The organism is Carboxydocella sp. ULO1 (assembly GCF_002049255.1).
Taxonomy (GTDB): domain Bacteria; phylum Bacillota.
On sequence record NZ_BDLQ01000012.1, the window covers coordinates 1 to 57,164 of the forward strand.

Below are 57,164 nucleotides of genomic sequence, written 5' to 3' on the forward strand. Positions count from 1 at the left end.
GCTATGAAATATGATATCAAGTTATATATTAATAAATTAATTAAATTATATATAGGAGAGGATGATTAGTGATAATAATGGATTCATATAAATTAATCAATAAAATAAAAAACATTAATTTTATAGATTTTTTAATTCGCAGAAACCCAATTTATTATAGTTATTCGATAAAATTACTAAACCAATTAATAAATTATAATTATGAAGAAAGAATAAAATGGACCGAAAGACAATTGAAAAACATAATATGTGTTGCGCAGAAAAATTTTAAACATCTTGAAAAACAAGAATTTTGTAAATGGCCAATAACAGACAAAGATATCATTAATAGCAATTATTTTCAATTTATAAATAGAAATTTTCAAATACCAATAATAGCATATACAAGCGGGTCTACAGGAAAACCATTAAAATTATATAGGTCCTTAAAGTCTGTAGTATTTGAACAAGCTTGTTTAGATTTAATTTGTCGTTTACAAGGCTTGAATCCATATAAATTAAAGATTGCGATATTACGAGGGAATGAAGTTAAACCACCTGATGATAATTCATTGCCTTATTGGAAATTTGTTAGTGGCAAAAAGTTAGTCCTTTCATCTTATCATTTAAGTTTTGAAAATATCAAACATTATTATGAGATATTATTAAAATTTGCTCCAGATTGTTTGATGGCTTATCCAAGTTCTTTGGAAATGCTGTGTAAATATTTACAACAAAGTAAATATATATTAAATATACCTCTAATCATAACCTCATCAGAAGTTTTACCTGACAATGTTAGAGACTTAGCACAAAAAGTATTAGGTTGTAAGGTAATTGATTTATATGGACAGGCAGAACGTGTTGCACTTGCATATAGTGTTAAAAATAATGAATATTACTTTATTCCTGGTTATTCATATGTAGAACTAGGTTATCATAGTTCAGATGACGAAGCAGATTTTTATGAAGTTATTGGTACAAGTTTATGGAATACTAAAATGTTTTTTATTAGATATAAAACTGGAGACTTAATAAAAGTTAATAAAGGCACAGATAAAAAACAAATAGATAAAATACGGTATGGTCTAAGTCCCTTTAAAGGAATAGTTGGTAGAAAAAATGATTATATTCTTTCACCGGATGGAATTAGAATTATAGCCATTAATAATTTATTTTGGAATGTAGACAATGTTATTCGTGCACAAGTTATTCAAGATGCAATCGATAAAATTAGAATACTTGTGATTCCGGCTATTGGTTTTAATGAGAATAATAAAAAACAAATAATGGTTAATGCACGTTATAAAATTCCACAAAATATTTCCATTAAAATTCAAATAGTTAATAAGTTAGAAGTAAACAAGCAAGGTAAAGTACCATTTATTATACGGGGGCCTGAAGTACAAGAATTTGAAAAAGCAAAGAAATGAAAAAGTAAAGAGAGAACAATAAATCGAAAAGAGTGGTCATTTGATGTATAATTTGGATTGGTATAAATCACGTTTATTAGCAATGACTTTGAGTGAAGTGATGATCAGAATAAAACGAGAGGTCAAAAAATTAGCTTGGAAAAGAAAAAAGGTTTTGCAGCGCACTCAAATTGCATTAACTCATGAAGATCCTTGGCAGATGCTAGAACAACCTGCTGTTGAAGAATTCAAGGCAGAACTTAAATGTATTTCGGCAGAAGCAGATAGATATTTGGAAGGCAAGTACCACTTCTTGAATAAATGTTATGATGAACCAGTTGTTGATTGGAATTATGATAATATTAACTATATTAAAGCTCCTTTGGATTTTGCTTTTGATATAAACTATAAAGATATAAAAAAAATTGGAGATATAAAAAACATATGGGAAAAAAACAGGCATCAACATTTAACAGTTATAGCAATTGCATATGCTTTAACTAAACAAGAACAATATGCAGATCACATAAAACAACAGTTAATATCCTGGGTTGAACAAAACCCTCTTCTACAGGGAGTAAATTGGTCCAGCCCCTTGGAAATGGGCATCCGATTGATCAGCTGGGTTTGGATTGAACGCCTACTGAGGGGCTGGCAGGGGCATGATCAATTGTTTGGTCCGCAAGGGATGATGTGGGATTCGATTTACTGGCATCAGAAAGTGATATCAGAATTGTATTCAGTTGGCTCTTCAGCAAATAATCATCTGATAGGGGAAATGGCCGGTTTATATATAGCTTCTACAGTTTGGCCTTATTTTCCCGAGTCAAAGCTGTGGCAAAAAAAAGCGACTGATATTTTAGAGCGTGAGATTGAGAAGCAAACATTTGCATCGGGTCTAAATAAAGAGCAAGCTTTTTCTTATCATCTTTTTGTTTTGGAATTCTTTTTATTGGCTGGAATTGAAGGAGAACGTTTCCAACAACCTTTTTCAGCCAGATATAAATCTAAACTTTGTAAAATGATCGAAATTATTCCTTCATTATTGGATGCAGGCAAAAATTTACCTCGTTACGGGGATAGTGATGAAGGGTTAGCTGTTTTACTTCGACCCTATAATTCATCTCGGGTAGACTGGATTTTTATACTAGCCAGTATGTGGTTAAATTTTATCCATGATTGGGTAGATAAAACGACTGGAATGTTAACTGCAAAAATCATCTTACCTCAAGGAGAAACTGGTTTTTCTGGAGTATCATTCAAAAGCAAAAAAAACAGTCTAGCCATAATGGATGCAGGTTTATTTATCCTTGCTGCTAACCGAGATACATCGGGCGAAGTTTTTTGTTTATTTGATGCTGGACCAATAGGTTATTTATCACTAGCTGCTCACGGACATGCAGATGCACTATCGTTTACATTAAGTGTTGGTGGCTTACCAGTAATTATTGATCCTGGTACTTATCAGTATAATGCTGACTTATATTGGCGGAACTATTTCAAAGGTACTAAAGCTCATAATACAATAAATATTGATGATCTGGACCAATCTGTTTCTGGTGGACCATTTTTATGGACTAAAAAGGCTAATGTGCAGGTTTTGAATTGGACAGAACTGCCAAATGGCGCTTCTATTACTGCTCAACATGATGGGTACTTGCGTTTACCTGGAAGGATAATTCATCAAAGAACATTTACTTTAGATAATAACAAGATCGAAATTATTGACAGGGTTTTAGGAAATGGAAACCATAAGGTGGAGTGGAGGTTACATTTTTCACCACATTGTAAGGCTGAGATTATTGATAACCAGTGTCTAGTGAGTTGGAATAATGGCAAACTGATAATAGATTTAGACACGCGGTTAAACTGGTTATTAGAGTATGGAGGCACAAATGCAGGCTGGTATTCGGAGGGTTTTAATTTAAAACAACCTATCTATACACTGATAGGTTATCAAAATTCTATGCTACCATTAGAAATAGGTTGCAGAATAAAGGTGATAAATAGTGGGACAAGCACGGATAACAGTATTGGGAAGTATGATTGATACCTTAACAATGGAAGAAAGTCTAACACGGGTGGAATATTTCATTGAGAATAAGATATCCGTTCAGCATGTAGTAGTCAATGCCGGAAAGATAGTTATGATGCAAGAAAATAAAAAATTACGTGAGATAGTAAACAGTTGTGCAATGATTAATGCTGATGGTCAAGCTGTAGTATGGGCAGCCAGATTTTTAGGTTATAACTTGCCAGAACGGGTTGCCGGTATTGACTTGATGATGGAAATATTGAAAATGGCTAATAGAAAAGGATACCGAATTTTTCTGTTAGGAGCAACAGAAGAGATAATACAAGCTACTACAAAAAAAATATTAAACCTTTTTCCGAACATTACAATTGCTGGTTATCGGAATGGGTATTGGTCTGAACAAGAAGAGAGCCATGTGATTAAGATGATAGCGGATAGCAAGGCAGATATCCTTTTTGTGGGAATTAGTTCTCCTAAGAAGGAATTTTGGTTAGCCGAAAATATCGAAAAACTTAATGTTCCCTTTTGTATGGGAGTTGGTGGCAGTTTTGATGTAATTGCTGGCAAAACCAAAAGGGCTCCAGTATGGATGCATAAAGCTGGATTGGAATGGTTTTATCGTTTTATACAGGAACCGCGAAGAATGTGGAAACGGTATTTAATAGGGAATAGTAAATTTATTTGGCTAGTACTAAAAGAGAAGTTTTTACAATTAACTAAAATAGGAGGCCCATCATGAACATCCTTGTCACCGGCGGCGCCGGCTACATCGGCAGCCACACCGTACATTACTTGCTCCAGCAGGGCCATCAGCCCATAGTGCTGGATAACCTCAGCACCGGCCATCGCCAGGCCGTGCCATCTACCGTCCCCTTTTACCATGGCGACATTGCCAACTCTGCCCTGGTCACCTCCATCATCGACCGGCACCAGATCAGCGGCGTCATCCATTTCGCCGCTAGCAGCCTGGTGGGAGAATCCATGGCCAACCCGGCCAAATACTTTGAAAACAACGTCGTCAAAACCATCCTCTTCCTCAACACCCTGCTCAAAACCGGAGTCAAGCACCTGGTCTTCAGCTCCACGGCAGCCGTCTACGGCGAGCCGCGGCAGTTGCCCATTCGAGAAGAGGATCCTACTGAACCTACTAACGTCTACGGCCAGACCAAGCTCATGCTGGAACAGGTCATGGCTCAATATGCCAGGACCTATGATTTTCACTATGCTGCTTTACGCTATTTCAATGCCTGTGGTGCCCTGCCTGATGGCTCCATCGGCGAGGATCATCAGCCGGAAACCCACCTGATCCCTTTGATCCTGCAGGTGGCTAATGGCAGGCGGGATCACATTACCATCTATGGCCAGGATTATCCTACCCCTGATGGCACCTGCATTCGGGACTATATTCACGTCCTCGACCTGGCCGAAGCCCATTTGCTGGCCTTGCAATACCTCTGGAATGGGGGAGAATCCGGGCCTTTTAATCTGGGCAATGGCCAGGGTTTCTCCGTTCAGGAGGTCATCAGCGTCGCCCGTCAGGTAACCGGTCATCCCTTGCCGGTACAGATCGGTCCCCGGCGGCCGGGAGATCCGGCCCGGCTGGTGGCAGCAGCGGAAAAAGCCAGGCAGGTACTGAACTGGCAACCCCGCTACCCTGATCTGGCGGCCATGGTGGCATCAGCCTGGGCCTGGCATCGCCAGCATCCTGATGGATTCAAGTAGAACTTTTCATTAAGAAAGGAAATGGGAATGTTTGGACGGGGAAAATTGGTCTGGCTGGTACTGGGTTTTGGGTGGCTTCTTCTCATCTTCTGGTTTTCCAGTCAGCCCTTTGCCCTGCAGAGGGCTCTTTATTCTTCCTCCTTGCGGCATTTTCTTGCCCTGCTACCGGCACAGCTTACCTTCGTTGAAGCCGAATATCTTTTACGCAAGTTTGCCCATGTAGTTGAATATACTGTCTTTGGTTTTATTCTCTTACGGGTGCTGGGCCGCTGGTGGCCAGCTCTGCTTTTCCTGCCTTTGATTGCTCTATTCGATGAACTCAACCAGCGCCAGATCAGTGGCCGCCATGGCCGCTGGCAGGATGTGCTGCTGGACTTGAGCATTTTTTATCTTTTGGCTATATTTAATTATTGTAGAGCAAAATTCAGGCAGGAAAAAACAAAATCTAACAGAAGATAAAAAATAATACTGAGTTTTACAGGGGGGAGTGAAGAGGATGAAAGTGCGTAAAGCTATTATTCCAGCGGCAGGTTTGGGAACCAGGTTTTTGCCTGCTACCAAGGCCCAGCCCAAGGAGATGCTGCCTCTGGTGGATAAGCCCACCATTCAGTATGTGGTGGAGGAGGCGGTGGCTTCCGGGATCAAGGACATTATCATTGTCACCGGCCGGGGCAAACGGGCCATTGAGGACCATTTTGACCGCTCCATTGAGCTGGAGACTTTCCTGGAGGAAAAAGGCAAACTCGATTTGCTGAAAGAAGTGCGTTCCATCTCCGATATGGTGGATGTTCACTATGTTCGGCAAAAGGAGGCCAAAGGTCTGGGCCATGCCGTCTGGTGCGCCCGCCGTTTTATCGGCAATGAGCCCTTTGCTGTCATGCTGGGCGATGATATTGTGGTCGGGGAACCGCCCTGTCTGGCCCAGCTGCTGGAGGTCTATTACCAGACCGGGGAACCGGTGGTAGGAGTGCAACCGGTGCCTCTAGCTGATACTAAAAAATACGGGATCGTAGATGTAGAGCATAGCGATGGCCGTTGTCTGCCGGTCCGGGATCTTGTGGAAAAACCGGCACCGGAACAGGCTCCTTCCCGGCTGGCTATCATGGGCCGTTATGTCCTGACTCCGGATATTTTCCCTATCCTGGAGGCCCAGGAAACAGGGGTAGGGGGCGAAATCCAGCTCACTGATGCCCTGCGCAAATTGAACCAGAAACGGCGTATTCATGCCTGTATATTTACTGGGAAACGTTATGATGTGGGAGATAAGCTGGGTTATATCCAGGCTACGGTGGAACTGGCCTTGCGCCGGGAAGATTTGCGGGAGCAGGTGGAAAAGTATCTGGAAGAACTGGTGGAGAAGAAAAAGGTACTGTTGTAGCCTCAACTTGAGGCTATTTTTTCTGCAATTTTTGCTAGAATTCCCTGGATGTGTTATAATGCTATTATCTACTTAAACTAAAGGTAGTGATCAATATGAATCAAGATATAATTCAAAAAATGGTAAGCACCATCCGGATCAAATTTGATCCAGAGCAAATAATAGTGTTTGGTTCATGGGCCAGGGGAGAAACTGTTGAGGATAGCGATATAGATTTTTTAGTCATTATGCCTGATGAAATTCCCAATAAAAGGTCATTACAGGTAGAAATAAGAAAATCACTCAGAGGTTTTGCTGTTCCTAAAGATGTTATAGTTATGAGTAAAAGTGAAATTTCCAGATATAAAAATATCAACGGTTTAGTATATAAAAACGCTCTTGAAGAGGGTAGGATTTACTATGGAAGATAACTCACTTTTTTATATAAAATGGTTCAATTATGCTTATAAATACTTACGAACCGCAAAAGCCATTTGGCTGAGTTGTTACCGGGGGTATATGCTAGTGCTTTTTTTGAGTATGAACTTGAATGCCTCACAGAATGGTGTGTAGAAAGCCGATATCCGGGTGATTTTCCTGAAGCCACCAAAGAGGATGCAATATTGGCGATTAATATAGACGAAGCAGTTTACAATTTAGTATGAGATTTTTTTCAGAAATCTGAAACCAAGATAAATCAATACTTTTTGATGGAATAAAAAAAGACTTCACCCCATGAGTGGAAAATTTTCAAGCAACCAACCCGGAAAAATTTCTCCAAGGAGTGAAGTCACTTGTAAATTATCCAAGAAAGTCTATTTCCCTTCGAACAATTTATGGAAATAGAGATAAGCAGAAAAAACAGGAAATGCTACATGGGGGGCAAAACTAGACTCTTTCGGCAATAAAATTACATGGTTTGGTTATAAGTTGAAATTTTTCGGGAGAGGGAGGATAAATTAATGAGTATCGATCTTATAGCCTTATTTGGTCTTTCTTCTGTGGGTATAATTGTTGCTTTAGCAGGTTTTATAGCTTTGCTGACTAAACGTATACAAGATTCAAATAAACCGTTTCTTCAGGAAGAATTATTACGGAAAATTAGTTTATTGGAAAAACAGTTAGATGAAATAAATAACAAAAATAACCAAAGTTAAAGACAAGTTTTTAGGCATGGCTCGTGTCCGTTACACGTATACTTTGCTTAAGGTTAAACCTTATTACCAAGCAATTTTTTTCAACTGCAACTAATAGATCAGCTTCCCAGGCTGGGTATAGATTATGGTTGATTTCAAATCGGCATCCCTCCGGCAGAAAAATGCCCAGCTAAAATAGCCACCTGATCCAAGGGAACGCCTGCATCTATCAAGTTTTTGCCAAAAGTATATGGAGCTTGTAGAAGAGTTATTGGCACAGGTACGAAACCCTTCTGCAAATTAAAGGCATAGGCGTAGTAGTAGCCAGCTTTGTAGCAGAAGTAGGAGATATAAAAAGATTCAGCCATCCACGGCAAATTTAAAAACTGGCAGGGCTAAATCTAAAAGAAAACAGCTCAGGGAGACATAAAGGAATGAATTTCGCAAACTGCATCAGTACTATACAACAAGGAAAGGGATTCCGTATTTCTTGTTTAAAAATTAGGAGTCGGGATAGTCAGGTTAACATCCATGCGGGCATAGACCCTGAATAGAAGCATTTCTGACATTCCATATCCAGAGCAGGCAGAACGAAGGAATTTAGGGCAAAGACCCTGTGAGACATGGGAGGGTTGACGATGGAGAATATATGGAATCCCCCTGACCAGATATTGTAAAGTAAGCGGTCTGGTTGTGGCTACCTATTTTCATCCATATTTTGCGCTGCAGTTATAATACCTTATTGAAGACAGAGATAAACTGACTCTAAGCTATACCCACGTTAGAGGTATTGAAAAGATTACAACACATGCATACATAAATGCTATTGTTTTATTGGCATCAGCATTGCATTAGTAATCAAGAACTTAAATGATAAAAAATTGAAGATAAAGACTGCCTAAAATTAGTTTTTTAAAGTGACTAAAACAAAAATTCTGTTCATATGCCTATTTTTAAGTTCCTAATATTACCAAAGAAATAATACCAATAAAAATAGCCTTCATTAAGCACTGCTTTGATTAAATGTGGCAATCAGAATCGTTAAAAAGCCAATTCCTCAGTATATAAGAGCATTGCAGAAGAAAAATAATTAATAGACTCTAGCCTCAACTTGAGGCTATTTTTTCTGCAATTTTTGCTTGAAATTCCCAGAATTGAATAGAAAAATCCGCCAGAGTTTGGTATAATATTTCTAAATTAGTATCTAAGGAGGTAGCATTTTGGCAACAAAGGTTTTAGTTACCGGTGGGGCCGGTTTTATTGGCTCCCACTTGACCGAAGCTTTGCTGGAACAGGGCTATGAAGTAACAGTAGCAGACAACTTGAGCACAGGCAAGTTGCTTAATTTACCTCATAAAGGGGAAAATTTTCACAAACTCGACATCACCGCTCCCGAATTTCGGCAGCTGGTACGAGAACTCAAACCCCGTTATATCTTCCACCAGGCGGCGCAAATCGATGTCCAGACCTCCCTGGCTGATCCCATCCTGGATGCTAAAGTCAATATCCTGGGCACCCTCAATGTCCTGGAAGCCTGCCGCGAGGCAGGGGTGGAAAAGCTGATCTATGCCTCTTCCGCTGCGGTCTTCGGGGAACCTCAGTATCTGGGCATCGATGAAGCTCATCCGGTAGAACCCCTTGCTCCCTATGGCGTCTCCAAGCATACTCCTGAACATTACCTGGCCCTCTATGGCCAGCTTTATGGCCTGCGCTGGACTGCCCTGCGCTATGCCAATGTTTATGGTCCCCGCCAGGATGCCTCCGGTGAGGGCGGGGTGGTGGCCATTTTCACCGACCGCCTGTTAAAAGGCCAGGAGCCGGTGATTTATGGCGATGGCCAGCAGACCCGGGATTTCATCTATGTTGCTGACGTGGTAGCTGCCAACCTGTCCGCTCTGGAACGGGGCGATGGCGGGATCTACAACATCGGCACTGGACAGGCTACCAGTGTGCTGGAGCTTTACCGGACTCTGGCGGAGCTGTTGCGCGAGTCAGGAGAAAGGGAGGTACCGTCCTACCGGCTGGCTCCGGCCCGGCCGGGCGATATCCGCCACAGCTATTTTAATCCACAGCGGGCAGAACAGGAACTGGACTGGCGAGCCCGTTACAGTTTGCGTCAGGGATTGGAGCTGATGCTGGCATGTCTCAGGGCCGATTAGCCAGAGCAGCTGCCGGCATGGTGGTGGTCAGCCTGCTCAGCAAAGTGCTGGGGTTTGGCCGGGAAACGGTGATTGCTGCCCAGCTGGGGGCAACAGCAGCGGGTGATGCTTTCAAGGTGGCCTCCTTTATCCCGATGATGCTGTTTAACATCATCGCGGCTGCCCTGGGCAACACCTTTATACCCCTGCTAACTGAACTGGAAACCAGCCGGGGGGAGAAAGAACTAAACCGCTATGTCGCCAATGTTACCAACTCCATCACTGTTATTGCCCTGGTTTTCGCCGGGCTGGGCATGCTCCTTAATCCCTGGTTGGTGAAACTGATTGCACCCGGCTTTAAGGCCGAAACCTATCAGCTTACAGTGGAACTGGTCTACTGGTTAATGCCCTGTATTGTGCTGCTGGGCTTTATTGGCCTGACCACCGGTTACCTCAATTTCCGCCATGTCTTTGCCAGGCCTCTGCTGGGCGGGGTGGTATTTAATATCATCATTATCGCCGGCCTGATTTTGCTGGTGCCCTGGCTGGGAGTGCAGGGAGCGGTGCTGGCCTTGCTGCTGGCCTATGGCGGCCAGGTGCTCTACCAGCTGACAGTGGCTGTCAGGCATGGTTTCCGCTTTCAGCCCGTGCTGGACTGGCGGGAACCATACCTGAAGCGGATGCTGAAACTGGCGGTGCCGGTGATTATCGGGACCGCCGTCTGGACGGTGTCTACCCTGGTGGACCGCATTTTTGCCAGCTCTCTGGCTGAAGGCAGTATTTCAGCCCTCGACTATGCGGCCCGTTTGAACAGTTTCGCCCTTGGTCTTTTTGTATCTGCCATTGCCAGTGTCTATTTTCCCACCCTCTCCCGGGCCGGGGCTGCCCGGGATTGGGCTGGTTTTAACAGTCATTTGGTGCGGGCTATCAATATCAACATCTATATCATCCTGCCCATGGCAGTGGGATTGCTGGTTCTGGATCAGCCCATTGTCAGTCTGCTCTTTGAACGGGGAGCTTTTGACCGGCGAGCGACGGAGATGACCGCCGAGGCACTGGCCTTCTTGTCCCTGGGCTTGCTGGCCTTTGCCCTGCGGGAAATTTTCAGCCGGGCCTTCTATTCCTTGCAGGATACGGTAACTCCTCTGACCAATGGCATTATGAATGTTCTCCTCAATGTAGGCCTTAATGCTGTTCTGGTGAGAATCATAGGCCTGGGGGGCATCGCCCTGGCTACATCCCTGGCATCGAATCTGATGATTTTCTACCTGGGCTGGCGCTTGAAAGGCAAGGTGCCCCGGCTCAGCTACCGCCCTGTTTGGACAGCAGCAGGCAAAGGGGTGGTGGCAGTGCTGGCCATGGCCCTGGTGGTGAAAGGCTGCGACCTGGTGCTGGCCCGCTGGTGGACCGAGCACTGGGGGCTGTTGCTCCGGGTGGGGCTGGATATATTGCTGGGGGCAGGGGTGTATTTTCTGGCTCTCTGGTGGTTAAAGGTGACGGAATTGCAGGAGCTTTTAAGCTGGGCGGGAAAAAAATTAAAAATTTCCTTCTTAAAGGTTTAAACTTTATGGCTTCTGCATATCCTATATAAGGGAACTTTTATTTAAAGGAGTTGGGAGTCGTGAAAGGAAAAGGCAGAAAACTGAAAAAACTCATTCTGGACATGCAAGGTCAACTGAGTGAACGTCTGGAAGCCCTGGCCGATGAGGAAAAGAAGCTGAAAAAGGCTTTGGAATATCTGGCCAAAGGCGTTGAAATTCTGGATGAGCTGGAAGAGGCTCAGGCCAGAAAGCGGGCGCGGACGCCGCGGGCCCATGATCCCAATTCACTGGGGGGCAAGGACCTGCGGGCCAAGGTGGTGGAAGTTTTGCAAAACTCCCCCATGCCCCTGGCGGCAGCCCAGATTCTGCAGAGCCTTACTGATCAGGGCCTGACTCCTCGTAGCAAGGATTTGCTCCTGGTTTATCTGGCTGAGATGGCCAAGCAGGGGGAAATCGTGCGGCCGCGGCGGGGTTATTACACTGTGCCTGAGGCTATGGAAAATGTCTAGGTTCTGGCAGTGGACAGCCATTATTGCCGCCCTGGTGCTGCTGGGCGGTTGTCTGGGCCGGCCGCAGGCCGGCTCACCCCCTGCTGCGCCTCCGAATACGGTGACCCGGGAAATCACGTTGTACTTTGCTGATATGCAGGCGGAAAAGGTAACCCCGGAACGCCGCCAGGTGCAGGTTGAGCCGGACCAGGCTCTGGTACCGGTGATTGTGCAGGAATTGATCAATGGCCCGCGGGTAAAAGGCCATTTTCCCACTATTCCTCCTGGGACCCGCTTGCTGGACTGGAAACTGGAAAAGGAACTGCTTACCCTCAATTTTTCCCGGGAGATTCAGGTCAACCATCCGGGTGGGACGGCCGGGGAAGCCATGACCATCTATTCCCTGGTTACCAGCCTGACTGAACTGCCGGAAGTGCGGGAAGTGCAGTTTCTGGTGGAAGGGGAAAAGAATGAAGCCATCTGGGGCCACGCTGATACCACCCGCCCGTTTAAACGCAATCCCGACATGATCGATAAACCCTGACAGGTCGAGGGAATCGACCTGTTTCTTTTTTATTGACCTGGTCCGGCTGGAATGCGTAAAATAGAGGCAGGAGGTATAAAACGATGTTTTTTCTTCTGGATTTTACCGCTCTGGCTTTGCTGCTGGAGGAAAGGCTGGAAGCTATATATATCTGGCGGGATTTCTGGGACCGGCTGGCCGGTCTGGGCCTGATGCTGGCTCTGGCCTGGTGGTTGCTGGCCTGGCGCTGGGGCTGGAGCTGGTGGCAGGCAGGGGCTGGTTTACTCTGGCTGGCCCAGGCGGGCTATCTGAAATGGCGCCTGGAGGGCCGGCGCCTTTCGCCCTGGTGGCTGGCGGCAGGTACCTGGCTGGCCCATGCGGGAAGGGGGTTTTGGGGCTGAAACAATGGGAAAAAATCGGACGTTTGTTACTGGCTTTGCTGGCCAGCTGGTACCTGACCTTGCTGGGACTGGTCATCTGGCAGGGGGAAAAGGCGCAACCTGGGCGGGGAGACGTGATCATCGTCCTGGGGGCCAAACTCTGGAATGGTAAGCCCAGCCCCATCCTGGCAGAAAGGCTGAAAGTGGCGGCAGACCTGTACCGGCAGGGGCTGGCGGGGAAAGTGATTGTCAGTGGCGGCCTGGACCAGGGCCAGAAACTGACCGAGGCTCTGGCTATGGCCCAGTGGCTGAGAGAACACGGTGTCAGGGCAGAGGATATTATTACCGATGAGGTTTCCACCAGCACCTGGGAGAATGTGCTTAACAGCCAGCGCCTGATGCAACAGCATGGCTGGCAGCGGGCCATACTGGTTACCAACAACTTTCATCTCTTCCGGGCGGGTCTTACTGCCCGGTGGCTGGGAATGACCTACTCCCTGGCGGCCGCTCCCATGCCTTTTGACTGGTGGACTGTCAGTAAGTATTACCTGCGGGAGCCTGTTGCCCTGACTTATTACCTGTTTTTTGTTTTCGGCAAAACCATTTAACCCCATGCACCGACAGTTCGGGGCCTTTTCTGCCAGTTTGGCCCTTTCGCACTTTAACTATCCGGGCAAATAACTATAATAAGGGTAGGATAAGATAGGGGGAAAAAGCTGTGCGCGTACTGGTAAAAGATATAATGACCCGGGGTGTTATCAAACTGGACAAGAACAGCACTTTGCAGGAAGTGGCCAAACTCTTTGCCGAGCGCATGATTGACGGGGCGCCGGTGGTGGAAAACAAAAAGGTGGCCGGGGTTTTAACCAAAACCCATCTTTTGCGGGCCATGGCCCAGGGACTGGCTCTGGATACCCCCATCGAAGCCCTGATGTCCCGCAATGTCATTACCATTAACCAGATGATGCCGGCCGAGGAGGCCATGGCTATCCCGGTAGGGCGATTGCCAGTGGTCAATGACCGGGGGGAACTGGTGGGCTGGTTGACCAGGACCGACCTGGCCAATGCCTTCAGTGAAAAATACAAATTTTTCACCCAGGATCTGATAGCTGTGCTGGATTCTTTGCCCTATGCCCTGGTGGCGGTGGACCGGGAGGGGCGCATTACCACCATCAACCGGGCTGCCTGTGAGCTCTGCGGAGTAGAGGCTGAGGATGCCCTGGAGCAGCCAGTTCAGGAAGTCTTTAACTGTCCTGATCTTTTGAAAGTAGCTAGAAATGGCATTGCTTTGTATAATCAAAAATTGCAGATCAATAACCGTCCCGTTCTGGCTAATTATTTTCCTGTTTTAGCAGAAGAAAAGTTGATTGGAGCAGTGGCTTTGTTGCATAATTTATAATAGAGAAACAGGAAAGGGGAGAATGAGGATGATCTTAAAAGGCTTAATCGGATTGTTTGTGACAGGCTTTACCGCTTATGTGTTTACGGCCATGCTCTTTATCCCTGACCGCAGCAGCAAGTTTTACCACAGATAAGCAAGGGAGCAGAGGTTGACCCTGCTGGCACTCCTCGCTATAATAAATGATGTTGAGCAAAAGTGGGCGTGTAGCTCAGCTGGGAGAGCGCCAGAATCGCACTCTGGAGGTCGTGGGTTCAAGTCCCATCACGTCCACCAATTTTTTTGAAGGAGATTTACCTAACCGAGCAATAAAGTTAGTTAAAGAATGGGCTGAAAAATATCAGACTGAGTTAATGGCAATGTGGAATAATCAAGAGTTTCGTAGGTTAGAAGGTCTTGAATAAGGGGGTAGGGAGATGTACCCTAAAGTTAAGGAAGTTAAGGCTAGTTCGGATTATACCCTCTTAATTACTTTTGACAATGGTAAGAAAAAAATTTACGACTTTAGTCCTTTATTAGATCAAGACAATTTTTTAGACCTTAAAAACATAGCTCTTTTTAAAGCGGCTCAAGTAGATGCAGGTGGCTATGGCGTTACCTGGCCCAATGGGGCGGATATCAGTGAATACGCTCTCTGGGTCGACGGAAAGGAAATAAAAGACTGAAGGCATAGGCCCTCAGTCTTTTTTTATTGTCTTTTTTTGTAACAGGTGCTAAGATAAATTTAAGAGCGAAGCAGAGGAGTGAACTAAATGAAAGAAAAGTCCGCCTGGCTGGCGTTATTTATAAAAATCGGTCTTATACTTGCTATAGCCATTCTGGTTGCCAATCAATCAATAGTTTTGTTTTTGGCAAATCAAATCCAGGCCCGGGAAAGAGAGGATATAGCTGCTATTACCCGGGTGATTCAGCTGGCTATCCGCAACAGTGATGCTGCGGTGAAGGAAATTGAGCGGTCAGTGGATCTGCGCCTGTATAATGCTTCCCTGTATTTGGCTCGTGAACTTAAGGGGCGCCGGATTGAAACCATCAGCCAGCAGGAGCTGGAGCGCTTACGGGACAAACTGAAGTTAACCCATATCTCTCTCTTCGTCCGCCAGGGTGAGGATATTGTTGTCGCTAAGTCCACAGACCCCAAAGAGATAGGCCTCAGCTCCAAACACTGGGGTTACTGGTTTCAAGCTTTTAATCAGCTTTTTGCCTTAAAACAGGTGGATGTGGGCAAGGGCTTCTACTTGCCCTACTACTGGGCCGGGCCCGTCTCTCTCTCTGATGCCGATGGGAAGTACTACAAATATGCTTACTACTATGATGGTACCACTGCCTTCATAATCAATCCCTTTATTTCCGAACAGGAAATTAAGGCTTTAAGTGCTCATTCCCGGCCGGGTAAGCTGATTGAAAGCCTGCTCAATGCCAATGAACATCTGGTTGAAATTGCTGTCATCAATCTGCCGGCCTATCTCAATGACAAGCCGAAAGTGATCGAACCGGAGCGGGATCTGCCTGTCCTGTATGGGGCCAATAAATTCAGCCTGCCCCAGGACCGCACTTACTTTCGGCAGGTATTGAACACCGGGCAACCGGTACATTCCAGTTTTAAACATCAGGGCAAGGATTATGAAAAACATTATATTCCCCTGGACAACAACCGGGTACTGGCGGTGGTGGTAGACAAACAGCCCCAGCAAAAGCTGTTTGTCCGGATCAAGGGATTTTTGCTTTCAGTAACCGGGATAATTTATTTGCTGGTAATGCTTCAGCTTTATGGGCTCACTCGCCGTTACTGGTCCTTGCTGGTCATGGAGAAAGAACGGCTGCAGGTAGCTGAGGAGTTTAAAAGCCTGATTGGGGTTTTACCCAATGTCATCTTCAAACTAAAACGGGATGAAGCTGGTAACATCTACCCCACTTATAGTGAAGGTTCTACTGTCACTCAAGCGGGCATGGAAACGGCCAGGGTCAAAGGCCTAAAACTCGCCGATCATCTTGAGCCCAGGCTCTATTCCCGGATCAAGCCCTACCTGGATCAGGCCTTTGCCGGACAGGAAACGGAATTTCATATCGAATACCAGGGGAGGGTTTTTCACTGCCAGATTAAACCCATCTGGCGCGAAGGCCAGGTGGTGGAAATCGCCGGTTTTGCCACCGATGTTACGGAAAAATATCAGGCGGAGGAGAGAATCAAGTTTCTGGCCTTTTTCGACCAGGTTACCGGTTTGCCCAATCGGGCCCATCTAATGCAGCATCTGGAGACGGTGCTGGCCGATGGGCGTCAGGATGGCTTTACCGCTGTCTTGCTGATGGACCTGGACCGCTTCAAGGTGATTAATGACACTCTGGGTCATATCCGGGGGGATATGTTGCTGGTGGAGACGGCCAAACGCCTGCGCCGGGCCGTTGGCCCCGGCCATTTCCTGGCCCGCATGGGGGGAGATGAATTCATCCTGATTTTGCATCGTATCCCCAGCATCCGGGAAATCAAGCAGGTGGCCGAACGCATTATTGCCAGCTTTCAGGAGTCCTTTCAGATCGATAACCACCAGGTGTATATTACCACCAGTATCGGTATCAGTCTGAAACACATCCATGGGGACGATGCCGAAACCCTGCTGAAAAATGCGGACAGTGCCCTCTACCGGGCCAAAGCTAAAGGCAAAAACAACTACAAATTCTATGTTAAAAATGGACAAGCTGTGGAGCGTTTGCAGCTGGAAAATGATTTGCGCCAGGCCCTGGAACGGGGGGAATTTTTCCTGGTCTATCAGCCCAAGTTTTACGTTTGCGATGGCCGCCTGGGCGGGGTGGAGGCCCTGGTCCGCTGGCAGCACCCTCAGCGGGGTGTAGTAATGCCCGGGGAATTTATCGGGCTGGCGGAAGAAATGGGCTTGATCATTCCCCTGGGGGAATGGATTTTGCGCCAGGCTTTGCGCCAGCTCAAGGCCTGGGAAGAGGCGGGCTTGTCACCGGTCAAGGTTTCTGTCAACCTCTCCGGTGTCCAGTTTTACCAGAAGGACCTGGTGGTGCGGATTGCTGAGATTATAAGAGAAGAGGGGGTAGATCCATCGTTGCTGATTCTGGAAATTACCGAAACGGTGTCCATGCAGAACCTGGATTATACCCTTTCTGTGCTGAAAAAATTGCGGGAACTGGGGGTCCAGATTTCCATCGATGATTTTGGCACCGGTTACTCGGCCCTCAATTACCTCAAACGGTTCCCGGTTGACTATCTCAAGGTGGACCGTTCCTTTGTCCTGGATATCGGACGGGATGCCAATGGGGAGGCGGTGATCAAGACCATCATTGCCCTGGCCCAGAATCTGGGCCTCAAGGTGGTGGCTGAAGGAGTAGAGACAGAAGAACAGGTCAGGTTCCTGCAGGCACTGGGGTGCCATTTGGCCCAGGGTTACTATTACAGTAAACCGCTGTTACCTGTGGAGCTGGCCGACCGGTATCTGGCTCAGCCTCTGTCCGTATAGGACAGGGGCTTGTTTTTGTACAGAAAGAGGAGCAGGTTTTCCTAAATAATAACCCTGGCCCAGATCATAACCCAGCTCTTTAACCAGGTGGAATTCTGCCTCTGTTTCAATCCCCTCGGCCAGCAAAGTAATGCCAATGCGGTGGCCGAGAACCGTCAGGCTTTCCAGTATAGCCTGTTTCATGCGGTCATCAGGGGCGGTAGCCACGATAGAACGATCTATTTTGATTATATCCGGATGTAGCTCAGCTATGGCCTGTAAGCTGGAAAAACCGGAACCCACATCATCTATGGCGATTCTGTAACCCTGGCGGCGGTAATGATTGATTGCCTGCCTGAAAGCCTGAAAATCCTCAATACAGCTTCTTTCGGTAATTTCAAAGATTATCTGCTCGGCGATTAGACCCAGATCGCGCATTTTTTCTTTGGTCCAGCCACTGATAAATAGCGGCTGGGTAACGACCCGCGGGTCAATATTGACAAATAAGAACAGATGGCGGGCTGGGCTGGCACTGAAAATCTCCATGGCCAGGGTGCGGGTAATCCGGTCCAGTTCATAAAGGCGTCCGTGTTTTTCTGCCAGTTCAAATAGCTGCAAAGGACTTTTGAAGCTGGAGCCAGCGGGGCAACAGGTCAAGGCTTCATAACCGATAACTTGCTGGCTGGACAGTTCATAGATAGGCTGAAAATGGATATCCAGGTCCCATTTTGCTATAATTCTCTCCATTTCTGCAACTGACAAGCAAATCCCCTCCTCTTTTACATTATAAACCATATTTTTTAACACATTGTTAATTGCAGGTTAACTTGCATCACAACACCGATAATGGTATGTTATAGAGTGACAGTAAAGGAGGTACATATCATGCTGGCTGAACGAATTGAGTGCCTCTTGCCCCGGGTGCAGAAACCGGCCCGCTATGTAGGCAATGAGGTCAACAGCATAAAAAAGGGCTGGCAACAGGTACAGGTAACCATGGCCTTTGCCTTTCCCGATGTTTATGAAGTGGGTATGTCCCATTTAGGCCTGCGCATCCTCTACCATGAGGTGAACAAGCGGCAGGATGCTCTAATGGAGAGGGTTTTTGCCCCCTGGACTGACCTGGAGGAATTGCTGCGCCAGGAAGGTTTGCCCCTCTTTAGCCTGGAGAGCCGCCGCCCCCTGGCTGATTTCGACCTGATCGGCTTTACCCTGCAGTATGAGCTGAGTTTCAGCAATATTCTCAACATGCTGGATTTGGCCCGGCTGCCTTTGTTTAGCCGGGAGCGGGGAGAGGAGCATCCCCTGATTCTGGCCGGGGGACCCTGTGCTTTTAACCCCGAGCCTCTGGCGGATTTCATTGATGCTTTTGTTATCGGTGAAGGGGAAGAAGTAATTCACGAAATTCTGGATGTGGTAAGGGACTGGAAGCAGGATGGCCGCCCCGGCGGGCGTCAGGAAGTGTTGCTGCGCCTGGCCCGGGTACCGGGGGTCTATGTGCCCGCTTTTTATACCGTCAACTACCGGGAAGATGGCAGCATTACCTCTATTGGTCCCAACCGGGAAGGAGTGCCGGCCCGGGTAACCCGGCGGCTGATCAGGGACCTGGACAGTCTGGATTTTCCCACTGCCCCCATCGTGCCCTTTCTGGAAACGGTGCATGATCGTATTATGCTGGAGGTACTCAGGGGCTGTACCCGCGGCTGCCGCTTCTGTCAGGCCGGGATGATTTACCGGCCGGTGCGGGAACGGAAGTCGGAGACTTTGCTGAGACAGGCCCGGGAGGCGGTACGTCACACCGGTTACAATGAAATTGCCCTCACGTCCCTCAGCACTGCCGATTATTCCTGTGTTGCCCCCTTGCTGGCTACCCTGATCAATGAACTGGGGGAAGAGGGAGTAGGGGTTTCGCTGCCCAGTTTGCGGGTGGATGCCTTTTCCGTAGATCTGGCCCAGCAAATCCAGCGGGTGCGCAAAACCGGCCTGACCTTTGCTCCCGAGGCTGGAACCCAGCGTATGCGGAATATCATCAACAAAGGGGTAACCGAAGCGGATCTGGAAGCGGCGGTCACTGCTGCCTTCCGGGCGGGCTGGAATCAGATCAAACTTTATTTCATGATCGGTCTGCCGGAGGAACGGGAAGAGGATGTGGCCGGAATCGCAGCCTTAGCTGCCAGAGTGGTGGAAATCGGGCGGCGGGAGAAAACGACCAGCCGCCAGGTCAAGGTGACGGTCAGTGTATCCTCCTTTGTGCCCAAGGCCCATACCCCTTTCCAGTGGGTGGGCCAGGACAGTATGGAAAACCTGCAGAAAAAGCAGGAATTGCTGAAAGAGCTGGTGAAAAAGAACAAAGCCATTACTCTCAACTACCATGATGCCCGTACCAGCCTCATTGAAGCGGCTTTTGCCCGCGGGGATCGGCGGCTGGGGGCTGTACTATATACTGCCTGGCAGCAAGGCTGCAAATTTGATGGCTGGAGTGAGCATTTCCGCTATGAGACCTGGCGGGAGGCTTTTGCAGCCCATGGTTTCACACCGGAAGACTTTGCCCGGCGCAGCTTCGGACGAGAGGAAATCCTGCCCTGGGAGCATATTAACAGCGGGGTCAGCAAGGACTTTCTCTGGCGGGAATATGAACAGGCCATACGGCAGGCAGTCACCCCTGATTGTCGCTGGTATGGCTGCAAGGGCTGCCGCCTTTGTCCTGACCTGGAAGTGGATAATCTGCTCCAGGGAGGTGAGCGGGCATGAAATATCGTTTGAAATGGCAACGGGGCTGGGAAGTGCGGTTTGTTTCCCACCTCGATCTGTTGCGTACCTGGGAGCGGTCCTTGCGCCGGGCCGGTTTACCCCTGGTTTTAACGGAAGGTTTTAATCCCCATCCCAAACTGGCTTTTGCCCATGCCCTGGCTGTGGGTATGACCAGTGAGGGAGAATATCTGGACCTGGAACTGAGGGAATACCTCCTGCCGGCTGAAGTGCAGGAGCGTCTCAATCAGGCCTTGCCCCGGGGCTTCCAGGTAGTAAAAATCCGCACTTTGCCGGAAGGGGCACCGGCCCTGATGAGTATCGTCAACCGGGCGGATTATCTGTTAGGCCTGCCCCTGCGGGAAGCGGTGGCCGATGTCAATGAGCAGCTGCAGGCCCTGCTGACAAAGCCTGCTCTGCCTTTGCTCAAACGCAGCAAGAGCGGGGAGAGGGAAGTGGATTTCCGCCCCCTCCTTTACCGGCTGGCCGGCAGCAGTGATGGCCCGATGGTGCATCTGCGCTGTCTGGTAGCAGCCGGCAGTGAGGCCAACGTGCGGCCTGAAGATATAGTGAAGCTGCTGGAAAAATATCTGAGCTGGCCGGTGGTGGAACACGGCTTGCTGATGCATCGCCTGGATTTGCTGGTGGCCAGGGGAGGCGAACTGTATAGCCCAATGGAAATCGTGCATAAGGGGTGAGCCCTTTGGGCAGAGAACTGGTTGTGAATGTTAGAGAGGAAGAGACCCGGGTTGCCATGCTGGAAGAAGGCCAGCTGGTGGAGGTACTGGTGGAGCGCTCCCAGGCCCAGCGCCTGGTGGGCAATATCTACCGGGGCCGGGTGGAAAATGTCCTGCCGGGGATGCAGGCCGCTTTTGTCAATATCGGCCTGGAGAAGAATGCCTTTCTCTATGTGGATGATGCCGTGCCCCAGCGGCTGCCAGAGGAGTTTCTGGGGGAGGAGGAAACCCCTTTACCACAGGAAAAGCGGCCCCGGGCCAATATTACCGATGTGGTCAAGGAAGGCCAGGAGTTGCTGGTGCAAATCACCAAGGAACCCCTGGGCACCAAAGGGGCTCGCATTACCACCCATATTACCCTGCCGGGCCGTTATCTGGTGCTGATGCCTACCGTGGACTATGTCGGGGTCAGCCGCCGCATTGAAGATGAAGAGGAAAGACAGCGTCTGCGGGAACTGGCGGAAAAGCTGCGGCCCCCTAAAATCGGGGTGATCGTACGAACGGTGGCAGAAGGTATGTCGGCCAGTGAGCTGCAGCAGGACCTGGAGATGCTGCTGAAACTGTGGAAGCGCATCCAGATGCGCAGCACTGGTGGGGGAGTGCCCAGTCTGGTGCACCGGGATTTGGATCTGGTGCAGCGCCTGGTTCGGGATTTGTTTACGGAAGAAATTGAACGGGTAATGATCGATCAGCGCCATGCCTATGAAAAGGTACTGGAACTGCTGGACCTGATGGCTCCTCAGCTGAAATACCGGGTGCAGCTGTTTGAGGGGGAAAACCTCTTCCAGCGCTTCAACCTGGAAGCCGAGCTGGAAAAGGCTTTAAAACGCCGGGTCTGGCTGAAAAGCGGCGGTTATCTGGTTATCGACCAGACCGAGGCTTTGACTGCCATCGATGTCAATACCGGTAAATATGTGGGTCAGAAGGACCTGGAGGAGACGGTGCTGCATACCAATCTGGAGGCGGCCCGGGAAATAGTGCGCCAGATGCGCCTGCGCAATCTGGGCGGCATTATTATTGTAGATTTTATCGATATGGCGACCGAGGAGCACCGGCAACAGGTGCTGGCAGTGCTGGAGGAGGAAATCAGGAAGGATCGGACCAAAACCCATGTGCTGGGTATTACCCAGCTGGGTCTGGTGGAAATCACCCGTAAGAAAACCCGCTCCGGCCTGGAAAGCCTGTTGATGCGCCCCTGTCCCTACTGTGAAGGCCGGGGTCTGGTGCTCTCCGAGGAGACGGTCGCCATCAAGGTCAGACAGGCCCTCTATGAGCTCTGCAGCCGCACCCTGGGCGAGGCCATTCTGGTAGAAGTCCATCCAGCGGTGGCTGCCTTGCTCATCGGCAGTGGTGGCAGCGGCCTGAGAGAGCTGGAAAGCCGCACCCGCCGGGAGATTTTGATTCGGGGTAATCAGGAGTTACATCTGGAGCAATTTAACCTGCGGGCCCTGTCATCCCGGGCTGAACTGGAAAACAATATTCCTGTCAAATTGGGACAGGTGCTGCAACTCAAGGTGGAAGAGCCCCACACCGGCAATCCTCGGGATGGGATTGCCCGCTATCATGGTTTTGTCATCAATATCGATGGCGGTGGGGCTTTTATTGGGGAAAAGCTGCAGGTTGAAGTGACCCGGGTGCAGAAAACTTCTGCCCGGGCCCGGATTTTGCGGATTGTTACTTGACATTTCTGTCCTTTTCCGGTAGAATAATTGAGTGTTCACAACCGCACGAAAGGGGCCGGAAAATGGCCGACAGGCCTGCCTGCTTTCGGCGAGTCTGGAATAGGGAGGTGCAAGCATGTACGCAATTATCCAAACTGGCGGTAAACAGTACCGGGTACAGGAAGGCGATGTACTGCGGGTTGAAAAGCTGAATGCAGAAGTTGGCGCTACTGTGGAACTGGACCAGGTTCTGGCTGTAGCAAAGGATGGCCAGCTGGTAGTGGGCAATCCTACCGTACCGGGGGCCAAGGCTGTACTGAAAGTGCTGGAACACGGCAAAGGCAAGAAGATCATTGTCTTCAAGTACAAGCCCAAGAAAAACTATCGCCGTAAGCAGGGTCATCGTCAACCCTACACCAAGGTTGTAGTGGAAAAGATTATGGCCTAACTATGATTACCATCGAAATTTTCCGGACCGGTACAGGGGAAATCAAGGCTTACCGTTTCAGCGGACATGCTGGTGCGCGCCGTCCCGGGGAGACTTATGACTTCCTCTGCGGAGTGGTTTCCATGCTGGCTCTGGCTATCACCAACGGACTAACCGAGGTGGCAGGCGTTGAGCCCCGGGAACTGACGGTGGCTGATGGTTACCTGTACTGTGTGTTACCCGATAATCTGGCGGCTGACCGGCGCCTCCAGGCCCGAGTTTTGACAGAAACGCTGGCACTAAACGCTGAACAGCTGTCAGCCGACCACCCCGAACATGTAACTGTGATCAAGAGGAGGTGGACCTGATGTTAAAGCTGAATCTGCAGAACCTGCAACTGTTCGCTCAGAAAAAAGGGGTAGGTTCTTCCAAGAACGGCCGGGACTCTGAAGCCAAGCGGCTGGGGGTCAAGCGGCATGATGGCCAGGTTGTACTGGCCGGCAATATCCTGGTGCGCCAGCGGGGAACCAAGATTCACCCTGGCCGCAATGTCGGTATCGGCAAGGATGATACCCTGTTCGCCCTGATCGACGGGGTTGTGCGCTTTGAAAGAAAAGGTCGCGACAAAAAACAGGTCAGCGTATATCCTGTGGAAGCGGCTCTGTAAGATTTACCCCAGCCAGCCTCTGGCTGGGGTCTTTATCTTTGCGGGGGAAGGTGAGGGAGTCATGGGGGAACGCTGGCTGCAGCAATTGAACCGGCGCCGACATGACCTGTTCAATTATTTGCAGATGCTCAGTGGCTACCTGCAAATGGGGGATCTGGAGGCAGTGCGACGGCAGCTGTCAAATCTACAGCGGACTCTGGAGGAAGAAAGCCATCTCTGCCGTCTGGGCCAGCCAGACCTGGTGCTGGCCTTGCTGGAGCTGAAGCAGTGGGCCCAGGCTCAGGAGCATGAGCTGGAAATAGTCTGTGCAGGGCAGCCGCAGCCCCGGGCAGCCCTGGCTCTGGTTGCCTTTCTGGAGGGTTTGTGCCAGCAGGGGCGGCTGCCAACAGGGGAAGACAGCATGCTTTTCCTGCAAGCATCCGGGCCCGGTCTGCGCCTCAGCTGGCAACCAGCCCCGGTGGGAATGGAAACGGGGCTGGCAGGGGCATATTACATAGCAGAGGATGGAGCCCTAATCTGGGAATATCCAGGGAGGGATAAAAGTGTTTCTGGATAAAGCAAGAATCTACGTCAAAGGTGGCGATGGCGGCAATGGGGCTGTTGCCTACCGGCGGGAAAAATATGTCCCCATGGGTGGTCCCTGGGGTGGTGATGGTGGCAAAGGCGGAGATGTTATCCTGGTAGTGGATGAGGGGTTGCGTACCCTCATCGATTTTCGCTACCAGAAGCATTACAAGGCGGAACGGGGCGAAAACGGCGGCACCAAGAACATGCATGGCCGCAAGGGTGAAGACCTGCTTATCCGCGTACCCCCTGGAACCGTGGTCCGGGATGCTGACACCGGAGCCTTGCTGGCTGACCTTACCGAACACGGCCAGCGGGTGGTAGTAGCCAGAGGCGGCCGGGGTGGCCGGGGCAATACCCGTTTTGCCAGCAACAAAGACAAGTGCCCAGCCTATGCGGAAAAAGGCGATCCGGGCGAAGAGCGCTGGCTGTTGCTGGAGCTGAAACTGCTGGCTGATGTGGGGCTGATCGGGTATCCCAATGTGGGCAAATCCACCATCATTTCCCGGGTTTCCGCCGCCAAACCGGAAATTGCCAATTACCACTTTACCACCATTGTCCCCAATCTGGGGGTGGTCAAGGTGGGAGAGGAAAGTTTTGTCATGGCCGATATTCCCGGTCTGATTGAAGGGGCCCATACCGGTGCTGGTCTGGGCCACGAATTCCTGCGCCATACGGAGCGAACCCGCCTGCTGGTACACGTGCTGGATATCGCCGGGTCGGAGGGACGGGATCCCTTGCAGGATTTTGCCGTCATCAACCGGGAGCTGGCCCTGTACAGTGAGCGGCTGGCCCGGCGTCCCCAGGTGATTGCGGCCAACAAGATGGACTTACCGGGAGCCGAGGAAAACCTGGCCCGCCTGCGCCAGGAACTGGGGGAGCAGTACCCTGTATTCCCCGTATCCGCTGCGACCGGACAGGGCCTGGATGAACTGGTAAAATATCTGGCCCGGCGTTTGCCGGAATTGCCGCCGGAAGAAGCGGTGGAGGCGGTAGAACCGGAGGAGGTCAAGGTCACCCGGGTGGAAGAGACGGAGCCCTTTACCCTGAAGCGGGATGAGGAGGGCGTTTGGGTAATCGGCGGCCAGGAAGTGGAGAAGCATTTCCATCGCACTGACTTCAACAATGAGGCAGCAGTACGCCGCTTCCAGAAAATCCTGGAGGTGCTGGGCGTGGATCGGGCTTTGCGGGAAGCTGGCATCCAGGAAGGGGATACTGTCAGGATTATGGATATGGAATTTGAATGGCAGGAGTAAAGCCTGCCTTTTTATTTTCTAACGTAAAAAATAATTATCCGCCGACGTAATAAATAATATATAATCCAGATGGAGGCCAGAGCGGTAACAGGCCATGGAATACTGATTAAATGCCAGTGCTGCGGTACTAGTATACCAAGGCTGACCAGGAGAGGTAAAATTACCGGGAGAGCGCAATGGAGTAGGTGCCAGACAACAGTCACAACAGCCAGGATAAATCCGAAAAAACCGTTTTTTATCATTGGACTTACCTCCTTCCATAAAATAATATTAGCTGGGATTGGAAACGATGTATGCAGATGATAACTACCGGGGTGGAGAGACCCTTTTTTTTATGGTATAATATAAGCCAAACTTAAACGAATGAGGTGCAAAATTCATGGTATTGACAGGGAAACAGAAACGCTATCTCCGGGGATTGGGCAGTTTAGAACCCGTCACCGTTCAGATTGGTAAAGGTGGGGTCACTCCCACTGTCATTCAGCAGCTGGATGAAACTCTGGAGGCCCGCGAGCTGGTCAAGGTCCGGGTGCTGAAAAACTGTCTCGAAGAAAAGGAAGACATTGCTCGCCGGCTGGCAGAAGGTACCGGGGCCGAGCTGGTACAGATGATCGGGCACAATCTCCTCTTCTATCGACCGGCCCAAAAGCCGCAAATTCAATTACCCGGATAAGCGATTTACGGTGTGGAGGGGAGCAAGATGGTTGAGGAGAGAAAGAGATATCTGAAGCAGGTAAAAAGGGTAGTTGTCAAGGTTGGTTCATCTACCTTGACCCACAGTAGCGGGCGGCTCAACCTGCAGCACATGGAGGCGCTGGTGCACCAGCTGGCTGATTTACATAACCGGGGTTTACAGGTGATTCTGGTTACTTCCGGAGCAGTAGGGGCCGGGATCGGCAAGCTGGGTTTGAAACGACGGCCTCGCACCATCCCGGAAAAGCAGGCCGCGGCTGCGGTGGGACAGGGGATATTATTGCATATGTATGAAAAATTGTTCGCCGAATATGGTCAGACGGTGGCCCAGATTCTCCTGACCCGGGAGGATGTGGCCCATCGTTCCCGGTTTCTGAATGCTCGCAATGCCCTGTTTACCCTGCTGAAGCTGGAAGTAATTCCAATCATAAATGAAAATGATGCGGTGGCGGTGGAGGAAATCAAGTTCGGGGACAATGATACCCTTTCCGCCCTGGTGGCCAGTCTGGTGGAAGCTGATCTGCTTATTTTGCTTTCCGATATCGCTGGCCTGTATGAGGCTGATCCGCGCAGCCAGCCTGATGCCCGTTTGCTCAACTGGGTAGCGGAGATTACCCCGGAAATTGAGGCTATGGCCGGGGGAGCGGGGACCCAGCTGGGTACCGGAGGAATGGCGACTAAAATCCAGGCAGCCAAAATCGCTGTTTCTTCCGGAACGGCTATGGTAATTGCTGATGGTTCCCGGCCCGGAGTGATTCAGGATATCCTGGCCGGAGAGGAGGTTGGCACCTGGTTTAAACCCCAGGACCATCCCCTGCAGGCCCGTAAGCGCTGGATTGCCTTCAGCCCTGGTGTGAAAGGGCGGCTGGTAGTGGATGACGGTGCTGTCCGCGCTCTGGTTAAGGGGCGCAAGAGTCTGTTAGCCAGCGGCTTGCTAGCGGTAGAGGGCAGCTTCAGCGAGGGACAGGTGGTAACGGTGGTGGACCGGGAAGGACGGGAGATCGCCCGGGGACTGGTCAACTACAGTGCTACTGAGCTGGAGCAGATCAAGGGTCTGAAAACCGAGGCGATTGAACGGCTATTAGGTCATAAAAACTATGATGAAGTGATTCACCGGGATAATTTGGTGGTTTTATAGGGAGGGTATAGGATGGATGTACGGCAGTATGTAGTGGAAAAAGCCAAACTGGCCCAGAAGGCGGCCCGGCAGCTGGCAGCTGCCAGCACTGATGTCAAGAATGCAGCCTTACTGGCCATGGCCGAGGCTTTGCAACAGCGGTCAGATGAGATATTGCGGGCCAATGCCCAGGATATGGAGGCAGGACGGCAGAAGGGGCTCTCCAAGGCCCTGCTGGATCGGTTGTTGTTGACGGAAAAGCGCATTGCCGACATGGCAGAAGGGTTACGCCAGGTAGCCGCTTTGCCGGATCCGGTTGGGGAAGTGGTAAAAATGTGGACCCGCCCCAATGGGTTACAGATCGGACAAATGCGGGTGCCGCTGGGTGTAGTGGGCATAATCTATGAGGCCCGGCCCAATGTCACGGTGGATGCGGCTGCTCTCTGCCTGAAAACCGGCAATGCTGTGCTTTTGCGTGGCGGCTCGGAAGCCATTCATTCCAATACCGCCATTGCCCGGATTATTTCCCGAGCGGCCCGGGAGGTGGGTCTGCCGGAAGGGGCTATTCAGCTGATAGAAATCACTGACCGGGAAGCGGTCAATGTTATGTTGCGTTTAAATGGCTATCTGGATGTCCTCATTCCCCGGGGGGGTGCCGGGCTGATTCGCACGGTGGTGGAAAATGCCAGCGTGCCGGTAATTGAAACCGGGGTGGGCAACTGTCATGTTTATGTGGATGCGGAAGCCGATCTGGCCATGGCGGAGGAAATTGTGATCAACGCCAAAACCCAGCGGCCGGCGGTTTGCAATGCCATGGAGACTCTGCTGGTCCACCGGGAGGTAGCCGCCGAATTTTTGCCCGGCCTGGCAGAAAGGCTGACGGAGCTGGGGGTAGAGCTGAGGGGCTGTCCTGTCACCCGGAGTCTGGTGCCGGGGATTCAACCCGCTACTGAGGACGATTGGGCCACGGAATTTCTTGATCTGATTCTGGCCATCCGGGTAGTGGATTCCCTGGATGAGGCTCTGGAGCATATCTACCTGTATGGTACCAAACATTCAGAAGCGATTGTGACCAGCAACTATTTTACTGCCCGGCGCTTCCTGCAGGAAGTGGATGCGGCTGCCGTCTATGTAAATGCCTCCACCCGTTTTACTGATGGTTTCCAGTTCGGTTTCGGGGCGGAAATTGGGATCAGTACCCAGAAATTGCATGCCAGGGGGCCGATGGGATTGACGGAATTGACAACCATCAAGTATATTGTTTATGGTGAAGGTCAAATCAGGGAGTAAACGGGAGATATTTTTGTTTTTTGATAGTACATGACAGAACAAGTTTCTTTTCTGCTGCTCAGGGGGTATTTTTGGCGGTTGCCGGAAAAGAACTGGTCCGGACAGCCCTTTGTCGCTTATGCTGTTATTACAAATCGGCGACAAAGGGGTGAAAGGCCATGGTGTGCAAGAACTGTCAACTGTGTGGCAGGGAAGGGCAGGCTGACCTGGTCTGTAGCTGGATTCTGGCAGATGGGGAAGTAACAGAAGCCTGCTGGTGTGTGTGCAAAGATTGTCGCCAGCATCTAGAAGATCGGGTCTGGAGTGTTTATCGGGAATTGCTGGGAATGTGAGGCAAGGAGTGGACCATGGATAAGCGGGTTGCGGTGATGGGTGGGACTTTTGATCCCATCCATCTAGGCCACCTGGTGGTGGCTCAGGAAGTTGCGGATGAACTGGGGCTGGATCGGGTGCTGTTCGTTCCCTCCGGCCAGCCCCCCCATAAACAGGGGGCAAAAGTGACAGCGGCGGAACTACGGGCGGAGATGGTCAGGCTGGCCATAGCGGACAATCCCCGTTTTCAGCTCTGCCTGCTGGAGCTGGAAAGGCCAGGGCCTTCATATACATACGATACGGTTCGGCAGCTGCTGGACCAGGGGAATTACCAGGAGCTCTATTTCATCACCGGGGCCGATGCGGTGCTGGAGATTCTGACCTGGCACCGGGTGCGGGAATTGCTGGCCTTATGTCATTTTATTGCTGTTACAAGGCCGGGTTTTGAGCTGGAGCAATTGCGGGAGGTGCAGGGACGGCTGGGAACGCAGCTGGGACAGCGAATCCGGCCCTTTACAGTGCCCTCTCTGGCTATTTCCTCCTCGGACATACGGGCCCGGGTGGCCCGGGGGAAAAGCATTAAGTATCTGGTTCATCCCGAGGTGGAAAAATTTATTGTTAATAATAACCTGTACCGGTTTTAATTTGCTCACATACTTTGCGCCCACCATTCAAATACTAAACTTGCCTGAAAGGCAGACTTATTTTTGGAGAGGTGGGTTACCATGGTGACAACATTGTATGTAGGCAATTTGCCCTGGGCCATTAAACAGGATGACTTAATCCGGGCCTTTTCCCAGCATGGGGAAGTGCTGGGGGCCAGGATTATTACTGACCGGGAAACCGGGCGCAGTCGCGGTTTCGGTTTTGTGGAAGTCAATGATGCCGATGCCGATCGCATGATTCAGGCGATGAACGGGGCGGAGCTACAGGGACGTACAATTACTGTAAATGAGGCTAAACCCAGGGAATTACAGTAAGTAAAAGAAGACTGTCGACCTTTACGTCGGCAGTCTTCTTTTAAAATTCTTTTTCAGCAATCTTTTCACAGGCCAGTTTTACTGAAATAAAGGTACCCTTTCCAGTATAGGAGATAAGCAATTGTTCACATTGATTAAAAACTAGCGGCAGACCTCTTCCCAGGGAGTTCCGGGTGGAAAAACCATTAATTAGGATGGATTGTGGCAATTTTTCCAGCACAAACCCTTTTCCCTCGTCTCTAAGGGTAATAATGATGTTATAGCTTTTATCTAACCCCCATTGTACGTGCCCCCGGCCAGCATGTTTTACAATATTTGTGATTAACTCAGAAAAAACCACGGAATAGATCCTTTGCTTATGCTGGGGTACTAAAATTTTTTCCAGCCAGTTGCTAAACATTTGTCTGGCCTGGGATATATCAAAAACGCTTTTAATAGAAACTTTAGTAAAATAGGTGTAATCGAGTTCGTGGTGTTTAATTTCTTCATCGCTGATTAACTTTACCTTTCCGTTTGTGACATCCTCTAAAAAATTTTTATAAAGTGCTACTATATGTTTATACTGCCAATCATGGTGTCCTTCAGGGTTAAAAGTTTTTTCCCACCAATTAATGAAGACATTTACTACCTGCGGGTCCCATTGTTTACCTGCCTCTTGAATTAATATCCCGATTGCCTGTTCCTGGGACATACCTGGACGGTATACTCTGTCACTGGTCATTGCATCAAAAGCATCTGCCACTGCTAATATTCTGGCGCCTAAATCAATGGTTTCACCAACCAGGCCATAGGGGTAACCGCTTCCATTCCAGTATTCATGGTGCTGAGCAATGGCAGGCAATAGTTCCCGAAAACTTTCAAATCCTTCCAGAATACGACATGCTATTAAAGGATGCTGTTTAAGCAGGGTCATTTCTTCTTCTGTTAACTTATCTGGCTTTCTTAATATTTGGTCGGGTACTCCGATTTTACCGATATCGTGGAATAGTGCGGCCAGATAGATTTGCTCCACCTGTTCTTGTGGGAGATCCATTTCCAGGGCAATGATTCTGGCATACTCTGCTACTTTCTGGGAGTGATGTTTTGTATAACTGTCTTTTGCTTCAACAGCCTGGATGATTGTATTAATCGCTGCAATCATGACTTCATTAGTTGGTATTTCCGAGTATTTGGCAGCGAACAGGCTGATGTACTTGATATCCATTGAAATTGTATCCCCTTCCCTATGTTATTAACCATGAAATAGCAGATTAGCATTAAAGCCAGCGGTACCATTTTTCCGGACTAGATTCTTAAACATCCTTAATAATAGAAAAAGCCTTTCCAGGGAAGCCCATGGAAAGGCAGAGCAACCATATGCTCGCTGCTTTCCAGCTTCGGCAACCTGGCAATCATAGCCCTGGAGGGGCCTTAGACCCATGGCTTTGCGCCCCCATCTTTCGATGGGTTTGCCTTTATCGACTGTTTTGCATTTTATTGTATAGCACAAATTTAATCTACTAAATAATTTATTACAATTAAACTAAAAATGTCAATACTGGATAAAGAATATTTTAACATACATCCACCACTTGACCACCGGTAATAACCTGCAGTTGCTCCAGGGTTACTGGCACAGCTGAATTGGGAGTACCGGCAGCAGCATAGACAAGCGGAAATCTCTGCATACTGATATCCAGATATACCGGCAGGGGCTGGGAGAGAGCAAAGGGACAAACTCCGCCAGCGGGATAGCCGGTATAGTGCAGGGCCTGTTCGGGGTTAGCAAAACGGATTTTGCGGGCTCCGGTTAAGGCCTTTAATTTTTTGGTATCCACCCTGAGATCTCCACAGGTAACTACCAGCAGGGGCTTCTCATCAGCCAGGAATACCAGGCTTTTAGCGATTTGGGCCGGTGTCACCCCTAGCGCCCTGGCAGCCAGCTCACTGGTTTCGGTACTGACCTCAAACTCGATTACCTTTATTCCCAGCTGGAATTGATCCAGAAATTCCTGAATCCGTTGATGAACTGGATTTTGCAGGGTTTGTACCACCATCGTCTCCCCCTCATCTCCTTTTTTAGAGTCAGTATAAAGAAAAATGGGAGAAAATGCAAGGCACTCGCCATTTTTGCCTGTTTATGCTATAATGGGCGGAGAAAACTGTCAACAGGGGTTAACCGGGATGGAAGCAGTTACCTTTATTCAACAACAAGTAAAAGGAGAACGCTGGCAGCATATTGAAGGGGTACGCCAGCAGGCCCGCCGCTTGGCCCTTATTCATGGACTGGAGCCGGAAAAGGCGGAACAGGCGGCCCTCTGGCATGATGTCGCCCGCGATTATCCTCCGGAGCGGTTGCTGGAACTGGCCCGGCAGCAGGGGCTGGAACTGGATGCCGACTGGCTGGCTGTACCCATGCTTTTACATGGGCCGGTGGGAGCGCAGCTGGCGGCTGAACAGGGGGTAAGGGACAAGGAAGTTTTGCAGGCCATTGCCCGTCATACCCTGGGCCATCCGGAGGCGACAGCCCTGGACAAGCTGTTGTTTGTGGCCGATATGATCGAACCGGGACGGGATTACCCTGGAGTGGAGGAATTGAGACTGCTGGCAGCCAGGGATCTGGAAGGGGCCTATCTGGCCGGGCTGGATCATACTCTCCGCTATTTGCTGGAGCGCCAGCAATACATCCATCCGCTGGCGGTTAGGGCCCGCAATGCCCAGTTACTAAGACTTAAGGCAAGGGAGGTAAAATAAGTGTCTGAGCAAGAGACCAGAAAGTTACTGGATTTGATTAAAGCCGGTGCCGAAGACAAGAAAGCCCGCAATATCACTATTCTGGAACTGGGTGAACTCTCAATTATGACCGATTATTTTGTCATCATGAGCGGTAATTCCACCACCCAGGTGCGGGCTATCGCCGATGGGATTGAAGAGAAGGTCAAGGAAGGCCTGGGGGTAATTCCCCTGCGGCGGGAAGGCCTGCGTTCTGGCCGCTGGATTTTGCTGGATTATGGTCAGGCGGTGGTGCATGTCTTTCTGGAGGAAGAGCGCCAGTATTATAACCTGGAACGTCTCTGGGGCGAGGCTAAGCGCCTTGACAGTTAAGCCGCTTTTCAGTATAATATCGGACAAAATGGTAATTTAATGGCGATGAAGGGGAAGAGTACCTTATTAGCCGGTTGACAGAGAGCCGCTGGCTGGTGGAAAGCGGTAACCGCCATAGGGGAACTGGCCCCGGAGCTGGAAAGGCGAACCCGCTGGCAGTAGTCTTTCCCGGCCGCCGCCGTTACCGGCAGCAAGGGGATCGGGCTTTTTGAGTCCGGTCAATTTGGGTGGTACCGCGGAAGCAAGGCCTTTCGTCCCAAGGGGGAGGAAAGGCTTTTCTATTTGGCAAAAATAAGGAGGAGTGGACTGGATGGAGCAGCGCTATAATTTTGCTGAGATCGAACCGAAGTGGCAGGCCCGCTGGGCGGAGGAAAAGCTCTACCGGGTAGAAGAAAGTCAGGACAAGCCCAAGTATTATTGTCTGGAGATGTTCCCTTATCCCTCCGGCAATTTGCATATGGGGCATGTGCGCAATTATTCCATCGGGGATGTGGTGGCCCGCTTTAAAACCATGCAGGGTTACCAGGTACTGCATCCCATGGGCTGGGATGCTTTTGGCTTGCCGGCAGAAAATGCGGCAATTAAGCATGGGATTCATCCGGCGACCTGGACCTGGTCCAATATTGACAATATGCGGCGGCAATTAAAGGGCATGGGGATCAGTTATGACTGGGACCGGGAGGTAGCTACCTGTCATCCCGGCTATTATCGCTGGACCCAGTGGCTGTTCCTGCAATTCTTCAAAAAAGGTCTGGCTTATAAGAAAAAATCGGCGGTTAACTGGTGTCCTTCCTGTGCCACCGTGCTGGCCAATGAGCAGGTGGTGGATGGGCACTGTGAACGCTGTGATTCCCAGGTTACCAAAAAGGACCTGGAACAGTGGTTCTTGCGCATTACCGATTATGCGGAACGTTTGCTGAATGACCTGGAAAAACTGACCGGCTGGCCGGAAAAGGTCAAGATTATGCAGGAAAACTGGATCGGCCGCAGTGAAGGGGTGGAAATCACCTTTGGCATCAAGGGGCGGGAGGAAACCATTACCGTCTATACTACCCGACCGGATACCATTTTCGGGGTAACCTATATGGTGCTGGCCCCCGAACATCCCCTGGTGCCGGAACTGGTAAAAGGCCAGCCCCAGGAAGCTGAGGTTATGGCTTTCCGGGAAAGAATGAAAACCCTGAGCGAAATCGCCCGCACATCCACGGAAGCGGAAAAGGAAGGGGTTTTCACCGGGGCCTATGCCGTCAATCCCCTGACAGGCAAGGAAGTACCCATCCTGATTGCCAATTACGTCTTACTGGATTATGGTACCGGGGCGGTAATGGGGGTTCCAGCCCATGATCAGCGGGACTTTGAATTTGCCCGCAAATACAAGCTGCCGGTGGTTGTGGTAATCCAGCCGGAAGGGGAAGAACTGGATGGTGCCAGCATGACCGCGGCCTATGCCGGGGAAGGCAAGCTGGTCAACTCCGGGGAATTCAATGGCCTGCCCAATGAAGAAGCCTGGGATAGAATCGCCGAAACCATTGAGGCCAGAGGACTGGGGCGCAAGCGGGTTAATTACCGCTTGCGGGACTGGCTGATTTCCCGCCAGCGTTACTGGGGTGCGCCTATTCCCATTGTCTACTGCGATAGTTGCGGGATTGTGCCGGTACCGGAAGAACAGCTGCCGGTGCTGTTGCCGGAAAATGTGGATTTCAAGCCCGGGGGTCAGTCACCTCTGGCGGAATGCGAGGAATTTGTCCACACCACCTGTCCGCAGTGCGGCGGAGCCGCCCGGCGGGAAACCGATACCATGGATACTTTTATCTGCTCATCCTGGTATTTCCTGCGCTACACTACCCCACGGGCTACAGATGTGCCCTTCGCCAAAGAGCTGGTAGACTTCTGGATGCCGGTGGACCAGTATATCGGCGGGGTAGAACATGCTATTTTGCATTTGCTCTATAGCCGTTTCTTCACCAAGGTTTTGTATGATCTGGGTTTGGTCAGTGTGGATGAGCCCTTTACCAATTTGCTCACTCAGGGCATGGTGCTGAAGGATGGGGCCAAGATGTCCAAGTCCAGGGGTAATGTGGTCAGTCCGGAAGAGATTATGGCCAAATACGGGGCTGATACCGCCCGGCTCTTCATCCTTTTTGCTGCTCCCCCGGAACGGGATCTGGAGTGGAGTGACCAGGGGGTAGAAGGGGCTTACCGTTTCCTGAACCGGGTCTGGCGCCTGGTTCACCATTACCATCAGAATCTGGCCGGAGTCAGCGCCTACCAGGGTGGGGAACTGAGAGCTGAGGACAAGGAGTTGCGGCGGCAGCTGCATGCCACCCTGAAAAAGGTTACCGATGATATCTCCCAGCGCTTCAATTTCAACACCGCCATCAGTGCCATCATGGAACTGGTCAATGGCCTCTATAGCTACAAGGACAAGGTAACTGAGCCCAATCTGGCGGTAGTCAAGGAGGCGCTGGAGTTGCTGGTCATCATGCTGGCTCCCTTTGCCCCGCATATTACTGAGGAATTGTGGCAGGCTCTCGGCCACACTGACAGTGTCCATCGCCAGAGCTGGCCCCGGGTGGATGAGCAGGCCCTGGTGGCTGAGGAAATTACCCTGGTGGTGCAAATCAATGGCAAGGTGCGGGATCGGGTGAATGTGCCCGCTGGCCTCAGTGTCCAGGAACAGCAGGAGGCGGTACTGGCCCTGCCCAAAGTTAAAAGCTGGCTGGAAGGCAAGACGGTGGTCAAAGTCATTCCGGTACCCAATAAACTGGTGAATATCGTGATAAAATAACCAGAGCGGGACTGTCTGGCGGGACAGTCTCCTCTTTTTTGCAGGAAAAAATCGGCCGAGGGAGAAGTATAGAGGGTGGAGGGGATTTGAGTTGTGGCAAGGATTGCGACTTAACTGGCAGCAAGCGTCAGCGACCCTGCGTTTTTTGCTGCTGGCCCAGTTTTTTGGACAAATGGGCCGCGGGATGTTTGAAGTTCTCTATAATCTGCTATTATTAAAATACGGATATACTACGGCCTTTGCCGGACAGGTGATTGGACTGTCAGCTGCGGTTACAGCCGTGATGATGCCCCTGGCCGGCCGGCTGGGGGACCGGCGGGGGCGGCGGACTTTGCTTATCCTTGGCCTGGCTGGCACCGGACTCTTCCTGGTCGCCCGGGCTTATACCAGCAGCCGCTGGCCGATTCTGGGGCTGGCGGTTCTTAGTGGTCTGACTTATGCCCTGGTTCAGGTCAATTTATATCCGGCCATTTCGGAATTGACTGGCGGCCGGGAACGGTCCGATTTTTTCAGCCTGGTTTTTGCGCTGCAGTTGCTGGGCGGTTTGGGCGGAAGTATCCTGGGCGGAGCCATCTCCGACTTGTTGCAGTTCTGGCAACTGACGGAAAAAACGGCTTTGCAGCTGGTGCTTACTCTGGCGGGGCTCTTAATGATACTGGGGGGCTGGCTGCAAAGCAGGAGCGGGGATTGGTCCGGGCCGGGCCAGGATCAGTACCGACAGGATCAGTCTTTGGCCTGGTCCAGGGAAGACCGGAAGGCAATGCTGGGGATTATCGGGTTTGCAGCCTTGATCGGTATTGGGGCCGGGTTGTTCATACCCTATATGAATATCTATTTTCGCCAGAGCTATGGAGCCAGTTACAGTGCCATCGGCCTGATTACTGGCCTGGGCCAGGCTACTACTGCATGGGCTGTCCTGCTGGGCAATGCCTGGGCTAAACGCTGGGGTTTTGTACGGACTATTATTGTTTTGCAGCTGGCTTCCCTGCCCTTTGCGGTAGGATTAGGTTATACACCTAATTTGCTCTGGGCAGCTCTCTTTTTCCTGGCGCGTATGGCCTTGATGAATGCTGCCCATCCGCTGGTGCAAAATATTACCCTGACGGCAGTGGCCGCAGATAAACGCGGGCTGGCTTCTTCCCTGAACGGCACTCTCTACCAGGCGGGCTGGGCCGTGGGAGGGCCGCTGACCGGTTATTTGCTGCACTGGGGAGGTTACCAAGCCGTCTTCTGGGGTGTCGGTTTGTTATATCTGGTAGGTACCGGCTGGTTTTATCTCTTTTTTGGCCGGCCATTGAAGGAGGAAGGGGAATGAGCAAGTGGCTAATTGTCAATGGCGATGATTTCGGATTATCTCCCGGCATCAACGAAGGGGTACGGCGCTGCCACCGGGAAGGGATTTTGACCAGCACTACCATCCTGGTCAACCAGCCCTGGGCCCGGGAGGCGGTGGACCTCAGCCGGGAATGTCCGGCCCTGGAAATGGGTGTGCATCTCAATTTGACAGTGGGCAAGGCCCTGACTGACGGCCGCCAGTTTGAACCCTATCCCGTTTTGTATGAACGCCTGCAGCGGGCCAGTGCCGAAGAGATCGCTCGTTTCCAGGAATGGGCGGAAGCAGAATGGCTGGCCCAGATTCAAACGGCCCGCAGCTGGGGCCTGGAACTGAGTCACCTGGATTCCCATCATCATGTCCACGGTTGGCCCTGGTTACGGCCGGTAGCACTGCACCTGGCCCGGCTCTTTGATTTACCCCTGCGGGCTCCCCAGGAGGAGGCTAAAGCCTTTTTCCGGCAGCAGGGAGTAGCAACTCCCGACTTTTTTGTGGAGCATTTTTTTGGTGCCGGGGTGACCAGGGAGAATTTTGAAAAAATCTTACAGGGGATGGCTGCTGGTTTTACAGAAGTGATGACCCATCCGGCGGTACCTGACTGGCAACTGCTGGCCATCAGCTCATATACCGAAAACCGGGGGCGGGAACTGGAGATTTTGCGCTGGCCGGGCTGGCAGGAAATAATGGCTGAGCTGGGAATTACTCCGGGTCACTGGCGTGATATTATGAGGAATTGGTAAAAGCGCATGTCAAAAATTTTACTTTGAAGGATGTTACTTTCAGTTATAATTTATTTAAATCTTTTAGAGTCAAAATATGAGCTGTTCCTCACAAGAAAGGTGATAACAGTGAAACGAAGTTATTTATGTTTGCACGAATTACCGGTTTTTCAGGGTTTGGATAGATCGGAGTTTGCTAGTGTTTGTATTAGTACAACCAAAAAAAAAATTCCAAAAGATAATTTTCTGTTCTATCAAGGTGAGCTTGCTAACACTATTTATTTAGTTAAAGCAGGGAAACTTAAACTTGTACAGATTAATGAGGAAGGGCGGGAAATAATCATTGAAGTAATAGGGCCTGGAGAAATAATTGGTGAGGAAGCATTGTTTCAAAAGGAGGAACAGAAGCATCTTTTTAGTGCAATTGCAATGGATGAAGCCATGGTATGTTGCTTTAATCGCAATCAGTTCGAGAAATTACTTCTACAAAACCCTGGTTTAGCAATAAAAATTATTAGTTATCTTGGACAAAAATTATATAAAATGACACAACACTTTAGTGAAGTAGTTGGCACATCAGTTAAGGATAAATTATTGCGACTATTTTTTAAGTTAGCAGATGTGTATGGACGGAAAACATCTAATGGAATAGTTATAGAATTGGAAATTACCCAACAAGAATTGGGTGATATGATAGGGGCCTCACGGGTTATGGTAAGTTATGCTTTGAAAGAATTGCGCAATTCAGGCATCATTATCCGATATGGAAAAAACTATATTCTGAAACCTGGACATTGTCTTGAAAAATATTGGGGTTGATAGGAAGTAATAAAGGGGTGGATATCCACCCCTTAAAGTGCTTTATAAGCTGTAAAAGATTTTACGTATAATTATTTTATATTTGTGATAAGCTGCAAAAAATGAAAAATGTAGTAAAAAAATTTACAACTTTCATAATTTGCTCGGCTTATAATAAACTTGTAGCCAAACAATCAGCTATAAGGAGGCGGGTGTTGTGGTAATCACTAAAGAAATTCAAGAATTAATCCCTATTGCTCCTATTATTCCTATTGTCACAGTATCTAGTAAAGGAGAACCACACTTGATTGTAGTAGGCAAAGTAAAGGAGGTGCGTGATAGCGATATTTTAGTTTTTGATATCTATAAAATGCAAACTACGCAACAGAATATCCTTGAAACTGGTAAAATGCAAGTAGTTATTGCCAGCCGGGAAGGTACTCCCAGGGGCTATCGTATTACCGGAAAAGCGCAGGTAGAAGGAAAACAAGTTTTGTTTAAAGCGGAAAGAGCGGAGCCGTTATTATAAAATAGAATGTGCAGTTATAGGACGCACCGGAATTAATCCGGTGCTGTTGTTTCAGTAATGTTTGTTTAATTTATATAATGTAGAAAGGGGGAAAATAAATGGCTCTTATCCTTGGTTTTAGTGGAAGTCCCATACCTAACAGTAATCTTGACTTTGTTATACGTGAAATTCTCCAGGCAACAGGACATAAAACTGAATTCATAAAAATCTCTCATCATAACATAAGGCCATGTCTGGGATGTTTTAAATGTGTTTCCACAAATAGGTGTGTGCAAGATGATGAAATGAATAAATTTCTGGAAAAAATTATAGAAGCGCAAGGTATTGTTATTGGGGGGTTTCCTACATTTTTCAGTTTGAATGCTTTAACCAAAACTTTTCTTGAGCGATGGTATCCACTTAAGCATAGGAGAATGTTAACTCATGGAAAATATGGAGTCACCGTAGCTGGAGGCTTTCGAGATGCTGCCAAAGTCAAAGAATATATTAATTCCTTTTTTAAATGGTATCAAATGGATTTGGTTGGAGATATTCAAATATCTGGTAATGCTCCCTGTCTTTTCTGCGGCTACGGGGAAGACTGTTTATACAGTAATGTTCCCCTTTTCTACGGAAGCAACAGAATTCGACCTGAAATGTTCTTTCAAGCTAAGGAAGACAAAGATTTACTGGAAAAGGCCAGAAGTCTTGGGCGCAAACTAGGGGAAAAAGTTTTAATAAAAGCGTAATAAGAACACAGGAGGTAAGCAATGGAGAAAGAACAGATTTATGAACTGATGCGCAGCCGGCGCAGTATCCGGCTTTACAAGCCCGACCCTATTCCTCAGGAGACGCTGGAGCGGATCATTGCCGGGGCCCTCTGGGCCCCCTCGGGGATGAACAAACAGGACTGGCTGGTGGTAGTGGTAACCGGCGAGAAAAAACAGGAGCTGATTCGCCTGTTTGGCGAAGGGGGAGAATATTTACGGGAACGGCTGGAACAGCTCTTCCCCCCCAAAATGGTCAATCTGACTATGCAGTTCTTTCGCACTGGCGGCAATGCCCAGGCCATCGTGCTGGTCTATGTACCCAGGGAACAGATAAAGATTTCGCCTGACATGAATCTTAATGAGCGCCATGCTGCCGAACATGATCGCATGGGCGCGATCCAGAGCGCTTCAGCCCTGATTCAGAACCTGTTGCTGCTGGCGCATGCCGAAGGGCTGGGTTCCTGCTGGCTCAATGGGCCTCTGTTCGTGCAGGAGGAAATCAACGCCTTGCTGGGTATCAAGGATAAGGAACTGGTGGCTGCCGTAACTCTGGGCTGGCCGGATCAGCAACCACCGGTACCACCCCGCAAACCGGATCGCGTCCTCTGGTACAAATAAACGACAAAATCTCCCAAAAAAGCCCCCTTGTTCCCGGGGGCTTTTCTTTTTTACAATGGGAGAGAGGTGAGAAAATTGGTCAGGAAAGTCATCATTGGTCTCTGTGCCGGTTTGGCCTGCTTTTTACTGGGCTGGCAAACCGGGCGGCTGGTGGAAAAAGAGCCGGCAGCCATGGTGCTAAAGGCGGACAAGCTCTTGAACCAGGTTAAACTGCCGGTTGATGCCAGCCTGGTGCCCGCAGCTCAGCCCCGGGTGGAGGAAGAAAAGCAAGAGCAATCCCTGACGGAGGTAAAAAAGGAGGCGCCGAAAAAGGTACAGACCAGAACAAAAATTAAAAATAACCAGCAAACGCAGCAGGTGGTGAACATTAATCAGGCTACCGCTGAGGAACTGGAGAATCTGCCTGGTATCGGTCCGGCCCTGGCCCGGCGAATAGTGGAATATCGCAATCAGCATGGTCTCTTTACTGATAAAGAGCAGTTACTGGCTGTGCCGGGCATCGGGCCGAAAAAGATGGTGGAACTCCGGCCCCGGGTCAGGATATGAATCCCCTGGTTGGAACTGCCCTCAGCTACGCTCTGGTGCTGCTCAGCTGGGAACAGGGGGGATGGCTGTTCTGGTTTGCTTGCCTGTTGGCCCTGCTGGCCCTTTTTAGCTGGCGGCCCCGGAAGATTCTACTGCCCATCGGGGCAGGGATAGTGCTGGCGGGGCTGGTGCTGGCTCTCTGGCAATATTCCTTTCCTCGCTTGCCCTGGCAGGAGGGGCAAAAGGTGACTGTGGAAGGGGAATGGCTGGAAACCAGTCCGACAGCTTATGGCTGGAAAGGCATCCTGCGTACTGATGCTGGCAAAGTGCTGGTCTATACCGGGACGGAGATCGGGGCAGGGCGCCGGGCCCGGGTTAGTGGTAAGGCGGAACAGCCGCCCCCGGCCCTCAATCCCGGCCAGTTCGATTACCGGCGCTATCTCTGGCACCGGAAGATCAGCTGGCAAATCAAGGCGGACAGGGTGAGTGACCTGGGGCCAGGCAGCAGTTGGCGCCTGGCTCTGGCAGGGCTGAGGGGACAAATCAGCCAGCAGGCACTAAACAATGCGCCGGGCCGCAGTGGCACCTTGCTGGCAGCCATGGTCTGGGGTCAGGAGCAGTACCTGGAGTCAGAGACCAGAGATGGACTGAACCGGGCGGGGCTGGCCCATCTCCTTTCTGTTTCCGGCTTCCATGTCTCCCTGCTGGCGGTGCCGGTCTGGCTCTGGAGCCGCCGGCTGGGGGGCTCGCCCTGGTGGCGGCTGGGGGCAGCTCTGACCCTGGCCCTTTTTTATGGCGCTCTTTCCGGTTTTGAGCCACCTGTACTCAGGGCGCTGATTATGCTGGCTCTGGCCATGCTGGGCCGGGAGCTGGGCCAGGGCAAAGATGATGAAGCCGGATTAGCCCTGGCTCTGTTTCTGACTTCCTTTACCCAGCCCTTGCTGATTACGGAAGCTGGTTACCAGCTGACCTTTCTTGCCACCTGGGCCTTGCTGGTGCCTGGGCGGCAGCTGAGGGGGCGCTGGGCCTGGCTGTCTTTGCCCCTGCTGGTACAGACCTTCACTTTACCAGCACTGATTTACCACTTCCACTACTTTAATCCCTGGTCCCTGCTGGCCAATCTGCTGCTAACCCCGGTGGCTACACTGACTCTCTGGCTGGGGTTTCTGGCCGGGAGTCTGGGCTGGTTCTGGCCCCTCTGGGGACAGGCCCTTTATCCGGCAGCAGCGTTGCCGGCCCTGCTGTTGCTCGCTGCTGCTGACCTGATCCAGCAGTTGCCGGGGGCCCGGTTGGTTTTTCGGGGCTGGTCGGCGGCTGCTACCGTCCTGTTTTTGCTGGTGCTGGCCTGGTTTTTACGGGGCGGCTGGGCGGGCAGCAGTGGCCTCTGGCTGCGGGGTTGGGCCTGGCGGCTATTGCCTGGTCGCTGGCGCTACGGACTGGCGGTAGGGCTGGTAATAGGCTGTTTTAGCCTTTACTGGCGCTGGTCCCAACCGGCTTTGCAGGTTACCTGGCTGGCTGTAGGGGAAGGGTTTGCTGCGGTAATCACTACCCGGACCGGGGAAACCTATTTGCTGGATGCCGGCCCAGCCGGCAAGCGGGTAGTAGGGGCCTATCTGGCCCAGGCGGGAATTGATCATCTGCGGGGAGTCATCATTACCCACCCTCATGCTGACCATTATGGGGGTCTGGAGGAGCTTATGGGGAAGGTGAGCATCGACTGGCTGGCAGCGGGGCCGGGAGCCTGGCAGGAACCGGCGCTGGCTGCCCTGGGGCAGAGCTGGCAGAGGGAGGGAACCCGACTACTCACCTGGCAGCAGGGGGAAGACAGACAGCTGGCCCCTGGTATGCGCCTCAGGGTATTAATGGCCAGAACAGCAGGAGAGGATTGGAATCAGCGCTCCCTTGTGATAGAATTGAAAAAGGACAATTACTCCCTCTTGTTTACCGGAGATGCCGATCGTCAGGGGCTGGACCAGCTGGCCAGTGCCTACCGGCCCCAGGACCTGCTGGCAGTAACTATGCCCCATCATGGCAGCCGGGATGGGGCTAGTGGCTACTGGCTACAGCGCTGGCAACCCCGGCTGGCGGTGATTCCTGTAGGCCCTAATCGCTATGGTCACCCCCATCAGGAAACCCTGCTCAGGCTGCAAAGGCAGGGGATAGCCGTATTGCGCACTGACCGCCAGGGAGCGGTAAGCCTTAGTTGGCCGGAGGGAGAGGATCCGCAGATTAGCTTTTTCAGGCAGGAGGAACCTTAATGCTGGCAGCAGACGGAGTTTTACAGAGCATTAAAAGAGGGGTAGTCAGTCCCCTTTATTTTATCTATGGTGAGGAAACCTGGCAGATTCGGGAGCTGGTACGGGCTTTTCGGGAGTTGCTGGCTCCCGCGCTGCGGGATTTTAATTTACAGGTACTGGATGGGAAGAACACTTCCTGGGAGCAGCTGGTAAACAGCGCCCGCACCATTCCCTTTCTGGCTGAACGGCGGGTAGTAATCGTGGAAAACTGGCAGGCCCTGCTCGCGGGAGAAGGCGGGCAGGGGGAAGAAGTCTTTTTGAGCTACCTGTCTGATCCCAACCCGGCCACGACCCTGGTGCTGGTCCAGGAAGGCAAGCCGGATAAAGGGCGGAAAGCGGTGAAGGCCCTGGAAAAAGCAGCCCAGGTGGTGCAGTGTACCCAACCCAAAGGCAGTGAATTGCTGGAGTTTATCCGCAACCAGGCCAGGCAGCTGGGCTTGAGACTGGAAGAGGAGGCGATCCGGGAGCTGGCCCTGATGGCAGGTAGTAACCTGCCTTTGCTCCACCAGGAGCTGCAAAAACTGGCCCTGTATGCCCAGGGGGAGATGCTGAACAAGGACCAGATTCAGGAGCTGGTGGCCCCTAGTCCAGAAGCAACCATCTTTCAGCTGGTGGATGCGGTGGCTGAAGGGCGCTTTACCGCAGCCTTACCGCTGTTGAAAGAACTTCTTTTTCACGGGGAACCACCGGCACGCATCCTGTATATGCTTACCCGCCAGTTTCGCTTGCTCTGGCAGGCCAGTTTGCTGGCAGCACGGGGCTACGGGGATAAGCAAATAGCTGCCCAGATCAATGCCCCCCCTTTTGCTGTTCCCAAATTACTGCGCCAGAGCCGCCGGTTTTCTGAGGGGGATTTCTATACCATCTGGGACATACTGCTGGAGGCAGATCTGGCCCTCAAAACCAGTCGCCAGGACCAGCAGCTGGTGCTGGAGCTGACAATTTTACGGTTGTGCGGAAAAAAATAAAAACAGCAGGACTGTGAGCCTGCTGTTTTTTTAATGACTAATCTGTCGACAAATTAGCCGGCGATTTGATTGAATTTCCTGGTTAAACGGGATTTGCGCCGAGCAGCGGCGTTCTTATGTAGAACACCTTTGGTAACTGCCTTGTCCAACAGGCGGCAAGCCTTAACTAAAGCAGCTTTGGCGTTATCCACATCAGTGGTGGCCAGAGCTTCATGGAAACGCCGGATGGCAGTTTTTACGGTGGATTTGATGGCAGCATTGCGCAAAGCACGCTTTCTGGCTTTGATAGCTCTTTTGGCTGCGGACTTGATGTTGGCCACAGATTTCACCTCCTTCGGGGTTGCAGTCAACAAAAGTAATTTTAACATGAGTAACCCAAAAAAGCAAGAGTATAAATTAAGAATAGGATATGGTCAATTGGGTATCCTAACGTTGAACGTAAAAACAAGGGGGTGAAAATAATGCTGGGAGCGATTGTGCGTTTTATAGTCTCTGCCATAGTACTTATGGTTGTCAGTTTCCTGGTACCCGGCTTTAAGGTTGCCGGTTTCGTCGGCGCCCTGATAGCAGCAGCGGTTATTGCGATTCTGGGTTATGTGGCTGAGCTGGTACTGGGAGACAAAGTCTCACCGCGTAGCCGGGGTCTGGTCGGCTTTATTACCGCAGCGGTGGTTATCTATCTGGCCCAGTTTATCGTTCCGGCCCAGATCAGCGCTTCCATTCTGGGAGCATTGATTGCCGCTTTTGTCATCGGTTTGATCGATGCAGTGGTACCGACCATGATTCGCTAACAGGAAAAGTTAAAATAAAAGGACTGTCGGCAAAAGTGCCGGCAGTTTTTTTGTTCTATTTGCCTGAAGGCCTGCATAGATATATTCTGCAGGCAGGAGGTGGACAAAATGCGGTTCAAAGGCAGGACAGCGGGCTGGTTAGCCCTGGGATTGACTACTTTGCTGGCGGCCTGGTGGAATATTCCCACCCGGGCCCAGGTGGAGGCGGTAGATAAGGTGGGGCAAATAGCGCCCAAAATGGATGCCCGTCAGATGTTACAGCGGGAATTGCCTTTGCTGGGAACGGAAATGATGTGGACAAGCCCGGAATGGCTGCCGGTAGGCAAACCCCAGGTATATCTGGCCCAGGGGATTCCCTTCTTGCGGGTGATGGCCGAAGAGGAGGAATGGAATGACAGTGATAAACCAGTGGCCCGGACCGATAGGGTGGTGGATAGTGTCTATCAGCCCCAGGCTGATCCGCATGAAGAGGTCAAACCGGAACAGGTGCCGGGTTTAGGTCAGTTTCGCCTCTGGTTGCCAGCGGGACAGAAGGTTCCTCTGGTTGGGATTTATAATACCCATACTTCCGAAACTTATCGCCTTACTGATAAAACCGACAAGGTACCCGGGGAAAAAGGCGGGGTTTTTGCCGCTGCTTCCGCCCTGGCGGAAGAGCTGAGCAGCCGCTATGGCATTGGCGTAGTGCAGAGCCAGGCTATTCATGATGAAAACTGGCTTCTGCATAATCCCTATGCCAATTCGGCTGTGACGGCCCGGCAGATGCTGGAAAAGTATCCGGACTTGCAGCTTCTTATCGATATTCACCGGGATGCAGAAGTGCCCCGGGAGAACAGTGTGGTAAAAATCCAGGGCCGGGAGGCCGCCCGGATTATGCTGGTGGTGGGCACCAACAGCAGGGGCAATCACCCCAGCTGGCAAAAAAACCTGGCTTTTGCCCAGCAGCTGGCAAAGCAGATTGAGCAACAATATCCAGGCCTGGTGCGAAAGGTGATGACTAAACCAGGCCGCTATAACCAGCATCTCCATCCCCGGGCTGTTTTGATTGAAATTGGGAGTACAAGCAATTCTACAGCTGAGGCAGAATACACTGCCCGCCTGCTGGCTAAAATGGTAGCAGATGTTGTCAAGAAATAAAATCAGGAGTATAATCGTTGTTAAGTATAGAGAGATAGGGGATGGGGACAGGTGCAATATTTATTACTGGTATTGACAGCTTTTTTCTGGGGTGGGGCCTTTATTGCTGGAAAAGTGGCAGTAAAGACGACACCCCCTTTTGTCGTGGCTTTTTTACGTTTTCTGATAGCTGGTATTTTACTTTTGTTGCTACTGAGGCGTCGGGAGGGTTGGCCGGACTGGCGGAAGAAAGAAAATTTCTATGGTCTTTTCTTTTTAGGTCTAACCGGGGTGTTTGGCTATAATATGCTATTTTTTGAGGCTCTCAAACATACTTCTCCTGTCAATGGTTCCCTGATTGTGGCGGCCAATCCCGGAGTTACGGCTTTAATCAATCGCTTCTGGCATGGTGAAAGACTGGGGCCACGGCGCTGGCTGGGGATTCTGCTGTCCTTTACCGGGGTTACTCTGGTCATCTGCCGGGGAGATCTGGAGCTGCTGGCCAATTTGCGCTTTAATTTTGGCGATATTCTGCTGGTGGGCGCTACTTTGTGCTGGGCCCTTTATTCCATCAAAGGCAAAGAGGTCATGAACAACTTTACTCCCCTGGCGGCCACGGCTTTTGCCTGTACGTTCGGGGCCTTATTACTCTTGCCTTTTGCCCTCTGGCAGGGGGGGCAACAGGGATGGAGCTGGCTGGGACAGGCCCAGCCCTGGCTGGCCATTATCTTTTTGGCAATTTTTGCTTCTGTGCTGGGGTTTGTCTGGTGGTACCAGGGAGTGCAGGCTATCGGGGCATCCCGGGCTGCCATTTTCATCAATCTGGTGCCCATTTCAGTGATGCTGATGTCAGCCCTGCAGGGGGAAAAGTTGACCTGGGTACAGCTGCTGGGAGCAGCCCTGGTGCTGGGTGGGGTTTATCTGACCTCCATGGCTAAAGTCCAGCCTGGCCGGGCACACTAAAAAGTAAAAGCCTGGTTGAAAGGATGGACCCCTGTGCAAAAACTGGTGCTGGTACTGGCACTGACGGTGACTTTCTGGGGAGTGGCAACAGCCTACTCTGTATTTGTCCACTGGGTGAAGCCGCCTGCTGACCCCTGGCAACGAACGGTACAGGGGCTGGAGCGAAGCTTCAAAAAGGTGGAAAAGCGACTGACCGTGGAACTGGCGGCCCGCAGGGCTTTGCTGAAATACTGGCGAAAGGAAGACGGACATGAGTAGCAAAAGCGGTGGAGTGGCCCGGGCGGCCGGTATTTTAATGGTGACCATGATATTAAGCCGCATCCTGGGACTGGTAAGGGATCAGGTGCTTACTGCCCGCTTTGGCAGCAGCCATTTAACTGATGCTTATCTGGCGGCTTTTACCATACCCGATTTGCTATATAACTTGCTGGTGGGTGGCGCCCTGAGCGCCGCCTTTATTCCGGTTTTTTCCTCCTACCTGGCCCGGGGGGAAGAGAAAGAGGCCTTTACTGTTGCCTCTACAGCTATCAATCTGGTTATGCTGCTTCTCAGTCTGGGGACAGTGCTGGCCATGATATTTACCCCCGCTCTGATGCCCCTGGTAGCTTACAAGTTTCCTGCTGAGACCAGGGAAATAACCATTTATCTGACCCGCATTATGTTGCCTTCGGTGCTATTTACCGCCCTTAACGGGCTGATGATGGGCATTCTCAATTCCTACAAGCATTTTACCGCTCCGGCGGTAGGGGCACTCTGGTATAATGTGGCCATCATCCTGGCTGGTTGGTTTCTCGCCCCCTGGCTGGGGATTGCAGCCTTTCCGGTGGGGGTCTTGCTGGGAGTAATGGCCAATTTCCTCTGGCAGTTGCCCCGGGTGAAAAAAATAGGCTTTCGTTACCGGCCGGTACTGGAGCTCCGGCATCCTGGCCTGCAAAAAATGCTGTGGCTGATGTTACCGGCTTTACTGGGGCTGGCGGCTAATCAGATCAATCTGATTATCAATCAGAATCTGGCTTCCGGACTGGATGCAGGCAGTATCACAGCCCTACGGGTAGCCAACCGCCTGATGGCGGTACCTCTGGGGGTTTTTGCCTTTGCGATTGGGGCTGCGGTTTTTCCCACCCTTACCTCACTGGCGGCTGTGGGCAAAATGTCGGAATTCAAAAACACTCTGCTGGATGGCCTGCGTTCGGTTTTTTTCATTACCCTGCCGGCAGCCGCAGGTCTGATGGCATTAGCAGAACCCATTGTGCGCCTGCTGTTTCAGCAGGGCAAGTTTTCTGCTGCTGATACCCGGCTGACAGCCCTGGCCCTGTTCTGGTATTGTCTCGGCCTTTTTGCCCAGGGAGCGGTGCTGGTGGTAACCCGGGCTTTTTATGCTTTGCAGGATACCACTACTCCTGTAAGTGTGGCAGTGGTAACAATCTTAATCAACTATCTACTGAATGTAGCTATGGTGGAGCGCTTTGCAGCGCCCGGGCTGGCTTTTGGTTATTCGGTTACAGGTATTATCAATTTCCTGGCTTTGCTTTATCTTTTGCGGCGCAAGACCGGGCCTCTCGGACTGTCCCAGCTGGTGCGTTCCTGGGGCAAGGGCAGTATAGCTGCTCTGGTGATGGGGATAGCGGTTTATTTCCTGGACCAGGGGCTGGTGCAGGTGGTCCCGGTCAGCCAGAAGGGAGGGCAGTTGCTGGAAGTACTGCTCACTGTGACAAGTGGAGCTGCCCTGTACTGGTTGCTGGCTCGCCTCTTCAAAATGCAGGAAGCGGAACAGGTGCGCCAGCTGGTGCGGCGTTTGAACAGGCAACGAGCGGCTTAGCTCTTGCCTGTATTTTTTTTCACCTCGGAGAAATACTAACCTCAGCAGGCAGAGTTTGGCTGAACGAGGTGAGAGTATGCGCTGGTTCGGGGGTAAAAAGAGCAATTCGCTGAAAGCACGGGTTCAGTACCTGCAGGGACGGTTTCAACAGGCCCCTGATTTTACTATTCGCTATTTTCGCATTGGCAAAAGCCTGGAACAGGAAGGCGCCATTGTTTTCTTGAAAGGCATTGTTGATCGCACCATGGTCCATGCCGATATTCTGCGGCCTTTGCTGATCTGGGGGCGGCAGACGGAGAGCGTGGACTGGCAGGCAACAGAATCTTTGTTGTTATCGGTAGGGCAAATCAAGGAACTGGGAAACATAGAGGAGGGGGTACAGTCCCTGTTGCGCGGGGATACCCTCTTGTTGCTGGATGGGCTGGACCTGATTTATGCCATTAATACCCGGGGCTGGGAAAAACGGGGCATAACGGAACCCTCCTCGGAGCCGGTTATTCGTGGTCCTCATGATGGCTTTACAGAAACCCTGGTCACTAACCTGTCCCAAATTCGGCGGCGGCTGAAAACCACCCGGCTCAAAGCCAAACGTTATCAGGTGGGGAGATATAGCAAGACTGATGTGGCTTTGCTTTACCTGGATGGTATCGCCAATCCCCAGGTAATCGAGGAGCTGGAGAAACGGATCGAACAGCTGGATCTGGATGCTTTGCAAAGCAGTGGCCAACTGGAACAACTGATCGAAGATAATCCCTATTCTCCTTTTCCCCAGATTCAGTCCACCGAGCGACCGGACAAAGCAGTGGCCAATTTACTGGAGGGCCGGGTGGTTTTGGTGGTGGATGGTAGCCCCCAGGTGCTGATTGCCCCGTCGGTTTTCAGCCAGTTTTACCAGAGTCCGGAGGATTACGGTTCCCGCTGGCTAATGGCCACTTTTGTGCGCCTGATGAGGCTGGGCGGGTTCATAGTGGCTCTGACTCTGCCGGCAATTTATATTGCCTTGATTTCTTTCAATTATGAGATGATACCTCTGCGCTTATTGATACCTCTGGCGGAAAGCCGTTCCCGGGTGCCTTTTCCGCCCATAGTTGAGGCAATGCTGATGGAAATAACCATTGAGCTGTTGCGGGAAGCGGGGATTCGCCTGCCCAGCCCTATCGGACAAACTATCGGTATCGTGGGCGGTCTGGTGGTGGGCCAGGCGGCCGTGCAGGCTGGCCTGGTCTCCAATGTTATGGTAATTGTAGTAGCGGTGACAGCCATTGCATCTTTTGTGGTGCCTACCTATGATGTGGGCTTTTCGGTACGGCTTTTGCGTTTCCCCCTTATGTTTCTGGCCTCAGCCTTTGGGCTGGTGGGGATTGCAGTGGGTTTGACCATGTTGCTGGCCCATCTGGCTATTCTGGAGTCGGTAGGTACTCCTTATGCCCTGGGTATCAGCCCCTTGCGCCTTAAGGACTGGCTGGATTCAGCTATTCGTGCGCCTAGCTGGTTTCTGAATCAGCGGCCTACCATCGGTCATCCCTTGAACCGGACCAGACAGCAGACGGGAAAGGGGGAGAAAAAGCATGAGTAAAACGGCACCAGCAGGCAAGCTTACCCGACAACAGCTATTTTTCCTTATTTCCGGGATCCAGATCGGGGTGGGTATACTTTCCTTGCCAGCTGGTTTGCACAAGGTTGCCCGCCAGGATGGCTGGATTTCCGCCTTTATTGCGGGGTTAATGGCTGCCCTGGGACTGGTGTTTATCCATCTGGTTTGCCGCCGCTTTCCCGGACAGGCCCTTTATGATATTCTGGACAGCGTTTGGGGGAAATATCTGGGTAAATTCTGGACTGGATTGTTTATTATCTATTTCTGGGCTACAGGGGCGGTAATTTTCTGTATATATTTGGAAATCCTGCAAATCTGGATGCTGCCCCTGACACCGCGCTGGGTCCTGATTATCCTTTTAATGTTACCGGTTTTTTACCTGGTATTCAATGGGTTGACTGTACTGGGACGTTTTGCGGAAATGCTGTTTCTCATCAGTGCCTGGATTGTGATCCTTCTTTATTTCCCTCTGCGGGAGGCTCACTGGTATTATCTCAAACCCATCGGTACGGCAGGCCTGAAAGCCATCCTGCTGGGGAGTTTTAAAGCAGCTCTGGCTATGCTGGGGTTTGAGTTTTACTGGCTGGCCTATCCCTATACCAGTCCACGGCGGCGCTTGCTCTTCTGGGCCCTGGCTGCCAATGGCCTGGTTACTATTCTCTACATGGCAGTAACAGTAATTGCTTTTGCTTTTTATAGCCCGGAGGAGATTGAAAGCTGGCGCTGGCCGACTCTGGGCTTACTCAAGGTGATTCAGTTTTCTTTTATTGAGCGGATGGAATATGTGATTTTAGCTCTTTGGGTGCCGGTAGTCCTTTTGACTGTGATTGGGATGTTTTATGGTGCCGGTTTAGGAACAGCGCATTTGCTGAAGCGTAAGGATCATCGTTATCTAACTTTGCTTCTGGTCCTGCTGGCAGGGGTTGTCGACATATTTTTACCTGATGCTGATAAATTGAGTAAACTGGGAGATTATCTGGGTTATGCCGGTTTAGGGCTGGGGATCCTCCTGCCAGGACTAAGCTGGTTGCTGGCCAGTTTGCTGCCCAGGGGAGGGATGAGGAATGAAAAGAATTAAAACCCTGGCTCTGGGCTTGATTCTATTAATCACCAGTGGTTGCTGGGATGCCAGACCCCTGGAAGAAAGCACCATCACCCTGAGTGTGGGGATTGACCGGGATGAACGGGGACGGTTGCTCATGACCACCGTGGCTCCAGTGCTGGAGGAAGATGCGAAAAAGAAGGTACTGGTTGTCTCCACTCTGGCCCATACTCCCCGCCAGGCTCGCATGAATCTGGACCGGATGTTACCAAATCCGATCAGTGGTGGTAAACTCCAATTTATTTTGATCGGTGAGGAACAAGCCCGAAATGGTATCCGGGGTATCATGGATGTGTTTTTCCGGGATCCTGGCAATCCTTCTACTGCCTATGTGGGAGTAGTGGAGGGCAAGGCCCAGGAGCTCTTTATGCAGGAATATCCTGATAAGCCCCGCATTTCCCTTTACCTGGCCAGCCTGGTCAAACACGGTAAGGGGGAAGGAAAGGTGATACCTGTTACAGTGCAGCGCCTGCGCACCATGATGTATGATGAAGGCCAGGATACCTTTTTGCCCTATTTTCGCCGGGGGGCCAAGGAAGTTAGCCTGGCTGGCACTGCGTTGTTTATAGAGGACAAATTCAAAACAGTCCTGCCGCCACGGGAAAGCGCCTGGCTCTCCCTGGTTAACGGCGATACCAGCAGAATAAAACTTACTATGCGCTGGCGCAAGGATGAACTGGAAACACCTGATGACTTCCTTTCGGTCTGTTATTTTGCCGAGGATCGGGACTTCAAGGTGCATAAAGGAGAGGGGTGGAAAGTGGAAATAAATCTAAAAACCAGGACGTCCCTGGAGGAAGTTCCCTGGGATTTAGATTTAAGTGATAAAAAAACTGTCAAGAAAATACAGAGTTTTTTAAGTCAGGAAGCTCAGAGGGAAATCATGAATATGTTGCGGTTTGTACAGAAAGTGCCTGCTGATGTCCTGGGTGTGGGCCAGCGGATACGGGCAGAGTTCCCGCGGGAATGGCAAAAAATGGACTGGAGGCAGGAATTTCCCCGGGTAAAGTTTCAGGTCAAGGTTCAGGTGGATATTGCCCGCACTGGATTGACCAAATAGGATTGCTCCTCAGGGCAGAAAATGCTATAATATTTTGGTAACTGATGCCCTGAAGGAGGACAGAACAGCATGGTCCATGACCATATTCGCAATTTCTGCATTATCGCTCATATTGACCACGGCAAATCCACTCTGGCCGACCGGCTGTTGGAATATACCGGCACCTTAAGTGAACGGGAAATGACGGAACAGGTGCTGGACTTGATGGAACTGGAAAAGGAACGGGGTATTACCATCAAGCTGCAGGCTGTGCGCCTCAATTATAAGGCCAGGGATGGCAGGGAATACATCCTCAACCTGATTGACACACCTGGCCATGTGGACTTTACCTATGAGGTATCCCGAAGTCTGGCCGCCTGTGAAGGAGCGCTGCTGGTGGTGGATGCCTCCCAGGGGATTGAGGCCCAGACTCTGGCCAATGTCTATATGGCCTTAGAGCATGATCTGGAAATCATCCCGGTAATCAATAAAATCGACCTGCCCAGTGCCGAGCCGGAGCGGGTGCGGCAGGAGATTGAAGATGTAATCGGTCTGGATGCTTCTGAAGCCATCCTGGCTTCAGCCAAAGCCGGTATCGGGGTGGAAGAGATTCTGGAAGCCATTGTAGCCAAAATTCCGGCTCCCAAGGGGGATCCTGAGGCTCCCCTGCAGGCCTTGATTTTTGACAGTCACTTTGACCCCTACAAGGGGGTAATCGTCTACTTCCGGGTAGTGCAGGGCACCATCAAAAAAGGTATGAAGATTCGCTTCATGGCCACGGGCAAGGAGTTTGAAGTCACCGAAGTGGGGACTTTCCGGCCTTTCCCGGTGCCGACAGAGCAGCTGTCGGTGGGTGAGGTGGGCTATCTGGCGGCCAGTATCAAAAATGTGAAAGATACTACTGTTGGGGATACTATTACCGAAGCGGAGCGGCCGGCTGCTGAGCCTTTGCCCGGTTACCGCAAGGCCACGCCCATGGTCTTCTGTGGCCTCTATCCAGTGGATAGCGGGGATTATGAGGATCTGCGGGATGCCCTGGAAAAGCTCAATCTCAATGATGCGGCCTTAATCTATGAGCCGGAGACATCGGTGGCGCTGGGTTTTGGTTTTCGCTGTGGGTTCCTGGGGCTGTTACACATGGAGATTATCCAGGAGCGCCTGGAGCGGGAATACGGCCTGACTTTGATCACTACTGCCCCCAGTGTGGTCTACCGGGTTTTTCTGACCAACGGGGAAGTAATCGATATCGATAACCCTACCAAATTGCCGCCGCCTACTCAGATCGAACACCTGGAGGAACCCTATGTCAAAGCCACCATCATGGTGCCCAACAATTTTGTCGGGGCAATTATGGATCTGGCTCAGGAAAAGCGGGGCAATTTCCTCAACATGGAATACCTGAGTGAAAGCCGGGTCATGTTGCATTATGAACTGCCCCTGGCGGAAATCGTTTATGATTTCTTTGATCAGCTTAAATCCAGGACCAAGGGTTATGCTTCTTTTGATTATGAATTCATTGGCTACAAGCCATCCAAACTGGTCAAACTGGATATACTCATCCACGGGGAAGTGGTGGATGCCCTTTCCTTTATTGTCCACAAGGACAAAGCCTACCAGCGCGGGCGGCAGATGGTGGAAAAACTGCGGGATCTCATCCCCCGCCACCAGTTTGAAATCCCTATCCAGGCGGCCATCGGCAATAAAGTCATCGCCCGGGAGACGGTCAAGGCTTTACGCAAAAATGTACTGGCCAAGTGTTATGGCGGGGATATTACCCGGAAGAAAAAGCTGCTGGAAAAACAAAAAGAAGGGAAAAAGCGGATGAAGCAGGTGGGAAATGTGGAAATTCCCCAGGAAGCCTTTATGGCAGTGCTCAGTATTGACCAGAAATAAAAGAGGCCGGGTTTCCGGCCTCTTTATACTTCGGCAATGGCATCAGTGGGGCAATTTTCCAGAGCTTCCCTGGCCTCATCCTCCAGGTCATCTGGCACCTCATCCACAATGGCTTTGGCTTTGCCTTCATCATCCCAGTCATAGACATCGGGGCAGGTGCTGACGCAGGCGCCACAGCTGATGCACAAATCAGGATCTACCTTGACTTTCATGGTCTCAACCTCCTTCGCCTACAGTTTGCCCGAAAGGGGGAAAAATATGCTGGGGGTCTATGTTCATGTTCCCTTTTGTTTGCGAAAATGCCATTATTGTGATTTTTATTCCCGGCCGGCCAGCGGGGAAGAAAGGGAGCGCTATCTTGACCTTGTTTGCCAGGAAACGGAAGCGGCTGTCCGGCAGGTGCCGGAACGAGAAGTGGATACCATTTTCCTGGGGGGCGGTACTCCGGGGCTGCTGGGTCCAGAGGGCATAAAAAAAATTCTGCAGGCTATTGCCGGGAATTTTCATATCATCAATACCGTTGAAATAACTATGGAGACAAACCCCGGGGCAAATAGAGATATCTGGCCGCTAATGGCAGCAGCAGGCATCAACCGGGTGAGTCTGGGTGCTCAGGCGGCCCAGGAGCGACTGTTACGGGTTTTAGGCCGCTGCCATACCTGGCAGGAAGTCCAGAACACGGTGCAGGCAGTTCGCCGGGCTGGCTTAACCAACCTCAATCTCGACCTGATGTACGGATTGCCGGGACAATCCCTGGCGGACTGGCAGGAAACAGTAGCAGCTGCCCTGGCGCTGGAAGTGCCCCATCTCTCCCTTTATGCCCTGAAAGTGGAAGAAAATACCCCCTTTGACCGCTGGGAAAGGGAGGGCAGGATAACCCTGCCGGAAGAAGAGGAATGGGCGGAAATGTACTGGTGGGCCAGGGAAAAACTGGAGACAGCAGGTTACCTGAATTATGAACTGAGTAACTTCGCCCGGCCAGGATTCGAATGCCGGCATAATCTCAAATACTGGCGCCGCCAGCCTTATCTGGGACTGGGGCCGGCAGCCCATTCCTGCTGGGGGAATGTACGCTGGGCCAATCCCGCCAGCCTGGAGGAGTGGGAAGCAGAAGTTCGGGCTCGGGGCTGGAGCGGGCAGCTGGTGGAAAGGCTGAGCGAGAAAGAAATCCTGGCTGAACAGGTTATTCTCGGCCTGCGCCTGGCCGAAGGAGTGGTTCTGACCCCGGAAATTGAGGCAGAATGGTCAACAGTTATAGCTTCTCTGAAGCAGCGGGGTCTGGTCCAGGTTTCGGGAAACAGGCTTAAACTCACGCGGCAGGCCTGGTATATTGCCAATGAAGTGATGGCAGAGTTTATCTAGTACCTTGACATTCCCTGCCCCAGGTGGTATTTTTTAAGTAGTGGCCTTTAGCACTCGTCTGGTGAGAGTGCTAACAACGGGCCTGGCGGAAGGTGATGAGGGATGCAATTGGATGAGCGGAAAAAGCGCATTTTACTGGCGATTATTCAGGACTATATTGCTACCGCTGAACCGGTAGGCTCCCGAACCATTGCCAAAAAGTATGAGCTGGGGGTGAGCCCGGCTACTATACGCAATGAAATGGCCGACCTGGAAGAAATGGGCTATATCGAACAGCCTCATACTTCAGCGGGGCGGATTCCCTCAGACCTGGGCTATCGCTATTATGTGGACTTTTTGATGGAGAAATACCGCCTGGCTGATGAAGACCGGGAATACATCCGCCAGGGGTTTGAAACCAGACGGATGGAAGTGGCCCAGGTGATTCAGCGGACTGGCCAGCTGCTGTCCCAGATGACCAATTATACCACAATAGTGCTGGGACCACAGCTGGGCAAAACGGGGATTAAGCATGTGCAACTGGTACCGGTAGAACCAGGCAAGGCCTTGCTGGTCATGGTCAGCCTTTCCGGTCTGGTACAGAACCGGCTCATCGAGATTCCGGAAAATTTGTCTGCCGAGGATTTATGGCAGATTAGCCAGGTATTGAATGCCAAGCTCCATGGCAAAACCATAGCCGATATTCGCCGCACCCTGTTGCAGGAGATTTATTCTGAACTGGCCCGGCAACGGGCGGTGGCGGAACTGGTACTGGATTTACTCAGCCAGGAGGAGCTTCTGAGCGGGGAGGAAAAGGTCTATCTGGCCGGGATCCTCAATATTCTTAACCAGCCGGAATTTCGCAATATCGAGAAAATCAAGACTCTGTTGTCCCTGCTGGAACAGGAGGAACAGCTGCGCCACCTGGTTCAGCCCGAGGATGAAGGCTTGCTGGTGCGAATCGGGGCAGAGAACCCCATTCAGGTGATGCGGGATTGTTCCATGATCACTGCTACCTATACGGTCGATGGTCAGGTGGTGGGAGCCATCGGGGTACTGGGCCCCACCCGGATGGAGT

At 50.9% G+C, this 57,164-nt stretch carries 60 protein-coding genes, 1 tRNA gene, 1 pseudogene, 1 riboswitch and 1 other annotated feature (1 of these 64 running past the window's edge); of the genes and pseudogenes, 57 read left to right on the top strand and 5 right to left on the bottom strand.

Features of this window, described 5'->3' with window-relative positions; all coding sequences use genetic code 11:
- The first annotated feature begins 68 nt into the window (after window positions 1–68).
- The 20 genes and pseudogenes from ULO1_RS02910 (at window position 69) to ULO1_RS03005 (ending at window position 17,589) form a co-directional block, all read left to right on the top strand.
- A complete protein-coding gene (locus ULO1_RS02910; RefSeq protein ID WP_079932959.1) occupies window positions 69–1,412 on the top strand; it encodes a phenylacetate--CoA ligase family protein in 1,344 nt (447 codons plus the stop codon).
- A gap of 43 nt (window positions 1,413–1,455) precedes the next feature.
- Window positions 1,456–3,441: an alginate lyase family protein gene (locus ULO1_RS02915; protein ID WP_079932960.1), complete on the top strand. Its 1,986-nt coding sequence runs from the start codon at window positions 1,456–1,458 to the stop codon at window positions 3,439–3,441.
- Complete coding sequence (locus ULO1_RS02920; RefSeq protein ID WP_079932961.1) at window positions 3,434–4,165, top strand: WecB/TagA/CpsF family glycosyltransferase; 732 nt, start codon at window positions 3,434–3,436, stop codon at window positions 4,163–4,165. The genes ULO1_RS02915 and ULO1_RS02920 overlap by 8 nt, the downstream gene beginning before the upstream one ends.
- Window positions 4,162–5,148: a UDP-glucose 4-epimerase GalE gene (gene galE, locus ULO1_RS02925; protein ID WP_079932962.1), complete on the top strand. Its 987-nt coding sequence runs from the start codon at window positions 4,162–4,164 to the stop codon at window positions 5,146–5,148. Before ULO1_RS02920 ends, galE begins: the two co-directional genes overlap by 4 nt.
- Before the next feature lie 45 nt (window positions 5,149–5,193).
- Window positions 5,194–5,607, top strand: a complete 414-nt coding sequence (locus ULO1_RS02930) for a VanZ family protein (RefSeq protein WP_159446819.1) — start codon at window positions 5,194–5,196, stop codon at window positions 5,605–5,607.
- 37 nt (window positions 5,608–5,644) lie between these two features.
- The gene (gene galU, locus ULO1_RS02935) at window positions 5,645–6,526 is read left to right on the top strand and encodes a UTP--glucose-1-phosphate uridylyltransferase GalU (RefSeq protein ID WP_079932964.1); all 882 of its coding nucleotides are present in this window, start codon (window positions 5,645–5,647) and stop codon (window positions 6,524–6,526) included.
- A gap of 95 nt (window positions 6,527–6,621) precedes the next feature.
- On the top strand, window positions 6,622–6,936 hold the full coding sequence (locus ULO1_RS02940) for a nucleotidyltransferase domain-containing protein (RefSeq protein ID WP_079907943.1): 315 nt from the start codon (window positions 6,622–6,624) through the stop codon (window positions 6,934–6,936).
- A gap of 531 nt (window positions 6,937–7,467) precedes the next feature.
- Window positions 7,468–7,662, top strand: a complete 195-nt coding sequence (locus ULO1_RS02945; RefSeq protein ID WP_079932965.1) for a hypothetical protein — start codon at window positions 7,468–7,470, stop codon at window positions 7,660–7,662.
- A gap of 269 nt (window positions 7,663–7,931) precedes the next feature.
- Window positions 7,932–8,021, top strand: a pseudogene (locus tag ULO1_RS02950) (transposase); the annotation flags it as partial.
- A gap of 840 nt (window positions 8,022–8,861) precedes the next feature.
- Window positions 8,862–9,800, top strand: coding sequence for an SDR family oxidoreductase (locus ULO1_RS02955; RefSeq protein ID WP_079907947.1), 939 nt, complete (start codon window positions 8,862–8,864; stop codon window positions 9,798–9,800).
- Window positions 9,782–11,341 (top strand): murein biosynthesis integral membrane protein MurJ, encoded by a 1,560-nt coding sequence (murJ, locus tag ULO1_RS02960; protein ID WP_079932966.1) that lies wholly within the window; start codon window positions 9,782–9,784, stop codon window positions 11,339–11,341. The genes ULO1_RS02955 and murJ (ULO1_RS02960) overlap by 19 nt, the downstream gene beginning before the upstream one ends.
- 59 nt (window positions 11,342–11,400) lie before the next feature.
- The gene (locus ULO1_RS02965) at window positions 11,401–11,829 is read left to right on the top strand and encodes a hypothetical protein (protein WP_078664197.1); all 429 of its coding nucleotides are present in this window, start codon (window positions 11,401–11,403) and stop codon (window positions 11,827–11,829) included.
- Complete coding sequence (locus ULO1_RS02970; RefSeq protein ID WP_079932967.1) at window positions 11,822–12,352, top strand: GerMN domain-containing protein; 531 nt, start codon at window positions 11,822–11,824, stop codon at window positions 12,350–12,352. The genes ULO1_RS02965 and ULO1_RS02970 overlap by 8 nt, the downstream gene beginning before the upstream one ends.
- A gap of 83 nt (window positions 12,353–12,435) precedes the next feature.
- Complete coding sequence (locus ULO1_RS02975) at window positions 12,436–12,732, top strand: hypothetical protein (RefSeq protein ID WP_078664195.1); 297 nt, start codon at window positions 12,436–12,438, stop codon at window positions 12,730–12,732.
- Window positions 12,723–13,319, top strand: a complete 597-nt coding sequence (locus ULO1_RS02980; protein ID WP_159071816.1) for a YdcF family protein — start codon at window positions 12,723–12,725, stop codon at window positions 13,317–13,319. Before ULO1_RS02975 ends, ULO1_RS02980 begins: the two co-directional genes overlap by 10 nt.
- A gap of 110 nt (window positions 13,320–13,429) precedes the next feature.
- Window positions 13,430–14,110: a CBS domain-containing protein gene (locus tag ULO1_RS02985; RefSeq protein ID WP_078664193.1), complete on the top strand. Its 681-nt coding sequence runs from the start codon at window positions 13,430–13,432 to the stop codon at window positions 14,108–14,110.
- Window positions 14,111–14,310: 200 nt separating this feature from the next.
- A tRNA-Ala gene (locus ULO1_RS02990) sits at window positions 14,311–14,386 on the top strand.
- Complete coding sequence (locus ULO1_RS15360; RefSeq protein WP_159446820.1) at window positions 14,359–14,514, top strand: DUF4160 domain-containing protein; 156 nt, start codon at window positions 14,359–14,361, stop codon at window positions 14,512–14,514. The genes ULO1_RS02990 and ULO1_RS15360 overlap by 28 nt, the downstream gene beginning before the upstream one ends.
- A gap of 12 nt (window positions 14,515–14,526) precedes the next feature.
- Window positions 14,527–14,775 carry a DUF2442 domain-containing protein gene (locus tag ULO1_RS03000; RefSeq protein WP_079932969.1) on the top strand — a complete coding sequence of 83 codons (249 nt, stop codon included), beginning with the start codon at window positions 14,527–14,529 and terminating at the stop codon, window positions 14,773–14,775.
- A gap of 87 nt (window positions 14,776–14,862) precedes the next feature.
- Window positions 14,863–17,589 (top strand): bifunctional diguanylate cyclase/phosphodiesterase, encoded by a 2,727-nt coding sequence (locus tag ULO1_RS03005; protein WP_079932970.1) that lies wholly within the window; start codon window positions 14,863–14,865, stop codon window positions 17,587–17,589.
- Here the strand turns inward: ULO1_RS03005 and ULO1_RS03010 are convergent.
- Entirely contained in the window at window positions 17,539–18,330 is a 792-nt protein-coding gene (locus ULO1_RS03010; RefSeq protein WP_159446821.1) for an EAL domain-containing protein, read from the bottom strand. The genes ULO1_RS03005 and ULO1_RS03010 overlap by 51 nt on opposite strands.
- A 123-nt stretch (window positions 18,331–18,453) precedes the next feature.
- Between ULO1_RS03010 and ULO1_RS03015 the strand changes: the two genes are divergently transcribed.
- From ULO1_RS03015 to ULO1_RS03080, 14 genes are all read left to right on the top strand, one after another.
- Window positions 18,454–20,319, top strand: coding sequence for a TIGR03960 family B12-binding radical SAM protein (locus ULO1_RS03015; protein WP_079932972.1), 1,866 nt, complete (start codon window positions 18,454–18,456; stop codon window positions 20,317–20,319).
- Window positions 20,316–21,014, top strand: coding sequence for a TIGR03936 family radical SAM-associated protein (locus ULO1_RS03020; protein ID WP_079906733.1), 699 nt, complete (start codon window positions 20,316–20,318; stop codon window positions 21,012–21,014). Before ULO1_RS03015 ends, ULO1_RS03020 begins: the two co-directional genes overlap by 4 nt.
- Window positions 21,015–21,019: 5 nt before the next feature.
- On the top strand, window positions 21,020–22,735 hold the full coding sequence (locus ULO1_RS03025) for an Rne/Rng family ribonuclease (protein WP_078664187.1): 1,716 nt from the start codon (window positions 21,020–21,022) through the stop codon (window positions 22,733–22,735).
- Between the two features lie 115 nt (window positions 22,736–22,850).
- Window positions 22,851–23,162: a 50S ribosomal protein L21 gene (gene rplU, locus ULO1_RS03030; RefSeq protein WP_078664186.1), complete on the top strand. Its 312-nt coding sequence runs from the start codon at window positions 22,851–22,853 to the stop codon at window positions 23,160–23,162.
- 2 nt (window positions 23,163–23,164) lie between these two features.
- On the top strand, window positions 23,165–23,509 hold the full coding sequence (locus ULO1_RS03035; protein WP_078664185.1) for a ribosomal-processing cysteine protease Prp: 345 nt from the start codon (window positions 23,165–23,167) through the stop codon (window positions 23,507–23,509).
- Window positions 23,509–23,808, top strand: a complete 300-nt coding sequence (gene rpmA / locus ULO1_RS03040) for a 50S ribosomal protein L27 (protein ID WP_078664184.1) — start codon at window positions 23,509–23,511, stop codon at window positions 23,806–23,808. The genes ULO1_RS03035 and rpmA overlap by 1 nt, the downstream gene beginning before the upstream one ends.
- 61 nt (window positions 23,809–23,869) lie before the next feature.
- Window positions 23,870–24,364: a Spo0B domain-containing protein gene (locus tag ULO1_RS03045; protein WP_078664183.1), complete on the top strand. Its 495-nt coding sequence runs from the start codon at window positions 23,870–23,872 to the stop codon at window positions 24,362–24,364.
- On the top strand, window positions 24,351–25,628 hold the full coding sequence (gene obgE / locus ULO1_RS03050) for a GTPase ObgE (protein ID WP_078664182.1): 1,278 nt from the start codon (window positions 24,351–24,353) through the stop codon (window positions 25,626–25,628). Before ULO1_RS03045 ends, obgE begins: the two co-directional genes overlap by 14 nt.
- A gap of 379 nt (window positions 25,629–26,007) precedes the next feature.
- Complete coding sequence (gene yhbY / locus ULO1_RS03060) at window positions 26,008–26,301, top strand: ribosome assembly RNA-binding protein YhbY (RefSeq protein WP_078664180.1); 294 nt, start codon at window positions 26,008–26,010, stop codon at window positions 26,299–26,301.
- 27 nt (window positions 26,302–26,328) lie between these two features.
- Window positions 26,329–27,459 carry a glutamate 5-kinase gene (gene proB / locus ULO1_RS03065; RefSeq protein ID WP_078664179.1) on the top strand — a complete coding sequence of 377 codons (1,131 nt, stop codon included), beginning with the start codon at window positions 26,329–26,331 and terminating at the stop codon, window positions 27,457–27,459.
- A 12-nt stretch (window positions 27,460–27,471) separates the two neighbouring features.
- A complete protein-coding gene (locus ULO1_RS03070) occupies window positions 27,472–28,728 on the top strand; it encodes a glutamate-5-semialdehyde dehydrogenase (RefSeq protein ID WP_079932973.1) in 1,257 nt (418 codons plus the stop codon).
- Window positions 28,729–28,886: 158 nt separating this feature from the next.
- Complete coding sequence (locus ULO1_RS14915; RefSeq protein WP_200806925.1) at window positions 28,887–29,060, top strand: hypothetical protein; 174 nt, start codon at window positions 28,887–28,889, stop codon at window positions 29,058–29,060.
- Between the two features lie 15 nt (window positions 29,061–29,075).
- On the top strand, window positions 29,076–29,684 hold the full coding sequence (gene nadD / locus ULO1_RS03075; protein WP_079907634.1) for a nicotinate-nucleotide adenylyltransferase: 609 nt from the start codon (window positions 29,076–29,078) through the stop codon (window positions 29,682–29,684).
- Window positions 29,685–29,765: 81 nt separating this feature from the next.
- Window positions 29,766–30,020 (top strand): RNA-binding protein, encoded by a 255-nt coding sequence (locus ULO1_RS03080; protein WP_174182986.1) that lies wholly within the window; start codon window positions 29,766–29,768, stop codon window positions 30,018–30,020.
- Between the two features lie 40 nt (window positions 30,021–30,060).
- Here the strand turns inward: ULO1_RS03080 and ULO1_RS03085 are convergent, their stop codons facing one another.
- Entirely contained in the window at window positions 30,061–31,224 is a 1,164-nt protein-coding gene (locus tag ULO1_RS03085; protein WP_079932974.1) for an HD domain-containing phosphohydrolase, read from the bottom strand.
- Between the two features lie 171 nt (window positions 31,225–31,395).
- A riboswitch (cyclic di-GMP riboswitch) is annotated at window positions 31,396–31,483 on the bottom strand.
- Between the two features lie 90 nt (window positions 31,484–31,573).
- The gene (locus tag ULO1_RS03090) at window positions 31,574–32,056 is read right to left on the bottom strand and encodes a YbaK/EbsC family protein (RefSeq protein ID WP_078664175.1); all 483 of its coding nucleotides are present in this window, start codon (window positions 32,054–32,056) and stop codon (window positions 31,574–31,576) included.
- 127 nt (window positions 32,057–32,183) lie between these two features.
- On the opposite strand from ULO1_RS03090, the gene yqeK reads away from it, so the two are divergent.
- The 12 genes from yqeK to holA all read left to right on the top strand — a co-directional run bounded on the left by yqeK (window position 32,184) and on the right by holA (window position 44,428).
- Window positions 32,184–32,753: a bis(5'-nucleosyl)-tetraphosphatase (symmetrical) YqeK gene (yqeK, locus tag ULO1_RS03095; RefSeq protein ID WP_159446822.1), complete on the top strand. Its 570-nt coding sequence runs from the start codon at window positions 32,184–32,186 to the stop codon at window positions 32,751–32,753.
- Window positions 32,754–33,104, top strand: a complete 351-nt coding sequence (gene rsfS, locus ULO1_RS03100) for a ribosome silencing factor (RefSeq protein WP_078664173.1) — start codon at window positions 32,754–32,756, stop codon at window positions 33,102–33,104.
- A gap of 36 nt (window positions 33,105–33,140) precedes the next feature.
- Window positions 33,141–33,366: a binding site (T-box leader), on the top strand.
- A 48-nt stretch (window positions 33,367–33,414) separates the two neighbouring features.
- Window positions 33,415–35,892, top strand: coding sequence for a leucine--tRNA ligase (gene leuS / locus ULO1_RS03105; RefSeq protein WP_079932976.1), 2,478 nt, complete (start codon window positions 33,415–33,417; stop codon window positions 35,890–35,892).
- A gap of 91 nt (window positions 35,893–35,983) precedes the next feature.
- Complete coding sequence (locus tag ULO1_RS03110; RefSeq protein ID WP_079932977.1) at window positions 35,984–37,207, top strand: MFS transporter; 1,224 nt, start codon at window positions 35,984–35,986, stop codon at window positions 37,205–37,207.
- Window positions 37,204–37,965, top strand: a complete 762-nt coding sequence (locus ULO1_RS03115) for a carbohydrate deacetylase (RefSeq protein WP_079907037.1) — start codon at window positions 37,204–37,206, stop codon at window positions 37,963–37,965. The genes ULO1_RS03110 and ULO1_RS03115 overlap by 4 nt, the downstream gene beginning before the upstream one ends.
- A 108-nt stretch (window positions 37,966–38,073) precedes the next feature.
- A complete protein-coding gene (locus ULO1_RS03120; RefSeq protein WP_078664168.1) occupies window positions 38,074–38,763 on the top strand; it encodes a Crp/Fnr family transcriptional regulator in 690 nt (229 codons plus the stop codon).
- A 196-nt stretch (window positions 38,764–38,959) separates the two neighbouring features.
- Entirely contained in the window at window positions 38,960–39,271 is a 312-nt protein-coding gene (locus ULO1_RS03125) for a pyridoxamine 5'-phosphate oxidase family protein (RefSeq protein ID WP_078664167.1), read from the top strand.
- Window positions 39,272–39,369: 98 nt separating this feature from the next.
- Complete coding sequence (locus ULO1_RS03130; protein ID WP_079907039.1) at window positions 39,370–39,999, top strand: flavodoxin family protein; 630 nt, start codon at window positions 39,370–39,372, stop codon at window positions 39,997–39,999.
- 21 nt (window positions 40,000–40,020) lie between these two features.
- Window positions 40,021–40,638 carry a nitroreductase family protein gene (locus ULO1_RS03135; RefSeq protein WP_079907040.1) on the top strand — a complete coding sequence of 206 codons (618 nt, stop codon included), beginning with the start codon at window positions 40,021–40,023 and terminating at the stop codon, window positions 40,636–40,638.
- A 75-nt stretch (window positions 40,639–40,713) separates the two neighbouring features.
- Complete coding sequence (locus ULO1_RS03140; RefSeq protein WP_078666296.1) at window positions 40,714–41,184, top strand: helix-hairpin-helix domain-containing protein; 471 nt, start codon at window positions 40,714–40,716, stop codon at window positions 41,182–41,184.
- On the top strand, window positions 41,181–43,421 hold the full coding sequence (locus ULO1_RS03145; RefSeq protein WP_079932978.1) for a DNA internalization-related competence protein ComEC/Rec2: 2,241 nt from the start codon (window positions 41,181–41,183) through the stop codon (window positions 43,419–43,421). Before ULO1_RS03140 ends, ULO1_RS03145 begins: the two co-directional genes overlap by 4 nt.
- Window positions 43,421–44,428: a DNA polymerase III subunit delta gene (gene holA / locus ULO1_RS03150; RefSeq protein WP_079907043.1), complete on the top strand. Its 1,008-nt coding sequence runs from the start codon at window positions 43,421–43,423 to the stop codon at window positions 44,426–44,428. The genes ULO1_RS03145 and holA overlap by 1 nt, the downstream gene beginning before the upstream one ends.
- A 53-nt stretch (window positions 44,429–44,481) precedes the next feature.
- Here holA and rpsT read toward each other — a convergent pair whose 3' ends face one another.
- Window positions 44,482–44,748, bottom strand: a complete 267-nt coding sequence (gene rpsT, locus ULO1_RS03155; RefSeq protein ID WP_079907045.1) for a 30S ribosomal protein S20 — start codon at window positions 44,746–44,748, stop codon at window positions 44,482–44,484.
- 141 nt (window positions 44,749–44,889) lie between these two features.
- Here rpsT and ULO1_RS03160 point away from each other — a divergent pair, with 141 nt between their 5' ends.
- The 9 genes from ULO1_RS03160 (at window position 44,890) to lepA (ending at window position 54,745) form a co-directional block, all read left to right on the top strand.
- Window positions 44,890–45,219, top strand: a complete 330-nt coding sequence (locus ULO1_RS03160) for a phage holin family protein (protein WP_174182987.1) — start codon at window positions 44,890–44,892, stop codon at window positions 45,217–45,219.
- Between the two features lie 108 nt (window positions 45,220–45,327).
- A complete protein-coding gene (gene spoIIP, locus ULO1_RS03165; protein WP_078666292.1) occupies window positions 45,328–46,356 on the top strand; it encodes a stage II sporulation protein P in 1,029 nt (342 codons plus the stop codon).
- Window positions 46,357–46,407: 51 nt separating this feature from the next.
- Window positions 46,408–47,298 carry a DMT family transporter gene (locus tag ULO1_RS03170; RefSeq protein ID WP_079907047.1) on the top strand — a complete coding sequence of 297 codons (891 nt, stop codon included), beginning with the start codon at window positions 46,408–46,410 and terminating at the stop codon, window positions 47,296–47,298.
- A 33-nt stretch (window positions 47,299–47,331) separates the two neighbouring features.
- Window positions 47,332–47,556 carry a hypothetical protein gene (locus tag ULO1_RS03175; protein WP_078666290.1) on the top strand — a complete coding sequence of 75 codons (225 nt, stop codon included), beginning with the start codon at window positions 47,332–47,334 and terminating at the stop codon, window positions 47,554–47,556.
- Entirely contained in the window at window positions 47,549–49,117 is a 1,569-nt protein-coding gene (gene murJ / locus ULO1_RS03180; RefSeq protein WP_079932979.1) for a murein biosynthesis integral membrane protein MurJ, read from the top strand. The genes ULO1_RS03175 and murJ (ULO1_RS03180) overlap by 8 nt, the downstream gene beginning before the upstream one ends.
- Before the next feature lie 76 nt (window positions 49,118–49,193).
- Complete coding sequence (locus ULO1_RS03185; protein WP_078666288.1) at window positions 49,194–50,693, top strand: spore germination protein; 1,500 nt, start codon at window positions 49,194–49,196, stop codon at window positions 50,691–50,693.
- A complete protein-coding gene (locus tag ULO1_RS03190; RefSeq protein WP_079907050.1) occupies window positions 50,686–51,789 on the top strand; it encodes an endospore germination permease in 1,104 nt (367 codons plus the stop codon). Before ULO1_RS03185 ends, ULO1_RS03190 begins: the two co-directional genes overlap by 8 nt.
- Window positions 51,776–52,873: a Ger(x)C family spore germination protein gene (locus tag ULO1_RS03195; protein ID WP_079907051.1), complete on the top strand. Its 1,098-nt coding sequence runs from the start codon at window positions 51,776–51,778 to the stop codon at window positions 52,871–52,873. Before ULO1_RS03190 ends, ULO1_RS03195 begins: the two co-directional genes overlap by 14 nt.
- Before the next feature lie 69 nt (window positions 52,874–52,942).
- The gene (gene lepA, locus ULO1_RS03200) at window positions 52,943–54,745 is read left to right on the top strand and encodes a translation elongation factor 4 (protein ID WP_079932980.1); all 1,803 of its coding nucleotides are present in this window, start codon (window positions 52,943–52,945) and stop codon (window positions 54,743–54,745) included.
- Between the two features lie 23 nt (window positions 54,746–54,768).
- Here lepA and ULO1_RS03205 read toward each other — a convergent pair whose 3' ends face one another.
- Window positions 54,769–54,957, bottom strand: coding sequence for a ferredoxin (locus ULO1_RS03205; protein ID WP_078666284.1), 189 nt, complete (start codon window positions 54,955–54,957; stop codon window positions 54,769–54,771).
- A gap of 46 nt (window positions 54,958–55,003) precedes the next feature.
- Between ULO1_RS03205 and hemW the strand changes: the two genes are divergently transcribed.
- The gene (gene hemW / locus ULO1_RS03210) at window positions 55,004–56,107 is read left to right on the top strand and encodes a radical SAM family heme chaperone HemW (protein WP_159073815.1); all 1,104 of its coding nucleotides are present in this window, start codon (window positions 55,004–55,006) and stop codon (window positions 56,105–56,107) included.
- 102 nt (window positions 56,108–56,209) lie between these two features.
- Window positions 56,210–57,164 carry the 5' portion of a heat-inducible transcriptional repressor HrcA gene (hrcA, locus tag ULO1_RS03215; RefSeq protein WP_079907054.1) on the top strand. It continues 80 nt past the right edge of the window, so only the first 955 of its 1,035 coding nucleotides appear in the window; the start codon lies at window positions 56,210–56,212; its stop codon lies beyond the right edge, outside the window.

Bases quoted from the DNA above. Each gene is read 5' to 3' on its own strand.
- ULO1_RS02915 (WP_079932960.1), top strand. From the start codon at position 1,456: ATGTATAATTTGGATTGGTATAAATCACGTTTATTAGCAATGACTTTG.
- ULO1_RS02920 (WP_079932961.1), top strand. From the start codon at position 3,434: ATGATTGATACCTTAACAATGGAAGAAAGTCTAACACGGGTGGAATAT.
- galE (WP_079932962.1), top strand. From the start codon at position 4,162: ATGAACATCCTTGTCACCGGCGGCGCCGGCTACATCGGCAGCCACACC.
- galU (WP_079932964.1), top strand. From the start codon at position 5,645: ATGAAAGTGCGTAAAGCTATTATTCCAGCGGCAGGTTTGGGAACCAGG.
- ULO1_RS02940 (WP_079907943.1), top strand. From the start codon at position 6,622: ATGAATCAAGATATAATTCAAAAAATGGTAAGCACCATCCGGATCAAA.
- ULO1_RS02945 (WP_079932965.1), top strand. From the start codon at position 7,468: ATGAGTATCGATCTTATAGCCTTATTTGGTCTTTCTTCTGTGGGTATA.
- murJ (WP_079932966.1), top strand. From the start codon at position 9,782: ATGTCTCAGGGCCGATTAGCCAGAGCAGCTGCCGGCATGGTGGTGGTC.
- ULO1_RS02970 (WP_079932967.1), top strand. From the start codon at position 11,822: ATGTCTAGGTTCTGGCAGTGGACAGCCATTATTGCCGCCCTGGTGCTG.
- ULO1_RS02975 (WP_078664195.1), top strand. From the start codon at position 12,436: ATGTTTTTTCTTCTGGATTTTACCGCTCTGGCTTTGCTGCTGGAGGAA.
- ULO1_RS03000 (WP_079932969.1), top strand. From the start codon at position 14,527: ATGTACCCTAAAGTTAAGGAAGTTAAGGCTAGTTCGGATTATACCCTC.
- ULO1_RS03005 (WP_079932970.1), top strand. From the start codon at position 14,863: ATGAAAGAAAAGTCCGCCTGGCTGGCGTTATTTATAAAAATCGGTCTT.
- ULO1_RS03015 (WP_079932972.1), top strand. From the start codon at position 18,454: ATGCTGGCTGAACGAATTGAGTGCCTCTTGCCCCGGGTGCAGAAACCG.
- ULO1_RS03020 (WP_079906733.1), top strand. From the start codon at position 20,316: ATGAAATATCGTTTGAAATGGCAACGGGGCTGGGAAGTGCGGTTTGTT.
- rplU (WP_078664186.1), top strand. From the start codon at position 22,851: ATGTACGCAATTATCCAAACTGGCGGTAAACAGTACCGGGTACAGGAA.
- ULO1_RS03035 (WP_078664185.1), top strand. From the start codon at position 23,165: ATGATTACCATCGAAATTTTCCGGACCGGTACAGGGGAAATCAAGGCT.
- rpmA (WP_078664184.1), top strand. From the start codon at position 23,509: ATGTTAAAGCTGAATCTGCAGAACCTGCAACTGTTCGCTCAGAAAAAA.
- ULO1_RS03045 (WP_078664183.1), top strand. From the start codon at position 23,870: ATGGGGGAACGCTGGCTGCAGCAATTGAACCGGCGCCGACATGACCTG.
- yhbY (WP_078664180.1), top strand. From the start codon at position 26,008: ATGGTATTGACAGGGAAACAGAAACGCTATCTCCGGGGATTGGGCAGT.
- proB (WP_078664179.1), top strand. From the start codon at position 26,329: ATGGTTGAGGAGAGAAAGAGATATCTGAAGCAGGTAAAAAGGGTAGTT.
- ULO1_RS03070 (WP_079932973.1), top strand. From the start codon at position 27,472: ATGGATGTACGGCAGTATGTAGTGGAAAAAGCCAAACTGGCCCAGAAG.
- ULO1_RS14915 (WP_200806925.1), top strand. From the start codon at position 28,887: ATGGTGTGCAAGAACTGTCAACTGTGTGGCAGGGAAGGGCAGGCTGAC.
- nadD (WP_079907634.1), top strand. From the start codon at position 29,076: ATGGATAAGCGGGTTGCGGTGATGGGTGGGACTTTTGATCCCATCCAT.
- ULO1_RS03080 (WP_174182986.1), top strand. From the start codon at position 29,766: ATGGTGACAACATTGTATGTAGGCAATTTGCCCTGGGCCATTAAACAG.
- ULO1_RS03085 (WP_079932974.1), bottom strand. From the start codon at position 31,224: ATGGATATCAAGTACATCAGCCTGTTCGCTGCCAAATACTCGGAAATA.
- ULO1_RS03090 (WP_078664175.1), bottom strand. From the start codon at position 32,056: ATGGTGGTACAAACCCTGCAAAATCCAGTTCATCAACGGATTCAGGAA.
- yqeK (WP_159446822.1), top strand. From the start codon at position 32,184: ATGGAAGCAGTTACCTTTATTCAACAACAAGTAAAAGGAGAACGCTGG.
- leuS (WP_079932976.1), top strand. From the start codon at position 33,415: ATGGAGCAGCGCTATAATTTTGCTGAGATCGAACCGAAGTGGCAGGCC.
- ULO1_RS03115 (WP_079907037.1), top strand. From the start codon at position 37,204: ATGAGCAAGTGGCTAATTGTCAATGGCGATGATTTCGGATTATCTCCC.
- ULO1_RS03130 (WP_079907039.1), top strand. From the start codon at position 39,370: ATGGCTCTTATCCTTGGTTTTAGTGGAAGTCCCATACCTAACAGTAAT.
- ULO1_RS03135 (WP_079907040.1), top strand. From the start codon at position 40,021: ATGGAGAAAGAACAGATTTATGAACTGATGCGCAGCCGGCGCAGTATC.
- ULO1_RS03145 (WP_079932978.1), top strand. From the start codon at position 41,181: ATGAATCCCCTGGTTGGAACTGCCCTCAGCTACGCTCTGGTGCTGCTC.
- holA (WP_079907043.1), top strand. From the start codon at position 43,421: ATGCTGGCAGCAGACGGAGTTTTACAGAGCATTAAAAGAGGGGTAGTC.
- ULO1_RS03160 (WP_174182987.1), top strand. From the start codon at position 44,890: ATGCTGGGAGCGATTGTGCGTTTTATAGTCTCTGCCATAGTACTTATG.
- spoIIP (WP_078666292.1), top strand. From the start codon at position 45,328: ATGCGGTTCAAAGGCAGGACAGCGGGCTGGTTAGCCCTGGGATTGACT.
- murJ (WP_079932979.1), top strand. From the start codon at position 47,549: ATGAGTAGCAAAAGCGGTGGAGTGGCCCGGGCGGCCGGTATTTTAATG.
- ULO1_RS03185 (WP_078666288.1), top strand. From the start codon at position 49,194: ATGCGCTGGTTCGGGGGTAAAAAGAGCAATTCGCTGAAAGCACGGGTT.
- ULO1_RS03190 (WP_079907050.1), top strand. From the start codon at position 50,686: ATGAGTAAAACGGCACCAGCAGGCAAGCTTACCCGACAACAGCTATTT.
- ULO1_RS03195 (WP_079907051.1), top strand. From the start codon at position 51,776: ATGAAAAGAATTAAAACCCTGGCTCTGGGCTTGATTCTATTAATCACC.
- lepA (WP_079932980.1), top strand. From the start codon at position 52,943: ATGGTCCATGACCATATTCGCAATTTCTGCATTATCGCTCATATTGAC.
- ULO1_RS03205 (WP_078666284.1), bottom strand. From the start codon at position 54,957: ATGAAAGTCAAGGTAGATCCTGATTTGTGCATCAGCTGTGGCGCCTGC.
- hemW (WP_159073815.1), top strand. From the start codon at position 55,004: ATGCTGGGGGTCTATGTTCATGTTCCCTTTTGTTTGCGAAAATGCCAT.